The sequence below is a fragment of the Pseudomonas sp. SIMBA_068 genome (genome assembly GCF_046534705.1).
GTDB classification, from domain to species: domain Bacteria; phylum Pseudomonadota; class Gammaproteobacteria; order Pseudomonadales; family Pseudomonadaceae; genus Aquipseudomonas; species Aquipseudomonas putida.
Genome location: NZ_JAWRYI010000009.1, coordinates 227,392 through 284,759 on the forward strand (window position 1 = coordinate 227,392; position 57,368 = coordinate 284,759).

Consider the following 57,368-nt stretch of genomic DNA (forward strand, 5'->3'; position numbering starts at 1 on the left):
ACCCGGTTAATGGCAATTGGGAGGGCTGCGCCCTCCATCGCGACGCAAGGCCGCTCCCACATGGATCGCGTTTCCCTGTAGGAGCGGCCTTGTGCCGCGAAAGGGCCGCGAAGCGGCCCCGGCGATCTGTCAGGCCGCCGCCGCAAACTTCTCGTAGTAGAAGTTGGCCGGGGTAATACCCTGCTCGCGCACGTACAGGCTGACCGCCTCGACCATCGGCGGTGGCCCGCACAGGTACAGGTCCACATCGCCGTCGTTGAGGTGGCGTGGCTCGATGTGCTGGGTCACGTAGCCCTTTTGTGGGTACTGGCTGTCCGGGTTGGCCACACAAGCGCTGTAGGTAAAGTTGGGGATGCGCGCCGCCAGCGCTTGCAGGCGGTCTAGCTCGACCAGGTCGAAGTCGTTGGTCACGCCATAGATCAGGTGCAGCGGGTGCTCACTGCCCTGCTCGGCGATTTTCTCCAGCATCGCGGTGAACGGCGCCAGGCCGGTACCGCCGGCCAAAAGCAACAGCGGGCGCTGGATCGGCCGCAGGTAGAAGCTGCCCAGCGGCCCTGCCAGGCTCATGCTGTCGCCGGCTTTGGCCAGGTTGGTCAGGAAGCTGCTCATCAACCCACCCGGTACGTTGCGGATCAGGAAGCTGACTTCGCCGCCCTTCTGCAACGAACTGAACGAATAGGCGCGGCTCTGCTCGCTGCCCGGCACCTTGAGGTTGACGTACTGCCCCGGCAGGAAGGCCAGGCGGCTTAACGCTTCACCCTTGATCGACAGGGCAATGGTGCTGGCCGACAGTTGGCGCACATCGCTGATGGCGGCCTCGAAGCTGGCCTGTTCGGTCTTGCACAGCTGCGACGAAGCAGGGATGCGGATGACGCAGTCGCTTTCAGCCCGCATCTGGCAGGTCAGTACGTAGCCTTCGGCAATTTCGTCTTCGTTCAGGGCATCTTCGATGAAGTTGTCGCCCAGGTCATAGCGGCCGGATTCGGCCTTGCACTTGCACGTACCGCAGGCGCCGTCGCGGCAGTCCAGCGGGATGTTGATGCCCTGGCGGTAGGCAGCGTCAGCCACGGTTTCATGGCCGGTAGCCTCGATGAAGCGGGTAACCCCGTCTTCGAAATTCAGTGCGATCTGGTAGCTCATGTTGCACCTCGCAGGCGAGCCGGCCCACGGCGCGTCGCAGGACGCACCGGGCAGTACTCGCAAAAACCTGTATCAGATGTGGTAGATGTCGATGACCTGGCGCACGTAGTCGTTCTTCAGCACCACCTTCTTGGCCTTGATCAGCGGCTGTTCGCCGCGCAGGTCGAGGGTGTAGAAGCTGGTGCCGAAGTAACTGTCCGTGGTCTTGTAGCGGAAGCTCAGGGTGTGCCAGTTGAAACGCACCTGGCAGCTGCCCTCGCCCTGCTCGACGATCTCGATGTTGCTGATATTGTGCGAAGTGCGGGTATCAGGCACGGTCGCACTGGAGCGCTCGGTCTTGATGCGGAACACGCGGTCTTCCAGGCCGCCACGGTTGCCGTACCAGATCAGCGAGATTTCGCTTTGTGGGTCTTCGGTGAGGGTGTCGTCATCGTCCCAGCTCGGCATCCAGAAGCTGGCATCGCTGGCGTACAGTTCCAGCCACTGGTCCCACTGGGCGTCGTCCAGGTAGCGCGCTTCGCGGTAGAGGAAGTCGCGCACGGTTTCATACAGGCTCATTGCACGGCCTCCACAGGGATCAGCTGCTGTTCGTCCTTGAGGGCCTGGATCATGGTGTCCTGCCAGTACTTGTGCTGCAGCACGAACAGGCCTTCGTCTTCGGTACGCACGCCAGACAGCAGGGGTTCGAGGTCAATCTCCCTGGCTGCCTCATCGGCGCCTTCGACCCAGTGCTTGGCGCCACGGGACATGTCGTTCCAGCCAGTGCCGCCGCCATAGCCGGTCTGGCACGAGCGGAACTCTTCCAGGTCGTCCGGGGTGGCCATGCCGCTGACGTTGAAGAAGTCTTCGTACTGGCGGATGCGCTTGGCGCGGGCATCGGCGCTCTCGCCTTTGGGGGCGATGCAGTAAATGGTGATTTCGGTCTTGTTCACCGAAATCGGCCGGGCAACGCGGATCTGCGAGCTGAACTGGTCCATCAGGTACACGTTCGGGTACAGGCACAGGTTGCGCGAGTTCTCGATCATCCAGTCGGCACGCGCCTGGCCGTAGTCGGCAGCCAGCTGGTCGCGGCGCTCATAGGCCGGGCGGTCTTCCGGGTTGGCCCAACGGGTCCACAGCAGCAAGTGGCCGTGGTCGAAGGAGTAGAAGCCTCCACCCTGCTTGGCCCAGGCACCGGCGCTCATGGTCTTGATCTCGTCGCCCGCCTCGCGCTGCTTGCGCTGGTTCTGGGTAGCGGCGTAGTTCCAGTGCACGGAGCTGACGTGGTAGCCGTCAGCGCCGTTTTCGGCGGTGAGCTTCCAGTTGCCTTCGTAAATGTACGAGCTGGCGCCACGCAGCACTTCCAGGCCCTCAGGCGACTGGTCAACGATCATGTCGATGATCTTGGCCGATTCGCCCAAGTGCTCCACCAGTGGCTTTACATCGGCATTCAGGCTGCCAAACAAAAAGCCCCGGTACGACTCGAAGCGCGCCACCTTGGTCAGGTCGTGGGAGCCGTCGCAGTTGAAGCTGTCGGGGTAGCCGGCGTTGCTCGGGTCTTTCACCTTCAGCAGCTTGCCGCTGTTGTTGAACGTCCAGCCGTGGAACGGGCAGGTATAGCTGGAGCGGTTGCCGCGCTTGTGCCGACACAGCATGGCACCGCGGTGGCTGCAGGCGTTGAGGAAGGCATTGAGCTCACCGTCCTTGTTGCGCGCGATGAAAATCGGCTGGCGCCCCATGGTCAGGGTGAGGAAATCGTTCTTCTCGGGGATCTGGCTTTCGTGGGCCAGGTAGATCCAGTTGCCCTCGAAGATGTGTTTCATTTCCAGGTCGAACAGGCGTGGGTCGGTGAACATCTCGCGCTTGCAGCGGTAGATGCCCTTTTCACGGTCGTCCTCGAGCATGGCATTGAGGTAGTCGAATCCCACGGACATGGCCAGGGTCTCCCTTGTTATTGTTTAGACCTGGTCAGGTTAGGGAGACGACTGGCGGGGGGCTATCCGGATTGTGCAGAGTGCTATCCACCTCTACGAATTCTCGGCATATTCTCGGGAGGAAACGGCAGCACTTCGAATAATTTCTTGCGTTCTACCATTGGCCTGATCTTAATCAGCTTAGAATCGACCCATTTTTTTACAGCTAAAATCTCATGCCAGGTCTCATACGCTGCTTGAGCTTCTAATGGGAAATTTCCGGCATCAAAATTTTTTTTTGCCAACTCAAACCGATTGGCCCTTCCGTAAAGCCAAAAAGAAGCGTTTTCTAGTCGTTGTACGTCGCGCGGCTGCCAAGACTCATATCGCTCCACCTTCTTCATCCTTCCCTGCAGACTAGCGTCGATTTCAGAGAGAGCCTTCTTCACACTCAAGGTTTTCAATGCTGGAGCTTTTGAGCTTTGACCGGCGACCATCGATGCGAGCGTGCGAAGCCCCCAGCGCTTTGTGAATAGACCGCCATTCACGAAGCTATTGAGCTCAATCCCCGCGTGACCGCTGGGGTCAATTTTGTTCACCGGGTCGCCCCCGCAATAGCAATAGGCGTTGAGCCCCCCGTCACCAAAAGGACTAAAGCTATCCGGCGAATTGAAACGCATCAAGGCTGAATTGAAGCCGCGATATCCGTTCCCAAGCAAGTAGTGCCCTGTAACAGGTTCTTTACTCTGCCCATTGAAGCGCAGCACAGATGCGCATTGCTCGCCGCCATCCCGCCCATAAACGGTGTAGCGCAGTGCACAATAAGAAATTTGCGATGTCGACATGGTGACCACCCTTTACCCGAAATAAGGCAGATGGTGGGCTGTGCATGAAATGCCAGCAACTGGCAGAAATATCAGGTGGCCTCGTTAGCGCGCCTCACCCCGACGCTTGAACGTCTGCGAAGGCAACTCGCCAAATTGCTGCCGATACACCTCGGAAAACCGACCTAAATGAAGGAAGCCGTAATCCAGGGCAAGTTCGGTCACACTGCGCACACCGCAAGTCGGGTCGCTCAGGCACGCATGCACCCGCTCAAGCTTGCGCTGGCGCACGTAATGTTTGGGCGTGGTGCTAAGGTGCTGTTCAAACAGCGCATACAGCGAACGCAAACTCATACAGGCCTGCTCCGCCAGCACTTCTGCGGACAGCTCCAGTTTCAGGTTGCGTTCGATGTAATCAAGAATGCGCTCTAGCCCGGCCTGCGGTGCGCTCAGGCTTTCGCGGCGGATATTGGTGCTCATCAGGGTCAGCAACTTGCTGGCGACAATCTGGCTGTAGTGCCCCTGCACCCTGGGCAGCGAATCGCTCACTTCCGCTTCATGGCAAACCATGGCCAGCAGGTTGACGAACCCGTCCAGTTCATCCAGCCGGTAATGATTGCGCAAGAACCGCACCCCCCCGTCAGGCCGCTGCCAGCGCTGTTCGTCGCAGATCGAATCCAGCAGCCGTGTTGGCACCTTGAGGATGAACTTCTCGCAGTCTTCCGAATAGGTCAGGTCAACCGGATCATCCGGGTTGATCAGCAGCAACTCGCCCGGCACCAGATGCTGCTCGTGCTTATACCCACGCCACAGGCAGTTGCCGTTGAGCAACACTTGCAGGTGATAGATGGTTTCCAGCGCCGGCGAGGTAACGCGCACGCTGCCCCCGTAGCTGATGCGGCACAGGTCGAGCTCGGCGAACTTGCGGTGGCTGAGGCTGGCCTGGGGGTGGGTGGTGCGGGACAGTCCGATGCAATGCTGGCCTACATGCTGGTTCACATAATCGGACACAGCATAAGGGTCGGCGTGGTGAAACACGCTACTGCGCTCGCTCAGCAGGCGGCTTTCCATAGGCAAGGCACTCGGTATCGTTATTGTTCTGGTCGCCGCTTCCTACGGCCTTGTGGGCGGTGGTTGCGGTCGTCACGGTCATTCTATCGGGCCGGTGGCGGATAGCCGGGGGCAGGCGACAACCGGTGGATGGGCACACTACAGCAAAATGGCGGGGGTTGAGCAATGCGGCGACGGGATTGGATGGGCGGATAGCGGACAAGCCAGATGGAGCTGGCGTTCGTTTATCGAACAGTATGTCCCTGTACCGACCGCTTCGGGAATAAACCCGCGCGAGACCGGTAATATTCCTGTTCTTCAAGAAATAGCTTGCAATCAAACCACCCTGCCATTCGGTCACTTTTTCAACACCCGGCACAGTGCTTCTGCTAGAAAGCGCACATGCCTACCCTCTTCCTTACCCACCTGCGCCGCCGCTGGCTCACCTGGTTGTGCGCCACCTTGCTGGTCATTGGCCTACCCTCCAGCTGCGCCATGCTGCAGCACAAGGAGCGCGAGCTGGTGTTCCGCATCGAGCCTGGCCAAGCCAGCTGGTTCCGCGGTTTGCCCAGCGACGTGCAGGAACTCGACCTGCGCCCGCGCAGCTTCAGCGATAACCAGAGCCTGCACGCCTGGTGGTGGCCAGCCAAGCGCGCCAATGCCCCGGCGGTGCTCTACCTGCACGGTGTGCGCTGGAACCTGACCGGGCAATTGTTCCGCATCGAGCAGCTGCATGCCATGGGCTACTCGGTGCTGGCCGTGGATTACCGTGGCTTTGGCCAGAGCCGGGGCGACCTGCCATCCGAGGCCACGGTGTACGAAGATGCCCGCATTGCGTGGGAGCGCTTTGCCCAGCTGCAGCCGGATGCCGGAAAACGCCTGATATTCGGTCATTCGCTGGGCGGCGCGGTGGCGGTGGAACTGGCCAGCGAACTGACACGTGAAGCGCAGCAAAGCGGTGTTGGGGCGCCGGCACGCGGGCTGATCCTTGAGTCGACCTTCACCTCCCTGGGCGATGTCGCCGCAGCGGTGGCCAATACCTCCCTCCCGGTGCGCTGGTTGATGTCGCAGAAGTTCGACTCGCTGGACAAGATCAGCGACATCGGCCTGCCGGTGCTGCTGGTGCATGGGATGGATGACCGGTTCGTACCGCCGCGCTTCAGCCAGCAGCTGTTCGACGCGGCCCGGCAGCCCAAGACATTGCTGCTGGTGCCGGGGGCGACCCATAACAACAGCATGAGCCTGGCCGGGCAGCGTTACCGGCAGGCGATACAGGCGCTGCTCTGAACCTGGCCTTGGGTGGCTGAAATCCTGGGGCCGCTGCGCGCCCCTTTCGCGGCACAAGGCCGCTCCTACAAGGGCCTGCGCTACGGCTACGGTTCACTGCACCGGCAAAAAGTTCATCAGCAACAGGCTTTGCGCGTAATTCAAACCAATCCGCCGATAACGTTCATCCAGCAACTCGGCTAACAGGTCCAGCCGCGCAACGATCTTGCCAAACTCCACGGCAAAACTCAGGTTGCTGCCCTCTTCCGAAATCTCGTTGGAGAACAGCAGCAACACCCCATTGGCGTCCTGCCGCTGGCTGAGCATCCAGGTGGCCTTTTCGATATTGCGCGCCGCATTGTTGATGAACAACGGGTCGATGGTATCGGTCATGTAGAACTCGGTACGCCCGCCATGCGCGGTGATCAGCATGCTGCCGATGGCGTAGATGAAAGCACCCACCCGATCACCACGAAACTCCGGGCTCAGGGCGTAGCTCAATGCCGCCAGGTCACGGCGGTTGCCCAGTTGCGGCAGTGGCTGACGATGTTCGATAGCCATGCGGATCTGCCGCTCGGCCGTGGCAGCGTCCACATAGCCCGACATCTTCAACTGGTTGGGGTTGCGCAGGTACAGCTTGTTCATCAGCAGGTACAGGCTTTGCAGGTTGTCGCGCATCGATAGCGTGGCCAGGCGGTCAACGCTGGTCTGGAACAACTCACTGGGTTTGCCGTTGCCGAACTGGCTGACAATATCGCGGCCTTGCTCCTGGGTGCAGGCGCACAGGCATGTAAGCGCGCCTGCCAGCAGCAGGCGTGGGAGGAAATTCGGGGAGCTTGCAACCATCGGCACCGGGTCGATATTCGGCGGCCGCACCGGGGGTCAGTGCAGCCTGGCCAAGCATAGAGCCCGGAAATCGTAAAAAGTGCAGTGATCGGGGATAGGTGGCTCACATGGCGTGGCGCAACATCTCTACCATCTGCGCATGCAGCGCCGGGTCACCACAGGCCACAACGCACCCGCCATTCTGTGCACTGCTGCCATCCCAGGCAGTGATCACCCCACCCGCCCCTTCGATGATCGGCATCAGTGCCTGTACGTCATACGGCTGCAGGCTCGCTTCGACAATCACGTCGACAAAGCCCGAGGCCAGCATGCAGTAGGCATAGCAATCGCCGCCGTAGCGCATCAGGCGCGCCTTGCCGGCAACGGCCTCGAACGCGGTTTTGCGCTCGGTGGTATCGAACATGTCCGGCGTGGTGCACATCAGCGTGGCCGAAGCCAGGTCGGCACAGGCACGGGTTTTCAGTGGCGTACCGCTGCGCCAGGCACCTTCAGGGGTACCGACAAAGCGTTCACCGGTGAATGGCTGGTTCATCACGCCAACCACAGGGCGCGCGCCATCGTTCAGGGCAATCAACGTGCCCCACAGCGGCAGGCCGGTGATGAAGGCACGGGTACCGTCGATCGGGTCGAGCACCCAGGTCAACGGGCTGCTGCCGACGGCCACGCCCGCCTCTTCACCAAGAATACCGTGGTCTGGGTAGCGGGCCTGGATCAGCGCGCGCATGGCGTCCTCGGCCGCCTTGTCAGCCACGGTCACTGGGTCGTACAGGCGCCCGCCCTTGTCCTCGACATCCAGGCTGGCGCGAAAGTATGGCTTGATCGCCACTGCGGCAGCATCGGCCAACTGCTCGGCGAAAGCGCAAAATTCGCCGATCTGTTCAGCGCTCAGGGACATGGGACAGGCCTCGTGACAATGATGGGGCACGCATCATACCCGACACATGGCGCTAGCCGCACTCAGGCAGGCGCAGGTGGAAAACGCCTGATCGGTTTGACCGGGCGCACACGGGTCTAGACTGAACAGAACCAGGTAACCGGGGGGCTGCCACACGTGGAGGTGTGAGATGAGCCAGTTCAAGCGTTTGTTTGTCATGCTCGGCCCGCAGATGCGCCATACGCCAGCGCTGCAACGCGCGGCGGCGCTGGCTGAGTCCAGCGGTGCACTGCTGGATATCAATGTGTTCGTCGACGATGTCGACACCTTTGGCTTGATGGGCGATGGCCGCGAACGTGAGCGGCTGCTCAGTGACAACCGCCAGTGGCTGGCCGATGAGGCCGAACAGTTGGGCAATGCGGGCCTGGACGTGTCCACCGAATTACTATTGACCCGCGACCCACTGGGCAGCGTGCTGGAACGGGTCGAACAGCAAGGCTGTGACCTGCTGGTCAAGGACGTGCAGCACGAACCGGTGCTCAAACGCCTGCTGGTCACCCCACTTGATTGGCAGCTGCTCAAGGACAGCCCGATTGCCGTGCACCTGGTCAGCGACATCCGCCTGCCCCTGCCCCGGCAGATTGCCGCCGCCGTGGACCTCAACAGCCACGGTGCTGGCGAACACCTGGATGAGCAGGTAATCAACTGCGCCCGTGCCTTGGCCCTGCAGTGCAACGGCGAGCTGCACCTGCTGCATGTGTGCGACGCGGCCAAGACCCATATCGCCGACTTCGGCGCCGGCACCGTGACCATGCCCGGCTTCGATGGCAGCGTCCGGACTGCGCAGCGTGCGGCGTTCAATCGCCTGGGTGACCATCACCAGGTCCCGCTGGAGCGCCGGCACTTCCTGGAAGGCGCAGCGATCAGGGCCATTGCCCAGTTTGTCGGCCACAGCCGGGCGGATGTGATCGTGATGGGCAGCCACCGGCATGACGCCATGCAGACCTACCTGGGCGGCACCACGGCGCATGTGCTGGAGCACCCACTGTGCAATGTGCTGGCGATCAAGGCCGTTGGCTGAGTGCCAGTATGCCTGCGCCGGCCTCTGCGGGGTTTGAGCCGCGAGGAGGCCGGCACGGCGTCCACCTGTTGGTATCTGGCACACCAGTGCCACTTAAAAATAATGCATCTGATAATGATTCGTAGTAGTTTCGCGGCGCTTGTCCACCTTTTCTTCAGTGCCCTACTTCAGGATCGTACCGTCGATGCGTCGCACATTCGTTTCGCTTTGTGTGCTCCATGCTGTCTCCCCACTGGCCTTGGCCGAGCCTGAACCGCTCAGCGAACCGGCCCAGATAGAACTCCAGGCACTGAGCATCACCAGTACTGCCGACAGTGAACGCGCCGATGGCCCGGTCGTCGGCTATAAAGCCAATCGCTCGGCCAGTGCCACCCGCACCGACACGGTGCTGCACGAAACGCCGCAATCGGTCAGCGTGGTGCCCAAGGATGTGCTGGAAGACACCGGCGCCACGCGCCTGCAGGACGGCCTGGACTACGCCGGCGGAGTCGGCCGTGCCAACAACTTTGGCGGCCAGGGCCTGACCACCTTCACTGTGCGGGGTTTCACTACCGGCGAGTTCTACCGCAATGGCTTCCCGATCAATCGCGGCTACCCTAACGCCCCCGACGCCAATACCGTCGAGCGCCTGGAAGTGATCCGTGGCCCGGCCACCAGCCTGTATGGCCGCGGCGACCCCGGCGGCACGTTCAACGTGGTCAGCAAACAGCCACTGCCGGAATCCAAGGTCACCCTGGGCAGTCAGTTCGATGACCAAGGCATGCACCGGGCAACGCTGGACGCGACCGGGCCGCTGAACCAGGACGGTTCGCTGGCCTACCGCCTGAACGTGCTGGGCGAAGGTGGTGAGAGCTTCCGCGATGACGTGGAAAGCGAGCGCTATGATGTCGCACCGGTCATCAGCTGGCAGGTCAATGACGCCACAAGGATCATCTTTGAAGGCGACTTCATGCGTAACAACCACCCGCTGGATCGCGGCCTGACACGCCTGCCCGGTCAGCTCGGCACAGCCTCACGCGACACCAACATCTGGGAAAAAGGCAGCGACAATCTGCTGCACAACGACAACAACATGGCCCAGTTACGCTTCGAGCACCTGCTCAACGACAACTGGTCCTTGGGCGGCGGCATGCAGTGGCTGGACGGCTCGCTCAAAGGCAATGCCGTGGAAGCCAATGGCTTGCAGCCCGACGGCCGCACCTTGGGGCGCAACTTCAACTACCGCAAGCTGGAGTGGACCGACCGTGATTACCAGCTCAACCTGACCGGCCACTTCGACACCGGCGGTTTCGCCCACACGCTGCTGACCGGTGTCGAGTACGAAGACTACGACTACAACTCGATTATCCAGCGCTCCGCAGCAGGCGCCACCGCCTACCCGATCGATATCTTCGACCCGGCGCTGGGCCAGGCGCGCCCTGCCCTGACCCGTACCACCACCCACGACAAGGAAAACCTCAAGACCTGGGCATTCTTCGTCCAGGACCAGGTGGCCCTGACCGAGCGTCTGAAGGCCCTGGCCGGCGTGCGTTTCGAGCGCTTCGAGCATGACTATGTCAACAAGCTCAGCGCAGCGGGTGACTTCAGCAAGGGCGAAAACGGCGTTACTCCACGTTTCGGCCTGCTGTACGACCTGACCGACACCGTGGCGGTGTATGCCAACACTGCACGTTCATTCAAGCCCAACAGCGGTGCGCCTGCAGGTGCGACGGGGGGTGGTTTTGACCCTGAGAAGGGCAAAAGCTACGAACTGGGCGTGAAATGGGAAGCGCTCGATCGCCAGCTGAGCGTGGACGCAGCGGTCTACCATATCGTCAAGGAAAACGTACTGACGCGCGACCCGGTGGACCCCAACTACAATGTCGCCGCTGGCCAGGTGCGCAGCCGCGGCCTGGACATCAACATTGCTGGCAACATCACGCCAGAGTGGCGGGTAATCGGCGGCTACGCTTATGTCGATGCCGAAGTTACCAAGGACAACCGCTTGCCCAGCGGCACCCGCCTGGCAAACATTCCACGTAACAGCTTCAGCCTGCTCAACACCTATGAATTCCAGGATGGCTTCGCCAAAGGCCTGGGCCTGGGTATTGGCGTGAAGTACGTGGATGACCGTAATGGCCAGACCGAGGCGGTCACCTACAACATGGACCAGTACACTGTGGTTGACCTGCTGAGCTTCTACCAGCTCAATGAGCACGTACGCCTGAACCTGGACGTGAAAAACCTGTTCAACAAGGAATATGACGAAGGTGCGTTCAACACCTACGCCTACCCGGGAGCACCCCGGACGGTGCAGGCCGGGGTTTCCTATACGTTCTGAAAGGCTGGGGCCACCATGCGGCCCCCTGCTTCAGAAACCCTTGCTGTAGAACAGCGAGTAGGACTCGATCCCGTCGTTAGGCTGCTTGATCCCCGCATTGGAATAATGCATCGCGCGAATCCCGATTTTCTGATCCCCTGGCAGCTTCAGGCCGAAACCGATGCGGTCTTCGAAGTTGACCGCCGACCCCATGCGCTGGTCACCCACGTCGGTCTTGGAAAACGCCGCCAGGCCAATACCGGCCTCGATGTACGGCGTGTAGGTGAAACCACTGAATTCATAGGTGAACACCGGGCTGAATGACAGCGAGTGCGCACCACTGGCGTCACCACCTTCCCAGTAGGTGTAGGCTGCATCCCAGTAACCAGTGACATAGCCGGTACTGCTTTCCAGCCATTTCTTGTCCCAGTCGAACGACAGGCCGATACGGTAGGTCATGTCACCTTGGCTAGTGGCGCCTACGGCGCCTGACACCTGCGCGGCCTGGGCCAGGTTGGCCCCTGCAAAGGCCAGCACTGCAGCGGCCAGCGAAGCTGCGAGACGGGTTTTCATCAACGACTCTCCTGATGGTCTACACGGCAAGCGGGGGCTTTTGCCCCTCGATCTTTATTGGGTGACCGGCGCATCCAGGCCGGTCACACGAAGTAATAGTTTCTGATTATTGTCCAGATAATCAGAAAGTTGAAAGTGAATTGCCACTATTGGCGAAGTCAGCTAGTCAAGATGTAGTGTTCCAGCTGCCTCTGGTAGTCCCAGTGAATCAGCTGCAGGTCATCGATGGCGCAGCGCAACAAGGCGATTCTCAGGGGGTCGAGCACACCGGGGAGCAACACGTAGCCCCGCTCGTCCAGCATCTTCAGCTGAAGCTCCAGGCTCATGCGGATGCGCTCCGTCCAGGCGGGAGTACATCTGTACTCCCGCCCGTTTGTCCCTCAACGCCAGTTCAGGTTCACGTTCGTGGCGGCCTTGCCGTTCACGGTGACCCATTGCTGCACCGTCTCACCTTGGGCGTTGCCAGTGACCTTGTACTTGCCGGGAGGCAACTGTACATACAGCAGCGGCCCGGCATCCGTGACGCTGAGTACGGGCTGGCCCTGGGCATTCTGGATGTCGACAGTGGCACCGCTCTGGAACTTGCCTTCCGGGCCAGTCGAAAGCTCTACGTGCAGGTCATAGCCGGTGGTCTTGCGCAGCGCATTGGCTTCGTCCTGGCCAATGCCGCCTTGCAAGTAGCGCACGCCGTTCTGTTCCTGCGGTTGCAACTGCACGGCCTGCATGTCGATGGGGGCATTGAGGTCGGCAGCGGCAGCCAGGGTCCATGGCATGGCCAGGGTGACAAGCAACGCCGCGCCGAGGGCATAGTGGTGGTTACGCATGGTACGACCCTCCTTTAGAGGATGGCTTACCTCTTATTTGATCCTCCCGGGGTATTGGTGTTCTGGCTGATGCATGGTCGTCATCGTGACATTCGGCACTAACCCATAAATCGAATGTAAATTTAGATACTGATCAAGAGGTTGTACGCCCTTCCTCAAGCAGTTTCACGAACATGCTCAGGCTGCGTGATACCGCGCCCCGCCGCCAGACCAGCCAGGTTTTCAGGTAGCGAAAATCTTCCGACATAGGCCAGGCACTGACCGTGCTGCACCCGGGCATATTGTCGAGCATGCTGCGCGGCATCATGGCCAGGCCTGCGCCAGCGCTGACGCAGGCCAACATGCCATGGTACGACTCCATCTCGTGAATCTTGCCCGGCACTGCCTGGTCCTTGACGAACCAGTTTTCGAAGTGATGCCGATACGAACAGTTGGCACGGAAGGCGTAGATGCTCTCACCGTTCACATCCTGGGCGCGGGTAACTGGCGCATGGTTGAGCGGCGCGATGACCATCATTTCCTCTTCGAATACCGGCATGCCTTCCAGTGTCGGGTGCAGCACCGGGCCGTCGACGAACGCGGCCACCAGCCGGCCAGACAACACGCCTTCAAGCATGGTCCCGGATGGCCCGGTGGACAGGTCCAGGTCTACCTTGGGGTAGCGCTGGTTGTACGCCGCCAGCAAAGCCGGGATGCGCACCGCTGCCGTGCTTTCCAGCGAACCGAGGGCAAAGGTGCCCTGCGGGTCTTCACCGGCCACGGTCAGGCGCGCCTCGTGCACCAGGTCGAGGATGCGCCGGGTGTATTCGAGAAAATTCCAACCTGCAGGCGACAGGCGCAGGCGGCTTTTCTCGCGAATGAACAACTCCACGCCCAGGTCTTCTTCCAGTTGCTTGATGCGCGTGGTCAGGTTGGACGGCACCCGATGGATGTGCTGCGCGGCGGCACTGATGCTGCCCTGCTCTGCCACGGCCTTGAAGATCTCCAGTTGCACCAGGTCCACAGCCTTTCTCCAAACGTGAATGTTTCGCTCATTATTATTCAGTTTTCATTAAAGCCATAGCCCACTAGTCTGGCCTCACTGATTAACAACAACGAGAGTGTCCTGCCATGAGCGCGATCAGCAGCCTGACCCACGCCATCTCCCTCGACCCGTACAGCGGCGAGCAGATCGGCGCCTACCCGTTCGACACCGACGCCGCACTGGAAGCGGCGCTGCAACGTGCCAAGGTTGGCTACGGTCAGTGGCGCCAAGTGTCGCTGGGTCAGCGCAGCGAGTACCTGCTGGCCCTGGCCAGCACCCTCGAAGCCAAGGCCGAAGCCTTTGCCCAGATGATCAGCCGCGAAATCGGCAAGCCGATTGCCCAGGCCCGTGGCGAAGTCAGCAAGTGCGTCGGCCTGTGCCGCTGGTATGCCGAACACGGCCCGGCCATGCTTGCCGCTGAGCCGACCCAGGTTGAAAAAGCCCGTATCGAATACCGCCCGCTCGGCCCGATCCTGGCCGTGATGCCGTGGAACTTCCCGGTCTGGCAGGTACTGCGCGGCGCCGTGCCAGCGATCCTGGCAGGCAATACCTACGTGCTCAAGCACGCGCCGAACGTGATGGGCAGCGCCTACCTGCTGGGCGAGCTGTTCAAGGAAGCCGGCCTGCCGGATGGCGTGTTCGAAGTGCTGAACGTGACCCCGGATGGCGTCACCCGCGCCATCAACGACCCGCGTATCGCCGCCGTGACCCTGACCGGCAGCGTGCGTGCCGGCATGGCGATTGGTGCCCAGGCCGGTGCGGCACTGAAGAAGTGTGTACTGGAGCTCGGTGGCTCCGACCCGTTCATCGTGCTGGCCGACGCCGACCTGGATGCCGCCGTCAAGGCCGCAGTCATTGGCCGTTACCAGAACACCGGCCAGGTCTGCGCAGCGGCCAAGCGCCTGATCGTGGAAGACAGCATTGTCGAGGAGTTCACGCGCAAGTTCGTTGAAGCAACCCGCGAGCTGAAAGTCGGCAACCCACTGGAAGACGACACCTACATCGGCCCGATGGCCCGTTACGACCTGCGCGACGAGCTGGACGGCCAGGTTCAGGCGACCCTCGCCGAAGGCGCCACCCTGCTGCTGGGCGGCAACAAGGTCGAAGGCGTGGCCAACTTCTATGCGCCGACCGTGTTCGCCAACGTCACCGCGCAAATGACCGCATTCAAGCAGGAGTTGTTCGGGCCGGTGGCCGCGATCATCACTGCACGTGATGCCGAGCATGCGGTAGAACTGGCCAACGACAGCGAGTTCGGCCTGGCCGCGACCATCTACACCGCCGACTATGCACTGGCCGAGCGCATGACTGCCGCACTGGATACCGGTGGCGTGTTCATCAACGGCTACTGCGCTTCTGACCCCCGCGTGGCGTTTGGCGGCGTGAAGAAGAGCGGGTTCGGGCGTGAGTTGTCGCACTTTGGGGTGCGCGAGTTCACCAATGCCCAGACGGTGTGGCTGGACCGTAACTGATTCAAAACTTCTGGGGCTGCTCTGCGGCCCCAGATGCCTCAATCCCGAACCTGGTCCTTGACCCAGTCCAGCATCCCCCCCGGCACGATCAGTTCATGCCGCGCCCGCGAACAGGCGGTATACAGCCCCGCCAGCATCCGCGCCCGCTCATTGCGGTTGCCCGCCACCTGCGGCGCCACCATCAGCTCCGGCGACACCATCACCCGGGCGAACTCCATGTTTTTCACATCCCGCACCCGCCCCAGGAACAACTTGGGCGCCTTGTCCCAGCGGTAACGGCTCTTGGCTTTGGCAAAATGCTCCGGCGTATAGCCTTTGCGCAGCATGTTGGCCACGGCAACAAACGCCTTGTCATCGCCCTTGTCCTGCTCCAGCGCCTGCCAACTGGCGTAGCGGAACAACATCGGGTGACGCGGTCGAGTGCCAAAGCGGTATAGCTCGATGCAGTCCTCGACGAACAGCTCGAAGTCCTTGCGCGCGCTTTTCAGCAATACGAACGGCACACTTTGGTGCGTCAGGCGCTGGAACCAGCCAAACAGCCCCCATTCGTCATCGACGATCAGCGCGGTGGGCTGTTCCGGCACGGTCACCGTATCGAAGAAACTGACCCGCGTGTAGTGCTCGGCGCTACCACTGAAAGCCGCCTGGATCGCCGCCGGGTGGGCCTGGATCAGCGGGTTGAGCACATTGTCCATCGCCGGCCCGGCACGCAGGGAATGGTCGATGTAACGTTGGCGGATGAAGCTGCCATGGTGCGGGCTGAGGCCGTTGAGGTTCTGCAACTCGTCGCCCAGCGCAATGATCGACTGCGGGCTGCGGTCCAGCACGGCAAGCATCGGTGCCGACAGCTCGTGAGCCTCGTCGACGATCACGTGGGTGTAGCGGCTATCGATCACATAACCGGTCAACGACAGCAACTTGACCCGGTGGTAGTCGCGCACCGGCAGCTGGACTTCCCGCGCGGACGGGCGAATCAGCTCTTGCCAATACAGGCGCGCCTTTTCCAGCAGTACCTCCTGATCCAGCGGCGAGGTACCCGGCCCGGCCCAGGGCAAATGGTGCAGCTGAAGCTGGGTATCGGCACTGTGGCAGAAGGTGCGCACGGCGCGGACGCACAAGGCAACCACATCGCGCGCGGCGAGCGGGCCGATGTCAGGGATGGCCAGCCAGCGTACAACCTGCTCATTCTGCGGGCGCCATGACAGTTTGGTGCGATACGGGTCGCGCAGACGCCAGCCGTTGTTGGTGAGGTCGCGGTTGAGCAGCTCGTCAGCCAACTGACCGAAGGTCAGCGCGGTGTAGGCGGCAGCGTCCTTTACCCGCGCCTGCAAGGCGCGCAACTGGCTTTCGGTCAAAGCCAGAAGCAACGTGCGCTGTGGCTCCAGCAGGCGGGCGAACTGGTGAATCAGGAAGGTCTTGCCAGTGCCAGCAAAGCCCTGCACCGCCACTGACTCGTCGATACCACTGAGAAACTCGCGCAGCAGGCGGTTTTGCTGGTCGCTGAGCATCAGGTCGCTGGCCAGCGACGGCAGGTACACCGGATGCAGCGGTGTGGCCCGCTGGCGGTAGGTGTCGGCGAACTGGAAATTCCACTGGCCTTCGGTATCCAACAGTTCGTCTAGCGTGTACTGCACCTCGGCCGACAGCAGAGCAATGCCGTTTTCGCCCAGCATGCCCAGGCCCATGGCAAAGGCTTCACGATCGAAGTGCTGCGCTACCTGGCTTTGAAAGCGCCCAGGCGCGGCGCTTTCAACTTCGTTGGCGATGCGCACGATTTCGGCGAAACGGCGCTCTTGCGCGTCGGCCGAGGCGGTGGCGGGCTGGCGCGGCAGGTTTTGCGCGAACAACACTGCGGCGGCTTCGAGGACGCTGGCAGTGGTGAAAAAGTCGGTTTTGGGTTCGCTGGCGAGGCGGTCGGCCTGGTCGCTGGGCAAAGGCAGGTAGAACATCGGCACCTCGGTGTGGATCAGGGCGGCACGATAGCAACTTTCGGCGTGAGATGCTGAGTTCAGTGCTGGCTGGGCCGGCCTCCTGGCGGGCGCGCCCGCTTCCACAGGATCGCCTCAGGTCCCTGTGGGAGCGGGCAAGCCCGCGAAGAGGCCAGCAGCTATTTTGCTACCTTAGCCCCTGCTTCGCTTCAAGGTCTCACTCGGAAGCTCCTTGAACAATTGCCGGTAACTCTCTGAAAACCTTCCTAAATGCCAGAATGACCAGCGCATCGCGACCTCGGCCACGGTCGCCCTGCCATCGCGTAACAGATCGCGACGCGCACCATTCAGCCGGCGCAAGCGCAGCCACTGCGCAGGCGGCATGCCGGTAAATGCCTTGAACGCCTGCTGCAACTGGCGCAACGAGACCCCGGCAACATCTGCCAGCTCCACCAGGTTCAACGTCTCTTCTGGGCAGTCCGCCGCCCACTCGCTGACCCGGCGCATGATCGCCCGTTCTTCGTCCCGCCGCCCCAAGGCTATGCCCTGCAGGCGCTGGCTGGCGTTATCGAGAATGAACAGGCAATCCTCCAGCAGTTGTTCCGCCAGGGCCTGCCCCTGCAATGGGCAGTCGGCCTGCCCGAGGCGGGTCAATGTGGCACTCAGCCAACTGCCAAACAACGCGTTCTGCCCACTGCCCAGCGGCACCATGAACAGCCCTTCGAGGCGTTGCGGGTCCAGCCCATGGCGGGCCAGGAAGGCTTGGTCGAACACCACTGCCACTTCCTGGTAGTTCTCCGGGGTGATCCAGATGTTGCGGCTTTGCTCGTTCAGCAGGTACAGGCTGTTTTCGCTGCGGTCGAAGCAGAACGCCAGTGAACCGCTCGGCGCACGGAAAAACTGCTCTACGCGAGTATTCAGTCGCTCCTCGTACACTTCCACGCCATCCATCCCCAGCCAGCGCAGCTCTCCGCTGAAATGCCCCGGCGACATCTGCCGGTATTGCTGCTGCCAGCCGGGGGTAGCGCGCACTTGCTCCGAGACGTCGGTGGTATGGAAGGCCTGGACTTGCAGCGCATTGGGCGTTGTCACGCGAGATCCTAATTGCACTCTTTTGGTGCATTGCTTGCCGAAGAAAATGGATAGATCGGCCCTGGGGGCTGCGACCAAGATAGTCTCCAGTGCGTCACCTGGGAAGTACAACGCCTTGTTCGCCTTGCTATGGCTTTCGCGAGAAGCATTGCTCCCACACTAAAACCCAACCAAGAGGTCTGTATGAACGCCCCCTTCGATCAGCTGTACACCTGGCTGAAAGAACACCGCATCACCGAAGTCGAATGCGTGATCAGCGACCTGACCGGCATCGCCCGCGGCAAGATCGCGCCCACCGCCAAGTTCCTCCACGAGCGTGGCATGCGCCTGCCCGAAAGCGTGCTGCTGCAGACGGTCACCGGCGACTACGTTGACGATGACATCTACTACAACCTGCTCGATGCCGCCGACATCGACATGGTCTGCCGGCCCGACCCCTCCGCCGTGTACCAGATCCCGTGGGCGATCGAGCCAACCGCGATCGTGATCCACGACACCTTCGACAAGCAAGGTAACCCCATCGAACTGTCGCCGCGCAACGTGCTGAAGAAAGTGCTCAAGCTCTACGCCGACAAGGGCTGGCAGCCGATCGTCGCGCCCGAGATGGAGTTCTACCTGACCAAGCGCTGTGAAGACCCGGACTTGCCATTGCAGGTGCCGCTGGGGCGTTCTGGCCGTGCCGAAAGCGGTCGCCAGTCGTTCTCGATCGATGCCGCCAACGAATTCGACCCGCTGTTCGAGGATGTCTACGACTGGTGCGAGATCCAGGGCCTGGACCTGGACACGCTGATCCACGAAGACGGCCCTGCGCAGATGGAGATCAACTTCCGCCACGGCGACGCGCTGGACCTGGCCGACCAGATCACCGTGTTCAAGCGCACCATGCGCGAAGCTGCACTCAAGCACAACGTGGCCGCCACCTTCATGGCCAAGCCGATCACCGACGAGCCGGGCAGTGCCATGCACCTGCACCAGAGCGTGGTCGACATCGCCACCGGCAAGCCAATCTTCGCCAATGAAGACGGCAGCATGAGCCAGCTGTTCCTGCACCACATCGGCGGTTTGCAGAAGTACATCCCCAAGCTGCTGCCGATGTTCGCGCCCAACGTCAACTCGTTCCGCCGCTTCCTGCCAGACACCTCGGCACCGGTGAACGTCGAGTGGGGTGAAGAAAACCGCACCGCCGGGCTGCGCGTGCCTACCTCCAGCCCAGAGGCAATGCGGGTGGAAAACCGCCTGCCGGGCGCCGACGCCAACCCTTACCTGGCCATCGCTGCCAGCCTGCTGTGCGGCTACCTGGGCATGGTCGAGCAGCTTGACCCCAGTGCACCCGTACAGGGCCGTGCCTACGAGCGGCGCAACCTGCGCCTGCCGATCACCATCGAAGACGCCCTGCAGCACATGGAAGACTGCGAGACCGTGCAGAAGTACCTGGGCAAGCAGTTCGTCCAGGGCTATGTGGCCGTCAAGCGTGCCGAGCACGAGAACTACAAGCGGGTCATCAGCTCCTGGGAGCGTGAGTTCCTGATGATGAGCGTCTGACCCACCCCCGGGGCGCTTTGCGCCCCAGTACACCGAACTCGAAGAACAAGACCAACGAGGTGTCCCCATGCGTCATCTGCAAGCCCTGATCCCCGCTGCGTTCACCCTGCTGTTCGCCACCACCACCCAGGCCACGCCCTCGGTCAGTGTGTACAACTGGACCGACTATATCGGCGACACCACCCTGGCTGACTTCCAGGCCAGCAGCGGGATCAAGGTGGTCTATGACGTGTTTGACTCCAACGAAACCCTGGAAGGCAAGCTACTGGCCGGGCGCACCGGCTATGACGTGGTGGTGCCGTCCAACCACTTCCTCGCCCGCCAGGCCCAGGCCGGCGCCTTCCTGCCGCTGGACCGCAGCAAGCTGCCGAACTGGCAACACCTGGACCCCAAGCTGCTCAAGCAGCTTGAACAGAACGACCCCGGCAACCAGTACGCGGTGCCCTACCTGTGGGGCACCAACGGCATCGGCTACAACGTCGACAAGGTCAAGGCGGCACTGGGCGTCGACCATATCGACTCGTGGGCGGTGCTGTTCGAGCCCGAAAACCTGAAAAAGCTCAAGCAGTGCGGCGTGGCCTTCATGGACTCGCCCGACGAATTGTTCCCGGCAATACTCAACTACCTGGGCATGGACCCGCGCAGCGAAAAGCCGGCGGACTACGCCAAGGCTGAAGCACGCCTGCTCGAATTGCGCCCCTACATCACGTACTTCCATTCATCCAAATACGTGTCCGACCTGGCCAATGGCGACGTTTGCGTGGCCTTCGGCTACTCCGGTGACGTGTTCCAGGCCGCCAACCGGGCTGTGGAAGCGAAGAACGGCGTAAAAGTCGCCTACAGCATTCCCAAGGAAGGCAGCAACCTGTGGTTCGACCTGCTGGCCATCCCCAAGGACGCCAGCAACCCCGACCAGGCCCTGGCCTTCATCAATTACCTGCTCGACCCCAAAGTGATCGCCAAAGTCAGTGCCACGGTCGGCTATGCCAACGCCAACCCGGACGCCAAGGCCTACATGGATGCATCGCTAGTGCACAACCCCGAGATCTACCCACCCCAGGACGTGCTGGACAAGCTGTACATCTCCAGCACCCCGAGCCCGAAGATCATGCGCGTCATGACCCGCTCCTGGAGCAAGATCAAGTCCAACCGCTGAGCCGAGAACGCCCATGTCTTTCGATTCCCAACACACTGCTTCGTACTACGCTGCCACGGCACGCAACGCGGCGCCCTACCCCAGCCTGGACGACGAACTGACGGCCGATGTGTGCGTGGTCGGCGGCGGGCTGACCGGGGTCAACACCGCCCTGGAGCTGGCTGAACGTGGTTTGTCGGTGGTGCTGCTGGAAGGCCGGCGCATCGGCTGGGGCGCCAGCGGGCGCAATGGCGGCCAGCTGATCCGCGGCATCGGCCATGACGTCAGCGGCTTTACCCGGCATGTCGGTCAGGACGGCGTGCGCTACCTGAAACAGGCTGGTATCGATTCGGTGGCGCTGGTGGCCAGCCGCATCGCCCAGTACGGCATTGCCTGCGACCTGCGCTGGGGTTTCTGCGAACTGGCCAACACAGCTGACCAGTTCGCCGCCTTCAAGGACGAGCAGGATGACCTGGCAACGCTTGGCTATCGCCCCGAGACCCGTCTGGTAGGCCCCGGGCAGTTGCATGAAATCGTCGCCAGCGACCAGTACGCCGGCGGCCTGGTAGACATGGGCTCGGGCCACCTGCACCCACTCGACCTCGTCCAGGGCGAAGCCCGTGCCGCCTATAGCCTGGGCGTGCGCATCTTCGAACAAAGCCCCGTACTGCGAATCGAGCACGGCCCCCGCGTGACCCTGCACACTGCCCGTGGCAAGGTGCGAGCAGGAAGCCTGGTGCTGGGCTGCAACGCCCACCTCGATGAGCTGGAACCGCGGCTGAGTGGCAAGGTGCTGCCGGCCGGCAGTTACGTAGTCGCCACCGAACCCTTGCCCGAAGCACTGGCTACTACCCTGATCCCGCAGAACATGGCGCTGTGCGACCAGAAGGTCGGCCTGGATTATTACCGCCTCACCGCAGACCGCCGCCTGTTGTTCGGCGGTGCCTGCCACTACTCCGGCCGCGACCCCAAGGACATCGCCGCCTACATGCGGCCCAAGGTGCTGAAGGTATTCCCGCAACTGGCCAACGTGCGCATCGACTACCAGTGGGGCGGCATGATCGGCATCACCGCCAACCGCTTCCCCCAGGTCGGGCGCCTGAGTCAGCACCCAAACGTCTACTACGCCCAGGGCTATTCCGGGCACGGGCTGAACGTGACGCACTGGACGGCGAAACTGCTGGCCGAAAGCATCGCCCTGGGCCACAGCCAAGGCCTGGACGTTTTCAGCGCCGTGCCCCACCTGACGTTTCCTGGCGGCAAGGCCCTGCGTTCGCCGCTACTGGCAATGGGCATGCTGTGGTACCGGTTGCGCGAAGCGCTGGGTTGAGTTCACCGCAAACCACGCGGCGCCCGGGAGATCGGGCGCCGCCACTTTTTGCCTTTTCCACAGGGGATTGAACTCGCCCACTGGCCAACTGCGGCGCAGCTGCTAGCGTTGTTCTGGCCGACCTCTCATGGATACGCCTTCATCATGAAATCACTGCCTCGCATTACACTGTTGTGCGCCGCACTGCTTGCCGTGGGCGCCTGCTCCAGCAATCGCGTGGACCCCAAGGATTACTCCGGCTTCCTCAAGGATTACAGCCGGTTGCAAGAAGCCAAGAGCCCGACGGGTGCCCCGGTAATGCGCTGGATCGACCCCAAGGTCAACATCAACCAGTACAGCCAGGTGTTCATCGAGCCCAGCCAGTTCTACCCCAAACCGCAGCCCACCCCGGTCATCTCCGCGCAGACACTGGGGGAAATCACCCGCTACTTCAACGAAGCGCTGCGGCGTGAAATCGGCGGTGTCATGCCGCTGGCCAACGGGCCAGGCCCGGGCGTGATCGTGGTGCGGCCGGCGATCACGGCAGTGTCTACAAGCAACGAGGGCCTCAAACCCTATGAGGTGATCCCCATCGCGCTGATCGCCGCAGGCGTGAACACCGCCACGGGCGGCCGTGACCAGGACGTGGATGTCGGCGTGGAGGCGGCGTTCCTGGACGGTGCCAGCCAGAAAGTACTGGCCCAGGTGGTACGCAAAGGCGCGGGTCAGGAGCTGGAGAACGATACCCAGAAGCTGACCTTGAATGACGTCAAGCCGGTGCTCGATGGCTGGGCCAAGGACATGCGGGCGAGCTTCATTGAAGCCAAGCAGAAAGCCCGCTAAGGGCCGCCCGAACACAATACTTGTGGGAATGGCCTTGCGTCGCGAAAGGGCTGCGAGGCAGCCCCAGGATTCAAGCCTTGATATACAAAGTGTTGGGGCCGCTTTGCGGCCCTTTCGCGACGCAAGGCTGCTCCCACAAAAGACCGCATCGGCCGGTGAGTTTTCCTAGCACTCCACAAAGGCGACTGCCAAGCCGCCGCGCGAGGTCTCTTTGTAGTTGGCATGCATGTCCGCCCCGGTATCACGCATGGTGCGGATCACCCGGTCGAGCGAAATGAAGTGCTCGCCGTCGCCACGCAACGCCATCTGCACCGCGTTGATCGCCTTCACCGCAGCAATCGCATTGCGCTCGATACACGGCACCTGCACCAGCCCGCCAACCGGGTCGCACGTCAGCCCCAGGTTGTGTTCCAGGGCAATTTCGGCCGCATTTTCCAGTTGTGGCGGCGTCGCCCCCAACACCTGGGCCAGGCCGGCGGCAGCCATCGAACAAGCCGAACCCACCTCGCCTTGGCAGCCTACCTCTGCCCCCGAGATCGACGCATTTTTCTTGCACAGGATACCGACGGCCGCTGCCGCCAGCAGGAAGTCGACCACATCGGCATCGCAAACGGTCGGGTTGAATTTCATGTAGTAATGCAGCACTGCAGGGATAATGCCTGCGGCACCATTGGTGGGCGCGGTGACCATGCGCCCGCCGGCGGCATTCTCTTCATTCACCGCCAGGGCGAACAGGTTCACCCACTCCATGGCGCTGAGCGTCGAACCAATCACGTTGGGCTTGCCCAGTTCCTGCAAGCTGCGGTGCAGCCGGGCAGCGCGGCGCTTGACGTGTAGCCCGCCAGGCAAGATGCCTTCGTTGCGCAGCCCGTTATCCACGCACTCACGCATGGCCGCCCAGATGCGCAGCAGGCCTTCACGTATTTCCGCTTCCGGGCGCCAGGCCTGTTCGTTGGCCATCATCAGTTGCGCCACACTCAAGCTGTGTGCTTTGCACAAGGCCAGTAACTGGGCAGCACTGTCGAACTCATAAGGCAGCACAACGTCATTGGCTTTGGCTGCTGGGGCATCAATCTCGGCCTGCTCGACGATAAAGCCGCCGCCAACCGAATAGTAGGTCTGCAGCAGCAGGCTGCTCTCCCCGTCCATCGCTTCCAGGCTCATGGCATTGGGGTGGTAAGGCAGGTTTTCGTCGAGCAGCAACATGTCCCGGCCATACTCGAAGGCCAGCGGGTGGCTGCCATCCAGCATCAGGCAATGCTCCTGCAACACTTGGCCAATGCGCGACTCGATGGTGGCCGGGTCGATGCGGTCCGGCCACTGGCCCATCAGGCCAAGCAGGCAGGCGCGATCGGTGGCGTGGCCAACCCCGGTGGCCGACAGCGAGCCATACAACCGCACTTCGACGCGCGTTACCCGCGCCAACAGCCCCTGCTCACGCAGGACCTGGGCAAACGTCGCCGCTGCCCGCATGGGGCCGACGGTGTGGGAACTGGACGGGCCGATGCCGATTTTGAAAAGGTCGAAAACACTGATAGCCATGCTAATGCCTGACCGTGCCCTGATATGAATCCACAGCACGGTTATCTGATGAAATTGAGCGGTAATGCGATTTTGCGCGATACTGACGCGCTGGCTCATGGATGACCAACGAAACTTTCTAAGCAAGCCTTTAGCAGGACTAAACAATGCGACGGCAACTCAATGGGCAGATGTTCGTCTGGCTGCATGTATTCGCCTGTGCAGCCCGGCATCTGTCCTTTACCCGCTGTGCCGAAGAGCTGCACATCACCCCCGGCGCGGTCAGCCAGCAGATGCGCCAACTGGAAGAACGCCTGGGTTACCGGCTGTTTCTGCGCCGCGCGCGCGGTGTGGAGTTGAGCGCCGAAGGGCAACGCCTGGCCCAGACGGTGGCCGAAGCCTACGGCAGTATCGAGGCTGAACTGTTGCGCCTTGACGCCGGTGAAATTCGCGGCACCTTGCGTGTGCGCTCCATTCCGTCGTTCCTGGCCAAATGGCTCACCCCACGCCTGCCGCGCTTTCAGCAGCGATACCCGGACATCGAGCTGCGCCTGGTGGCCGAAGACAGCGCCCAGGCATTGACCCCGGGCGACTTCGACCTGGCTATCGACCTGAACGATGGCAGCTACCCTGGCATGCTTTCGACACCGCTGCTGGACGAACAGATCTTCCCGGTGTGCTCACCCACCTTGCTGCGCGGGCGCCCGCCACTGCATGGGCCGGCAGACCTGGCGCACTACCCGCTGCTGCATGACATCACAGCCTGGCGTGGCAGTTCGGAGTATGCAGAATGGGAGTTCTACCTGGAGGGGATTGGCGCCGCCGGCCTGAATGTGCGGCGTGGCCATACCTTCAACCGCAACCACCTGACCATCGAGGCGGCAATTGCCGGTATTGGTGTAGCGATCGCCCGGCGGACACTGCTGAATGACGAACTGGAGCGCGGCGCGCTGATCGTGCCGTTTGGCGTGGCGATCGCCAACCACAAACGCTACGTGGTGCATTACCCGCCAGGTGGGTTGAATCAGCCGGGAGCGCGGGCGGTGCATGACTGGCTGGTGGAGGAAGCGCGGGGGTTCAGGGAGTTGCATCCACTGAACAAGGTGTAGGAGCGGCCTTGTGCCGCGACGGGGTGCGAAGCGGCCCCGGCAAGGCCGCTCCTACAGGGGGCTTGCGAGCGTTCGATGATTAGTAAGCCTGCTTGCCGGTAAACGCATTGAGGGTGCGCACCAGAATCACAAAGTCCAGCCACAGCGACCAGTTGTTGATGTACTCGATGTCCGAGTCCACCCGCTGGATCATCTGCTCAATGTCCTTGGTCTCCCCCCTGAAGCCGCGCACTTGCGCCAGGCCAGTCATGCCCGGCTTGATGTTGTGGCGGGCAAAGTAATCGACGATGTCCTGGGAATATAACGTGTCATGTTGCAACGCATGTGGCCGTGGCCCAACCAGCGACATCTCCCCGGTCAGCACATTGAATAACTGCGGCAGTTCATCGAGGCTGGTACGGCGGATGAAAGCACCAATTTTAGTCAATCGCGGGTCATTCTTCTGCGCCTGTTTGACCACGCCATTGTCCGGCTGATGAACATGCATGCTTCTGAACTTCCAGATACGGAATGACTCGCCGGTCCAGCCCGTACGTTCCTGGCGGAAGAAAACGGGCCCGCGGCTGGTGAATTTGATAGCCAGTGCAACGCCAATCAACACAGGCGATGCACACAGTAGTATCAATGCCGCCAATACCCGGTCCTCGAGATTCTTCAGGAACAGGCTCATGCCCGTCAGCGGGGTTTCAGACAGGGTCAGCACAGGAATACCGGCAATTTCTCGCACGCTGTGATTGATCAGGCGCAACGAGAAGATATCCGGCACCCAGTTCACGGCAATGCACTTGTCCAGCAACTTGAAGTACACGTCGTTGATAACCTCGGAGCCCCCCAGCGGTGTCACCAGGTACACGGTGCGAATGCCATACTGGGCAACGATTTCATCCAGATCTGCAATGTGACCGAGCACGGGCAGACGCTGCTTGCCCTCGGCACCTTCGTACGCCTGCTCACCAGCCTTGTCGGTCAGCACACACCCCAGAACCCGTTCGCCAAACCAGGGGTTGTTGCTGATTTTCTGATAAAGGAAATTGGCCAGGTCGCCGTTGCCGATAATCAGGGCATTGTCCAGCCGCGCATGCGCGGTAAACCGTTTTTGCAGTTCTCGAACCGCAAAGTGCAAGAACAACTGGGCAATGTAACCAATGATGAACAACTGCACGACCAACAACCGTGAGTACGTTTCACTCTGTTTAGTGAGAAAGGCCATGACCACAAGAAAACAGAATGTTGCCGACCACGCCTTGAACAGGCGGAAGGCCTTGATCGAAAGGCCGACGTTAGTGCGGTAGATTGCATAATGGTCGTAGATGACGGCCAGTGCGCCAATCAGCAACAGCAACATGATTACATAATCGGAGGTAATGTAACCAAACTGATCATAGATGAGATACCAGGCAATACCGGTTACTGCAATACCATCGAGCCCCGCCTGAATGGCGTTACTTACACTGCTTCTTCTTTGGAGTAAGGAACGACTGCTTCTGGGTTCGAAAACCATTTCAGACCTCATCTATTTGAGCGTAGCAAGTGCCGTCCATCAAACATCAAGTCATGAATACAGCTTATTCAACGCCAGTGAAGCAGGATCGTGCAGCCCCCAAGCCACTGCTTTCACTGTAGCAGCCACCCGCCATCAGCGCGGATTTTGGCCGATTCATACGGTGCCCCTGGCCGAATCGGCTGCCTTGCGGCACAGCAGGGTGCGCAGCAAGAACAACGGATTGCCTACCACATAACGCATGAACAAACGTTTCGGCTCGCGTAACAGACGGTAGGCCCACTCGCCACCCACATGCCGTAACCACTGCGGTGCCCGGCTGACCTTGCCGCCGAGGAAGTCCAGAATCGCCCCGCCGCACACGATCAGGCACGGCCCATCAACGGCTGCCAACCTGGCCGCCACCGCTTCCTGCTTGGGCATGCCCATCCCCAGCACGATCAGTTCCGGTTGCTGTTCCTTGGCCAACTGCAGGTAGGTGTCGATGCTGGCAAAGCCATCGTGGACCGATACCGGCACCACGCCAAACAAGGCTTCGCTGCGCTGCACCGCCTGATTCAGGTACGGTTGCTGCGTGCCCCAGAACGCAACCCGCCGCCCGCGGTATGCCTCCATGAGGCTGGGTATGAAGTCGGTGCCATTCATGTTGAGCCCAGGCTCCAGTCCCAACCGGCGATAAAGGATCGCCATGCCAGAGCCGTCGCGCAACAGCACATCGGCCGCCGACAACGCCTGACAATACTCACCGTCGTGCACCACCAGGTTCATTGCATGGGCATTGACGAACCCCAGCACGGTTGCAGACTTCGGGGCGGCAAGCCGGTCGAGCAGGCACTGCGCCGCGCTGCTGTCAGGCACCACCTCAAGCGTGTCGATAATGCGGTTCCAGCGTTTCTGCCATTGCCACTGAGCCATCAGTCATCATCCCGTTTGGAGCGCACCCATTCGACCTGGCGCTTGATCAGGAACCCCAGGTACAGGGGGATTTTCCTTGCGGCGTAAAAAGGCGCGTACAACAGCACGGAAAACGGGATCAGCTCACGGCAGAAGCGTGCCCACGCCAGCACAACGGCAAGGCCGAGCATGACCAGCGCAGCCAGTGCGATCCACGCAGGCGCCGCATGGCCTGACAGCAGGTAAGCCAGCCAGGTCACCAGGTTGAGCCCCAGCAGCGCCAGCACCAGTAGCGCCAGAGGTGGCACCAACAGGTCCAGGGTCATGGCCAGCAGGCTACCGTTGCGCTGGCGGATGGCGGCCAGCGCACGCTTGGGCGCATCGGCCAGCATCAAGCCCAGGTGGCCATGCTCCCAGCGGGTGCGCTGGCTGTTCATGCCCTGCTGGCTGGCAGGAAACTGGCTGGTGACCAGCGCCTCGGGGCAGAACACCGGCGGCTTGCCCTGCTGGCACAGATCCAGCCCCAGCTTTACATCCTCCACCAAGTGCCCATTGGCCAGGTTGATCAAAGCAAGGTCGTGCCAACCGAATGCCATGCCTGCCCCCATCAGTTGGCACGGTAGCCCCAGCCGCGCCCAGCCACGCGGGCGCACCAGGTTCTTGACCCGCCAGGCAAACTCGGCCACCTGCACCTTCAGCCCGCTACCGGCGGGCGCGCGCATCAGGTACAACGCCTGCACCGGGCGCTGGGCCTGGTGATAACGGTGTGCCAGGCAGTCAATCGCCCCCTCGGCTACCTGGCAGTCGGCATCCACCACAATCACCACCTCGGGCGGGTATTCGGCCAAGTGGCGTACGCCGAAGTCCAGGGCATAGCCTTTGCCACGCAGCACCGTATCAAACCGCTCCACTACCTCGGCGCCGGCCTCGCGGGCCAGCCGCGCCGTGTCGTCCGTGCAGTTGTCGGCCACCACCAGCAAGCGGTCGCCTGGCAGCAACTGCGGGGTTACGCTCGCCAGCGTTGCACGAATGATCGCAGCCTCATCATGGGCCGGTACCAACACTGCCACCCGCGGACGCACGCTGACGCCCAAGGGCCGCGAGCGCGGCGGGAGGCAAGCCAGCAGCATCTGCAGGAAGAAAACGGACACAGGCACAAGGGCGATGACCGCCAGCAGGCCCAGTAACCAACTCAATACAGTCATCATGCGGATGCCTTGAAGTAGCCGGCCAGCTTGGCCGCCTCGGTGTCGATATCATGCCGTTGCAGCACGCGCTGGTAAGCCGCCTCGCCCATGCGCTGCAGCACTTCGGCGGGTTGCGCAAGGCACTCGGCCATGGCCTGCGCCAGTTCGTCCACGGCGCCAGCGGGGAACAGCCAGCCGTTCTCGCCCGGGCGCACCAGCTCAGGGATGCCTGCCACGTAGGTGGTCAGTACTGGCCGGCGCAAGGCCATGGCCTCCATGATCACCACCGGCAAGCCTTCGGCGAAGCTGGGCAATACCAGCGCGCGCGCGGCAAGGATCTCCTCGCGTACCTGTGCGCTGCTGATCCAGCCGGTGATGCGTACGTGCTGCTGCAGGCCGTGCCGGGTAATCAGGGCGTCGATCTGCCCGCGCATCTCACCGTCACCTGCCAGGACCAGTTCGAAGGCGATCGACTGTGCCGCAAGCTGACGTGCCGCCTCAAGCAACAACAGCTGGCCTTTCTGTTCACAAAGCCGGCCGACGCACACCAGCCGTGGCACCGCCGGAACATTGACCGGCAGCACCTCATGGAACGCTCGCTCCAGGCCGCAATGCACCACTTTCACTTTGGCCCAATGCTCGTGCGCCACCCAGCGAAACAGCTGGCTGCGCCCGTAAGAACTCACCGCTGCAACAAAGGCGGCGCGCCGCACCTTCTCGCCCATGTGCAAGAACTGCGGCTTGTCGAACTCTTCCGGCCCGTGCACGGTAAAGCTATAGGCCGGGCCGCCCAGCAGGTTGGCCAGCATCACCACCTCGGTAGAGTTGGTGCCAAAATGGGCATGCACGTGTTTGGCCTCACCGGCCTGCAGCCAGTGCAACACCTGGCAGGCCTCGGCCAGGTACACCAGGTGGTAGGGCCACGCGCGGTCGGCGCGCAGGCCAAGGCGCATTGCCACCCGCAAGGCCTGGAAAAAGCGTCGCGGTTGCGCACGCAGCACCTGCAACGTTGGCGTCAGCAACCCCTTGACGCCGCCTTGCAACACATAACGGGTCCTGGCCCGTTCGCTCGTGTCCTCGGCGTCCTGCAACTCGGCATCCCACCCCCGCAGGGCAATGCGTTGTACCTCTACGCCCTGGCGCTCCAGCGCCAGTATCTCGCGGCGGATGAAACTGTGGCTGACCTTCGGGTACTGATTGATGAAGTAAGCGATGCGCATACGAATCCAGATCCAAACCCGCTTGATGACCCACCTCCCCTGCCAACCTTCACTTAAGGCTGTCGACTACGGGCGGTCGGTCCACTGCCGATGCACTCACAGCAAATGCATCCCCCTGTTTTCCTTGTAGTCCAAGGTTGTGACTGCTGCTTGGCAATGCGGCCTGCAAGCGCGCGAAAACATCGTCGAGCATCGCTTGGCGGCGGCGGTACATCGCCCGTTTCTTCGCTGGAATGTCGGCTTCTGCCCGCTGCGCCTGGGCAAGCGGAAGGCTGAAGAAATCCGCAAAATTCGATGCACTGGCACCGTGTTCCTGCCAGATGACGTCATAGTTGGCGGCAAGGTCCTGGCCTTTGTCGCTGCCAAAATACGCATGCCGATGGTGCCGGCAGTCATCGCTGACCGCATACAGGTGCGTGACACCCAGCGCCCGGGCCAGGCACTTCAGCGCTTCGAGCACCAGGCTGCGCGGGCGCAGGCCTTCGAAGTCCTTGGTCAGGTCGCGGTAGATAGCCAATGAGGTTTCGCTGTCGATGCCTTTGTGGATGCCCTGCACGGCCCCGATGAACAGGCACAGCTCACCCTGGCTGCGGCACAGGGTAAACGCCAGTGAAGCCACGCGCAGGTCGCCCTGGAACAGGTTCAGCACCAACTCGCCTTCGCGTTTGAACCAGATCGGCCGGTCCAGCACCAGGCGACAGCCCGGCGAATGGCTGGCCAGATCGCACAGCGTCAGGCTTTCGTCCCGCCCCAGCAGCAACAGCGCCGGAAACTCGCCGGCCAGCACTTCAAAGTGCGAAGCGACCACTGCCAGGCGCTGCGGTGCTTCCCAGCATTTGCTGAGGTAAGGCCACTGCACCACACCGATGCAGTCCACACCCAGCCGCCGCACGCCTTGCTCGCCGAGTGCCGCCGTGATGCGCTGCATGAAACCATTCAACTCAGGCCACTGCCTGGCAATCTGCAGCATCAACTTGTACTTGTTGTTCAACGCCCGCAACGAGTAGCCCGGTTGCAAGGTAAACACGCTTTTCACGAGGGTGCCGAGCATCATGGTCATCTCTCATTTGTACTCGATCAACGCTGATTTGCCGGCCGCGAAGCGGTGGCGCAAGAACTTCAGCTGGCCGAGCATTTCCGGGAATTTGCCCAACACCAGGAATACCGCCTGCAGCCAGTTTTCGCGCGCCGACTTGCCACCGCGGCGAGCCAGGCGCACGGCCTGCAACGGGTAAATCAATAGCAACAGCAAGCCCCAGCCACCCAGCAGCAGGCAGGCCAGCACGATCACCAAGGGTATGCCCAGGCCCCATAGCCAGGCCCGACGTGACTCGCGCAACCAGTGTTGCTCGGGCGGCTGGCCATGCAGGTAGGCCCCTTCGGCATAGGCGTGGCCGGCACGCAGGCTGCGCCGCCACCACTGGCTGAACCGGGTCATGCCAGCGTCGTGCAGGGTCATTTCGGCGGCCAGGCGCCAGACTTTCCAGCCCTTGGCCCGCAAGCGCACGCACAGTTCAGGCTCCTCACCGGCAATCAGCTCGGCGCGAAAGCCACCGACGGCGGCAAAAGCGTCTGCCCGCATCAGCGCATCGCCACCGCACGCCTTGGCTTCACCGATGGGGGTGTCCCATTCCAGGTCGCAGAGCAGGTTGTACACCGACCGCTCCGGGAAGCGCTCCCGTCGGCGACCACACACCACCGCCACCTCGGGGTGCCGGTCGAGAAACACCTGCGCGGTGGCCAGCCAGTGGGCATCCACCTCGCAATCGCCATCGACAAACTGCACCAGCTGCATCGAAGGCAGCAGCCGCTGCAAGGCGCTGAAGCCTTCGTTACGCGCGCGCGCGGCGGTAAACGGGATGGCCATGTCCAGCGCCAGCACCTCCACCCCGAGGCTGCGGGCCAGGTGCAGCGAGCCGTCGGTGGAGCCCGAGTCGACATACATGACCTTGCCCGCACCGTTCACCAGCGAGCGCAGGCAGCGCTCCAGGCGCGGGCCCTCGTTGCGGCCAATGACCACCACACCGGTTACTGCCGCCATGGGCCTCACTCGGCGGCGGCCGTGGCGGCTGGCTGCCTGGCCTTGATGGTGGCCGGCACCCCTACTGCCAGGCAATTGTCCGGCACATCCATCAGCACCACGGCATTGGCGCCGATGATCACGTTGTTGCCAATGCGGATGCTGCCCAGCACCTTGGCCCCGGTGCCGATATCGACGTTGTTGCCGAACACCGGGGCAATCGGCTCATTGACGTTCTTCAAGCCCACCACCACACCGTTGCGGATGCGGCAGTCATCGCCAAACCGGGCATAGCCACTGACGACGATGCCACCAAAATGGTCGATGACGAAGTTGCGGCCGATCACCACTTCGCACGGCAGTTCGATACCGGTGATGATCTGCACGAACTTGAACAGCACCTTGTAGACCAGCGAGAAGAGTTTGCGCAGCAGTGCCGGGCGCACGGTGTAGCGCCAGCGGCCGAAGCGATACACCAGCAGTACCCAGAAGCCCTGCGCCCCCCAATCCCCGCCATGGGCGCGCAGGTCGGCACGAATATTCTCGAACATGGCTTTACCTACCTTGTCGGTTGGCTGGCGTACCGGGTCTTGAACAACAGTGACCAGGTCGCCCGGCAATGACGCCAGCAGGCCTGAATCGCGCCCCAGCCGCGTCGCTTCAACAGCGCCTTGAGTGCCAGCACCAGGTCACCCAGGGTGACCAGCACCATATGCAGGGCAAGGCCCGCCACCCCGTGATGCTTGCGGAAATACAACAGCTCGCTTTCGATCTGGTAGGACGAGATCTGCCGGCTGGCCGCCTCCAGCTCTGCCACCGACTTGGAGCTTTCGCCCCCGATGTGCACCACCGTGGTATGCGGGTAGAACACGACTTTCCAGCCGGCTTCCTTCACCCGCTTGCAGTGGTCCACCTCCTCGTAATAAAGAAAATAACGCGGGTCGAACAGGCCCACCTTGTCCAGCACTTCGCGGCGCACCAGATAGAAGCAACCCGGTAACCAGTCGCACTCGCGCACCGAGGCGTGGTCCCAGGTCATTTCATCGACCATCTTCAGCCCCGGGAAGAACCGCCCCAGCCCGGTACGCCCGACAAAGACGTTGAGCGGCGTTGGGAAGTAGCGACAACTGGGCTGCAGATCGCCGTCGCGGCCTTCCAGGCGCACCCCCAGCACGCCACACTCCGGGTGGGCGTCCATGTAGTCGAGGGTTTTTTGCAGGGAGTCGGCGGCCACGAAAGCATCGGTATTGAGCAGCAAGGCGTACTTGCCCTTCAGGTGCGCCAGCAACTGGTTATTGGCCCGGCCGAAGCCCACGTTCTGCTTGTTGCTCAGCAGCAGTGCCTCGGGGCACACCTGGGCCATGCGCTGCACCGAGTCGTCGCGCGATGCGTTGTCTACTACCAGGTAACTGGCCAACCGCTCGCTGTCGGCCCGGCGCAGCGCATCGAACATCGGCTGTAGCAGCCCGGCGGTATTGAAGTTGACCACCATGACATCCACAGGTTTGCTAGCCATTGTTGCCGTCCCCGAAGAAGTACTGGCGCCTTTGCGCCATCAACAGCGGTTCAACTTCCGGGTCGTAAGCGCCGTTGCGCTGTTTTACCAGTTCGATCCACGGGTAACTTTCGCAACGCGCCTCGACCCGTTTGATCAACTGTTCGGTGGTGCAGATGAACTGCGCCGGGTTGCCGCCAAACACGGTGCCTGGTGGCACGTCCTTGGTCACCACCGCGCCTGCGGCCACGATCGATTCCGGGCCGATGGTCACGCGGGGCATGATGATCGCGCCATGGCCGATGAAGCAGTTGTCCTTGATATCGATGAAACCGACCGAATCCAGGTGCTTGCCAAAGCGATGTTCGATCAGCAATACCACCCCGTCATGACCGATCAGCGTGCAGTCGGACAAGCCCACGCTGTTACCGATGCGAACCAGCGAAGGGTCGAGAAACTTGCAGCCTGTATTGACGAAGAAGTTGCTGCCGACAGAGTGAAAGTTCCCCCATCGGGCGAGGTAGGCCCCCCATTCAAGACCAGAAGGGTTGCAGAACCTCCTGTAGAACTTGCCCCCTCGCCCGGTTGCATGGGCGTAGTGCGCCACTGCCTTGCGTATCCATCCCTTCATGCTGCCTGGCCTCGCGATCTGAACAATCTGGAGTGTCCTGAGGCGTTCCGGTCTCGTTCTTCTAGGTGCTGACCGCAGCGCTCAACCCATGTACAACCTGCATCATGCAGCGGCGCCGCTAGCCGCTCTCATCCTGGTATCGAGGTGGTCGGCCAGCCGCACGGCAAACTGCAACAACGGCATGGTCGGGTTGGAGGCGCCGCCCTTGGCGAAGATACTGCTGCCGGCGACATACAGGTTCTCGGTACCGAACACCTTGCAATTGGCATCGACAACGCCGAACTGTGGCGAGGCGGCCATGCGTGTGGTCCCCATGTGGTGGGCGTGCGGCGCCATCGTCAGCGGTATCGAAGTGTCGTAGACAAAGTCGTTCAGCTTGACGAAGCCCAGGTCCATTTCAGCGAACTGCTTGGCCAGTTCGCTGCCAATGCACTTGATGGTGTGCCGGTCATCGGCGCTCAGCGCCCAGTTGACATTGACCTTGGCCACCCCCAGTGCGTCCTGTTCGTCCAGCAGCGAAATGCGGCTGTGCAGGTTGGGGAACTGCTCGATCATGGTGCTTATCACGCCGTCACCGGGGCAGCTGAACTTGGCGACGAAGGCGATCTTGCTGGCAACCCCCATGTCGCAGGCCAGGTTCTCGAGAAAATGCTTGACCTCGGCGGTGCGGCCATAGGTCTGCACATCGGCCAGCAAGACGGCGGTGACATTGCCTTTACCGGCCTTGTACTCGTCGACGAAGGCATCGGTGGTGTAATACTGGCGCGGCTCCGGGTCCTGCCCGGACTTGAGGATGAACGTGCCCAGGTCGATGTTCAGATGCTCCATGAAGCATCCGCCGACCAGCCCTTCCTTGCTCACTACGCCTGCTGCCACCAGGGTCTGGCTATTAAGCAACTGCCGGGCGTTCTCGATGGCCCCCGTAGCCAGAATGAAGTGCCTTGCCACCAGGCGCTGACGATTGCGTTCATAGTCGGATAGAACCACCGCAGCCAGGTGGCCGGAGCCTTTGTCGAACTCCAGGTCCACGCAGTTGCAGTTGATGAACACGTCCAGGCCTTTGGTCTGCTCCAGTGCCGTGGCGTACTTTTGCGCAAAACGTGTCGGGGTGCTGAGCAAAAAGCGGTCTGCCTCGAAGTCACCGCCATCCAGGCCGGTATTCATAGCACGAAAATCCGAGCCGGCTGGCAGGTCGACGATGTCCATGGCCGCCGGCAGGTAGCCTTCGATCTCCGAATAGGGAATCGGCCAACCAGGCAAGTCACCTGGCGGGGCGACGGTAAAATCCGATGGGGTGAAAGGCCGGCAACGGCCGGCCCAGTGGTTGGACGTGCCCCCCAGGTAACGCAGGCGGGTCTCCTCGGCATACAGCTCCAGGCCCGTGGATGCGCAGGCGTACAAGCCTTGCGAGTGCGGCGCATACTCGCGTCCACCGCCTTCGGCGAGTAATACGTTCCATCCGGCGGCGGCCAGGCGCAAGCCCAGGGTAATACCCGCCGGGCCGGCACCGATGATGCAGAAATCGTAGTTGTCGCGCAGCGTTTTGTGCTGCTGAAAGTCCTTGATCATGCTGGCTGGTTCCGCAAGTAACGGGACGGCAATACCCAACCGTTGATTATCACGAACCCGGGCGGTTCGACAGGTTTGCCAGCCACGGACGCCGAGACGCCGAACACCGCCCCACCCACACCGAGCAAGACACAACTCTGGAGAAAGCCTCTACGGCCCAACTGCGCAGTACAAAAAGTGAGCTTGCCCATGATCCCGTGACCTGTACCCATGAAAGTTACACCCAGCACGCCGCTTTACAACCAGTCGAAAAAGGCCGTCAGCAGCGCCCCGCACAGAGCCCCGACCAGCAGCATCGGCAGCACTACCAGCTCACGTTTCAGGCTGAACATGCCCAGTTTGCAGTTCACATACACAACCAGCACCAGGGTTGGCACGGCATGCAGGGCAACCCCCCAGATCGCCCACTCCACACCACCAATCGCCAGCAATAGCGGCAGCAGCCCCCATAGCGAGACCAGGCGGATGATGTTGTCCATGGCCTGATACTTGGTAAGGCCCAAGGCAATCCACACCTGATGAGCCAATGTATAGCGCATTATGATGAACGACAGCGAAAGAATTGCCAGCATAGGGCCAGCTTCACGGTAGCGATCATCGTACATCCAGCCAATCAGCAGAGGGCTGGCGGTAAGGAAACCACCGCAGATGAACAGCACCAGCAGGTCGACCAGCAGGCGGAAGCGGTGATACAGCGCTGTCAGGCGTTCCTTGTCGTCGGCCCTTGCAGCTTCACTGAAGGCAGGAAGCGCCACGGCACCGACAATTTTCATCAGCGCGGTCTGCACCGCGCCAAGAATCAGCACGGCAATCGAATACACCCCCAGTTGCGCCGCCGACATGCTGGCGCCAAACCAGATGCGGTCACCGTACATGGCCAGCACGCCAACCATCGACGACAACAGGATCCAGCGGCCAAACACGATCAACTCGGTCAGCGCCGTACGGTCCCAGCGCAGGTGGTTGTTCGGCCCTTCCAGGGCGGTATGCCCCAGCACGGTCCAGGCTACCGCCGAAACCAGGCCAGAGATCACCAGGGCCCAGATCGAATGGGTCAGCAAGCCCAACACCAGCATCACCACCAGGCCGGCCACCTGCGAGGCCAGGTCGACCAGCACCACGCGCTTTTGTTGGAAAGTTCTTACAGCCACATCTATCTTGGTGGACTGGAACCCCCAGATGGCTGCCGACAGGCCAGTTACCGCCAGCACCATCGGTAGCACCGGGGCAGCATAGGTAGAGTCCGCAGGCCATATTTCCGCCAGTTGGGCCAACCAGGCGCCCACCGCCAGCAGCAGGGTGAGGGCAAACAGCAGGAAGCCGCGAATGATCTGCACGGTCCAGGCGGTGTTGAGGAAATCCGGGTCGTCACCCCGGTGACTCTGGATGATGTTCTGGCGCAGGCCGACATCGGAAAGCAGATGCAGGAGTACCGAAACGGTGGTGGCGATGACCATCACCCCGAACATTTCCGGCAGCAGCAAGCGGGCCATGATCAGATTGCCGCCCAGGCGCATCACCTGAGAAGCCACCTGCGAGACCAGGTTCCACGACCCGGCCCTCAAGGCCCGGTTGCGCAGGCTCGCAGCGGCTGACACATCAATCGACGGCATGACTTCAATCTCTGACTGATTGGCTAAAAGTCACTATAGTTTCAATTAGCCACGATGCTAGCCGTTGCCCACCGAGGGAAAGGTGTACATAGCCGATGCCTGAACATTTTCGTGCGTTGATCGTCATCCTGTTTTTGGCGAGCGTGGTCTTCCTGATGGCGCGGCGACCCGCCACCGACCTTATTCCGCTCAGCGACTACAAGCGCCGGCGCAATCTCTGGTTCCTGCTGACGGTGCTGGCCTTTGCCTCGCACAGCTTTTGGCTGTACCTGGGTGCAGGCGCGGTCATCCTGTTGCTTGCAGGGCGCCGCGAGCACAACCCTATGGCGCTGTTCTACATGCTGCTGTTCCTGATTCCGCCGGCATCGGTGCAGGTGCCCGGGTTTGGCGTGGTCAACTACCTGGTCGACCTCAACCATATCCGCCTGCTCACCCTGTGCGTGCTGCTGCCGGCCGCGCTGCAGCTGCGCCGGCAAGCTGACACGTTGCGCTTCGGCCGTACCTGGGCCGACAGGCTGCTGGCGGCCGGGCTGCTGCTGATGAGCGTTTTGTATCTGCGCGAAACCACCCTCACCGACACCTTGCGTCAGGCGCTGTACCTGTATGTCGACGTATTCCTGCCGTACTACGTGGCCAGCCGTGGCCTGCGCCATATCAGCGACTTCAAGGATACCTTGCTGGCCTTCGTGCTCACCGCCTTCGTCATGGCGTTGATCGCCGTGGCCGAGTATGTGCGTCACTGGTTGCTGTACAGCGCCCTGATCGACGCAATGGGCGTGCCGTGGAGCATGTCCGGCTACCTCAGCCGCGGCGGCGCGCTGCGGGCCAGCGTCACCACCGGCCAGGCGATTGCCCTGGGTTATGTGATGAGTGTGGCCATCGGTCTGTTCCTGTTCGTCCAGGGGTATGTGCAACGCCCGCTGCACAGAGCCATGGGCGCCCTGCTGCTGGCCGCCGGGCTGTTCGCGCCGTTGTCACGTGGACCGTGGATTGGCGTCGTGGTCATCGTGGTGGTCTTCATTGCCATGGGCAAAGGCGCGATCAGGCGCCTGGCGCTGCTAGGCGCGGCTGGCATGCTGGCGCTGCCCTTGCTTACCGTCGTACCGGGCGGTGACAAGGTGCTGGACCTTTTGCCGTACATCGGCAACATCGAAAAAGAGAACATCACCTACCGCGAGCGGCTGATGGACAACTCCTGGATCGTCATCCAGCGCAACCCGCTGTTCGGCTCGTTCGACTTCCGCAACACCCCGGAAATGCAGTCGATGATCCAGGGCGAAGGCATCATCGACATCGTCAACACCTACATCAACCTGGCGCTGCGGGTGGGGCTGGTCGGGCTCGGCCTGTTCGTTGCGTTCTTTGCTGTGGTGTTGAGGGGTATCCGCAGGGCCATGCTCACTTTCCCCGACAAGGATGACGAACGACGACAGCTGGGGCGAGTGCTGCTGGCAACACTCATCGGCATTCTGGTGATCATTTTCACCGTCAGCAGCATCACCTTCATACCGGTGGTGTACTGGTCAATCGCGGGGCTTGGCGTGGCGTACATCCAGATGGTCCGCCGGCTGGACGACAGCCCGGCTACCGAGCTGGCCGAAACCGGCCTTCAACCCAGGTAATGTCCATGAACGTGCTTACCCTGCGTCACCTTGTGCAGGCTTCGGCCATGGCTGGCCTGGCTTTGCTGCCGTTGGCCGGCTGGGCTTCGCAGTGGCAGGTCAGTGTCGATGAGCAGAATGGCCTGCCTACTGTGACATACGGCGGCGGGCCGGTGATGAAAGCCAAGTTCGACTTCTGGGCGGCCAACTGGAGCTGGACCGGCTTTTACACCGATTTCAAGGTCAATGGCCCCTACCAGTACACGCTGCTGGGCAAGAACAAGGAACTGGACTTCGACCTGAAGGCGGATATCCGCAAGGAACAGGCACAAACCCTGAGCTGGGCCTTCGACCTTACCGCCCACAGCCGCCAGGCCGGGGTGATGGGCGGCGGCATGGTGTTCCAGTTCGACCCGGCGCAAATCGCCGGCGACATGGGCGCCCCGCAACTGCTGCCCGACAACCGTGGCTGGTCGTGGGGCAAGGCCGACCAGGGTCGGCGCGTCGAAATGCGCTTCGATCCGCCACTGGCCAAGGTCTATTTCGAGCGCGGCAATTCGTCCGAGCTGCGTGCGTTCCTCTACAAAGACCCGATCAACCCCGGCCGACAGCAGCTGAAGGCGGTGCTCAACGTTACCGGCGACATCGAGCTGGGCCCCACCCCCACTGAGCGTTTCGGCCTCGCCGACCCCGCCAGCTGGCCCGATGACCAGCTGGACTGGCGTACCTCGCCGGTGGACCTGTCGTTCCTCAACGCCGCGGAAAAGCCCGCCGGCAGGCGCGGTTTCGTCAAGGCGGTCGGCGAACAGCTGATGTTTGCAGACGACACCCCGGTGCGCTTCTGGGGCACCAACCTGTCTGCCTATTCGCTGTTCAAGAGCCCAGACGAGGAAATCCGCCAACAGGCCAAGCGCCTGTCGGCACTGGGCTTCAACCTGGTGCGCCTGCACCACCACGATTCGCCGTGGGTCAGCCCGAACGTGTTTGGCGACGGCACCCTGGTGCGCGATACCCAGCAGCTCAGCGCCGAATCGCTGCGCAAGCTCGACCTGTGGATCAAGGCACTCAAGGACGAAGGCATCTACATCTGGCTGGACATGCACGTGCAACGTGCGTTGACCGCCAACGACAACATTGAAGACTTCGATGAACTGCCCGAAAAGGAGGGCCGCGCAGACCTGAAGGGTTACGCCTACATGAACGACAGTATCCAGAAGGCGATGCAACGCTTCGCCGAGCAGTACCTGACCCATGTGAACCAATACACCGGCCTGGCCTACAAGGACGACCCGGCCATCGCCGCCGTGCTGATCACCAACGAAAACGACCTCACCCAGCACTACGGTAACGCCCTGATGCCGGACAAGGACGTACCGCGCCATAGCGAGCGCTACATGGCGGCAGCCAAAGCCTTCGCCAGGCAGCATGACCTGCCCGCCGACCTTACCTGGCGTGCCTGGGAGCATGGCCCGTCGAAGCTGTTCCTCAACGACCTGGAGCAACGCTTTGACGCCGACATGATCACCCACCTGCGTGGCCTGGGCGTCAAAGTGCCGATTGCCACGACCAGCACCTGGGGCGGCAACGGCCTGAGCGCACTGCCGGCGCTGACCGCAGGCGATGTAGTCGACGCCCACAGCTACGGCGCCATTGGCCAGCTTGAGAAAAACCCGTTGACCAGCGACGGCATGATCGACTGGATCGCCGCCGCCCAGGTGGTCGGCAAACCGCTCACCGTCACCGAGTGGAACGCCGAGCCGTTCCCGCTGCCCGACCGCCACTCGTTGCCGCTGTATGTAGCCGGCACCGCCAGCCACCAGGGCTGGGACGCCATGATGCAGTACGCCTACAGCCAGCAAGGGTTCAACCCGGGCTGGCGCACGGCGGACAACTGGCACGCGTACAACGACCCGGCGATGATCGCCACCCTGCCCGCGGCCGCCCTGCTCTATCGCCGGGCGGACGTCAAGCCGGCAACGACCCGCTACGTGTTCGCGCCGACGCCCGCCACCCTCTACAACCAGGAGATCACCCCGCGCAATTCGGTACTGCTGCGCACAGCCATGGAAAAGGGCCAGTTGCAGATCGCCCTGCCGCCGACACCGGAACTGCCCTGGCTGAAACCCGCTGCCATCCCGTCTGGCGCACAAGTGTTGCAGGACCCGGGGCAATCGCTGCTGGCCGCCGATGCCACGCAGGCGGTGACCGACACCGGCGAGCTCAAGCGCAACTGGCAACAAGGCATCTACACCATCGACACGCCGCTGACCCAGGCCGCCACCGGCTGGCTGGGTGGTCGCTCGATCAGCCTGGGTGCCGTACAGGTACAGACGAAAACGCCTTACGCCAGCGTCGCGGTACAGAGCCTGGACGGCAAACCCTTGGGCCAGTCGCGTGAGCTGCTGCTGTCGCTGGGCACACGTGCCATGCCCAAGGCCGATGACAAGACGCCGTTCAACGTGGAACCGCTTGAAGGCACTTTGACAATCAAGGCACCCGCCGGTCTGAAACTGTTCGCCCGCGATGCACAGGCACAATTGAAGGCATTGCCGGTGGCCTACAAGGATGGGCAGTACAGCATTACGTTCGACGGCAACTACATGTCCAACTGGCTATTCTTGAAATAGGGCATAGGGCCATCTACGCTCAGGTCACCTGTAGCTGATCATCCCACCTGCACGTTTCAGGGACGGTTCACTGCGTCTGTAAACAGCAGATTCCAGGAGGTGCGGATGAAATTTCTGGTAGTGGGTGGTGCAGGCTACATTGGCTCACACATGGTCAAGCACCTGCTCGGTGCCGGCCATGAGGTGGTGGTGGCGGACCTGGTTTCGCCTGGCTCCGGCATCCAGTGGGCCAAGCTCGACATTGCCGACGAAGCTGCCCTGGATGTGCTGTTCGGCGTCTGCCACTTCGATGCAGTGTTCCACTTTGCCTCGTTCATCCAGGTGGGCGAGTCGGTCAGCGCACCCGGCAAGTACTACCAGAACAACGTCGCCGCCACCCTCGCCTTATTGCAGGCCATGGTGAATGCCGGCATCAAGCATTTGGTGTTTTCTTCCAGTGCCGCCGTTTACGGTAACCCGCAGTACGTGCCAATCGATGAAGCGCATGCCAAAGGGCCGATCAACCCTTATGGGCTGAGCAAATGGATGGTCGAGCAGATTCTCGAGGACTTTGACCGGGCTTATGGCTTGAAGTCTGTATGCCTGCGTTACTTCAATGCCGCCGGTGCCGACCCCGATGGCCAGCTGGGTGAACGCCACGAACCGGAAACCCACCTGATCCCGCTGATCCTGCAGGCCGCTTCAGGCCGCCGCGAGGCGGTGACGGTGTTTGGCCGGGATTACGATACGCCGGATGGCACCTGTATCCGCGACTACGTGCATGTGGCCGACCTGGCGGCGGCGCATGCGTTGGCGGTGGATTATCTGTTGGCGGGGGGCGAGCGCACTGCGTTCAACCTGGGCAATGGCCTGGGCTTTTCGGTGCAGCAGGTGATCGATACAGCCAGGGCGGTGACGGGGCGGCAGATCAATGCCCTTGACGCGCCACGCCGCGCTGGCGACCCGCCACGGCTGGTGGCGGATGCGAGCAAGGCGCTGCAGGTGCTGGGCTGGCGGCCGGAGTTTGCTTCGCTGGAGCAGATTGTGCGGCATGCGTGGCAGTGGGAGTTGCAGTATCCCTGGAGCCTGCATCAGGGCTGAGATCTTTGGGGGCTGCAAAGCAGCCCCAAAATCTCGAACCTTAATAATAAGTTCGCGGCTGCTCGTCAGCCTTGTTCAGCACCGTCCCGACCAGGTTCACCGTGGCCAGGTGGTGCAGGCAGTCCTCGATTTCCTTCTTGTTGTTCATCCCGTTGGCTACCACCAGCAGCACACAATCAAACTTGGGTATCACGGTGATCGCATCGTCAGAGCTAAGCAGTGGGGGTAAATCGAAAATGCAGATGCGCGAGTCGTAACGGTTGCGTAAATCACTGATCAGGTTGTTCACCTTGGGCGACGACAGCATCTCGGTCGACATCGGCACCGGCACACGTGTCGGCAACACCACAAAGCGCGGCAACGTCGGGTTGACCAGGCATTCCTGCAACTCGGCCTTGTCCGTCAGGTACTCGTTCAGCGCCTGCTCCATGGGCAGGCCAAGGGTACTGCCGACTTTGGGCCGGCGCAGGTCAAAGTCCACCAGCAACGCAGTCTTGGTCGTGTGGTGAGCAATACTCATGGCCAGATTGATCGCCAGCACCGTCTTGCCCGCCTCAGGCGTTGGCGAGGTGATCGCCAGGGTACGCCAGCCGTTCTCCTCCATGGCCCTGAGCACCTGCGTGCGCAGCAGGTCGATGGGCCCGTTCATGTTGGAGTTCTTGTTGTACGCCACGATGCGGTGGCGCTCCAGATGGTCCGCCCGCAGCGGCACCACTTTGGTGTTCACATAATCGAACTGGCCAGGCACTTCCGCCAGCGCGGTGCCGGGGGCGGGTGACAATGCCTGGGGGGTTCCCGGGGTAACCTGGTGAAGATTATTGCCAACAGACGGCTTGGTCCTGTCCATCACTGCTTTCCCTATGCAAACCGAGATATGACTTTGAACAACAGCACATCCAGTGGCATGTAGAAGACGTGCACCAGCACTACCATGATAGCCGCCAACGCCAGTGCCGCCAGGATCAGCCAGTTACGCCACCGTTTGCGCCTGGCCACGTCGGCCCGGGTATCGATGTAGGGGATTGCCACCAGCACCCGTTTGCCCAGCAGGTTTTCCAGAGCGCCGACGCCGCGCACGCGCTGGTTGAGTATTTCCAGCAGCATCACCAGGGCGCCGCCGCCTGCCGGTGCCAGCACCAGGCCCAACGCAGCGATCTTCTTGCGATTAGGCTTGATCGGTTTTTCAGGCATCAGCGGTGGCTCCAGCAGTACAAAGCGCTCGGCCTTGTTCTCCTGCTCCAGGCTTTCGGTAATTTTCGCGCCCATTTCCTTGGCGCGGATTTCTTCATACTTCTTGCGCGCGTTATCGTGGTCACGCATCAAGGTCACCAGGCCACGCTCGACTTGCGGCGCCTCGAGGATCTCGGCCTCGTAGCCCTCCATCTTTCTGGTCAGCTCGCGCTTCTGATCGGCCAGCGAGCTGATACGTTCCTGGGCCGCGCTCATCTTGGCTCGAACGCGCGCCACGTCGAGGCTGACTGTGGACGTGGTGGCCGTGCGCCCGCCGCTGGCTTCGAGCGCCTGGATCTTGCGCTTGACCGCCACCACATCCGGGTGGGCATCCTTGTAGCGGGTCAGCAACCGGGCGTACTCGGCCTTCAGGCTTGGCAGGTCCTGAGGCTGGTCGGCACTGGCTGGCTTGCTGCCTTCGGTAGTCTTGGTGGCCAGGCCGGCATTGGCCGCAGACAACTCCAGCTCCAGGTAGCGCAGTTCTTCCTGGGCGGCCTTGTAGTCACGATCGACTTCGCGGAACTCCAGCTCCGAGCGCGAGAGCATGTTCATGCGCAGGGTCTGGTGCTCTGGCAAGGCATTGGCGTGGGCCTGTTTGAAGTCGGCCAGCTGGTTCTCCAGGCTGGCCAGTTCGGCACCCAGCTTGTTGGCCTCCTGGGTAAGAAACTCGGTGGTTTCGTTGGCCCGCTCGGTGCGCTGCTTGAGGTTTTCGTTGAGAAAAAGGGTAACCAGTTCGTCGGCCACTTCCTTGGCGACTTCCGCCTGCTTGTGTTCGAAGGACACATTGAACGCAACCGTCGCCTCGCCTCGCCCGCGCACGAACGTGGTGAGGGTTTCGACCACGATGGCATTGCGCATCTGGTCGATCTTGTCAGACTCGCTCAAGCGCTTGTCGGCGAACAGGTTGTACTTGTCGATAATGCGCAGCAGGTTCTCGCGGGTCATCACCCGCTGGCGAATCACCTCGATGCGCTCATCGGCAAAGCTGGTGGTGTTGGTCGACACCAGCTCGGGCGAAATCTGCTGTGACTCCACAAGGATGGTGCCGGTCGACTGGTAGAGCGGCGGCACCATCAACGCGACCGCCACGGTCGCGGCAAGAATGACTACGGCACTCACCCCTAACACCAGGGCCCTGTCCTTGATAATGGCGATGTAATCTCTGATGGAGAGTTCGTAGTCAGACTTCATGGGGCCACCTGCCTGAAGTTCAGATGTCGGGGTACCTGTACGTCAACGTCAAACCAACGATCGTAGCGGTTGCATCGGGCGCCTGGTCCTGTTGCCGCTCCTTGTACATCAGCGACAGACGCAGGTCCCAGTACGGTGAAAACTGGCGGCTGGCCCAGACGCTGTACGTCTGCAATGTATTAGGGCTCTGCCCTTTGCTGTCTTGCCAGGCAGCGTCAGCGCCCACCCGGTCCAGTTCGGTGACGGCGTAACTCCACACGCCACGCACCTGGTCCAGCTCGGCGAAGCCGCCTTCAGCACTGGCCACCGTGCTCCGCTCGGCGGTCAGGCTGGCAATGGCACGCGTGCCGGTGTAGAGCAACGCCACCCCACCCTCCCCGCGTCGACCGCCGTCGTCGCCAGACACCTGGTTGACGCCAATGTGGGCATCGGCGCTCAGGCCTTCGGCAAGCTGGTACTTGATGCCGACTGCCGGGGTGTAGCTGTTGGACGCGGTCGCGGTAAGGTCCTGCTCTGGCTCATAGCGTCGGGCACCGAAGCGGGTATACACATCGGCCCGCTCGCTCCAGGCATAGGTCCAGGTAAACACGTTTGCCAGTTCGTCGTACCCCGTCAGCGTACTGATGTCATAACGGGCACGGTTAAAGGTGGTTTCGTTGCTCAAGGTACTGCGCTCGGTAACCGCCTGGCTCCGGTTGCCGGTCAGGGTGTAGAGCTTTTGGGTACCGTCGGTGGTGATCACCCCGGTATCCAGCACCGTGCCCGACAGTGTCGAACTTTCGTTGTAGCGCGCCACCAGGCCGAAACGACCACGCTCGGTGGTGCGCTGCCAGCCCAGGCTGATATCAGGGTCTTCACGGTCATCGACCACATCCGTGTCGGACGAGCGCAACACATGCATGCCCAGCCCCAACCTCAATTCGTCCTGGCCGAAGGTACCGATCAGGGTGTAGTCCGGCGCGATGATCGTGCGCGTTACACCCTTTTCCCCCGATGTCAGCAACAAAGGGTTGCTGTCATATTCGACGGATGTCGGTACCACCACCGTAGACTGCCAATTTGCCGCCAGGACCGCGTCCGTGAACGGCAAGACCAAGATTGCCGTTGCAATGCTAGTTGTTCTAAGAAGAGGCATTAAATGTTCTTATTAAAGGCAAGATCAAGGAACGACCAGCGTATCGCCAGCCTGAAGTTGGATGTTGGTGGACATATCCCGCCCAGACACCAGGTCCTTATATCGCACGGGCAGGATCTTTTGGGAAGCACCGGTGCCGCGGACCACCTTGATATCGCTTTCGTCAGCAAACTTGTCCAGGCCGCCCGACATGCTCAGCGCCTGAAGCACTGCGGTAGGGCCCGCCATCTGCACGGGGCCCGGCTTGATCACTTTGCCTTGGACATAGACCAGGTTGCCGGCGATGCTCTTGACGACAACGCTGACGTTCGGGTCGGGGAGGAATTTTTCGAGTTTGGCAGCCACTTGCTTCTCAACTGCCGTTACATCCAGCCCGGCAACATTGATGCGCCCGGCCAAGGGGAAGGTAATACTGCCATCGGGTAGTACGGTGGCTTCTTGACGCAGGCTGTCTTCCTGCCACACCGAAACCATCACCACATCACCGGGGCTGAGCAGGTAAGCCGCACCGCTCTGATCGGCGTTGCCAGCACTGGACCACACGGTCAGCACGCAGAATGCGGCAATCAATGAACGCATCATGAGGGTCCCTCCGGCCAAATGGCCCGAAAAAGAGCACTGAATGAGAACAGCACACCAACTCTCGCTCTGCTTCGCGGCTTAGGCCCGCCGCGATGGCCTCGTCCTTCCTGGAGGCCCCAACCTTGACGCTTTACAGGTAGGCTGCCTTGCTCTGCAAACCAAGGCCCTTCAAGGGCTACTGGGAATATAGCAACGGTTGGGAAATTCACAAGCCAGGCCCCGGGCTTGCAACAACCTCTGCCCACTCTGGAAAAAAGGCGGTCAGCCTCAGATTTTTCTTCTGTTTGCCACCAGCACAAAGCCAACAACTGCGAAGGCTAACAACCAGCCGGCGGTTGAAACAGGAATGATACTGTTTTGGTTTACATATGAATCTGCCGCACGCGCAGCGCCACTCAGCAACACCAGCAAGAACATCGATTTGATAATCAGAGTCGTGCGCATACGCCCCTCCAAAAAAACAGGAAAATCAATTAGTTATTTGCTCGGTGTGGCGGGAGTTGTTTCGCTGTTGACTTGAGCTTATGGGCACAATGACACTACGTCAATGATCCGACACCATAATAAAATTCAATGGGAGATGGGGTTATTCGTCAAAATACCGACATGCAAATTATGCAAAGAAATGCCGCTGCAAGGGAGGCTGCGTTTCACGGATGAGAATACGTGGGGGCGTTCCCCTGCCCCCTGTGGTTTTATTCGTCTGCGTGGTGAACCACGACCAGCAATTGCGCCGGCTGGGCACCTACCGAGCGTAGTCGGTGCGGTGTCTGGGCGTTGAAATGCAAGGCATCGCCCTGCTCCAGCAGCACCCGTTCGGTCATGAAATCCACCTCCACCTGGCCTGCGTGCACAAACAGGAACTCCTCGCCCAGGTGTTCCTTGAACGTGGGGTCGCTGAACTCGTTTGGCGGCTGGATCAGAAAGGGCAGCAGGCTGCGCTGCCCGACCTGGCTGGTGAGGGCTGCATAGCCCGGCCCTTGCCCATCGCCTACCAGCGCCTGACGTTCGCCATGGCGCACCAGGCTGTAGCGGCTCTGGCCGGCCTGCTCTTCAGCGAACAGCTCTTCGACATTGACGTTCAATGCCCGTGCGAGCTTTAGCGCGGCGGCAATCGAGGGTGTATTAAGGCCGCGCTCGACCTTGGACAGGTAGCTTTTGGTCATGCCGGTCTTCTCGGCCAGCATTTCCAGGGTCATTCCCAGTTTCTTACGCAGCAGTTTCAATCGGATAGACATGTGACGCGGGTTTCCCAGGCTGAGGCAGCCATGATACGCATCTGAAAGCTGACGCCAAGCCTGCAGATTGTCGCCCTGCCTCGGCAGGCACCACCTCACCCTGTGGGAGCGGGCAAGCCCGCGAAGAATACGACGCGGTGCTTGGCACCGGCTGTGCCGGTGTTCGCGGGCAAGCCCGCTCCCACAGAGTGCCTGCCCTATGGCATCACAGGCGGTACGTATTGCAGCGTCGTACCCAGCGCCCACAACAACACCAGCACCAACGGCACGTGCACCAGCAACTGCACGAACGAGAAGCCGATCAGGTCGCGCGCCTTGAGCCCCAGCACGCCCAGCAGGGGCAGCATGTAGAACGGGTTGATCAGGTTCGGCAAGGCTTCGGCAGCGTTGTAGATCTGCACCGCCCAGCCCAGGTGGTACTGCAGGTCGTTGGCCACCAGCATCACGTACGGCGCCTCGATGATCCACTTGCCACCGCCCGATGGGATGAAGAAGCCCAGCACCGCCGAATACACCCCCATCAGCACGGCATAGGTGTCATGGGTGGCAATCTGGGTGAAGAACAGCGAAATATGGTGGGCCAGGGTCTGTTCATCGACACCCTTCACCTGGGTGAGAATGGCCGCGATGGAACCGTACAGCGGGAACTGGATCAGTACTCCCGTGGTGGTCGGTACGGCGCGCGCCACTGCGTCAAGAAAGCTGCGCGGGCGCCAGTGCAGCAAGGCACCGAGCATGATGAACAGCAGGTTGTAGGTATTCAGCCCGGAGATCGCGGTAATCGCAGGCTTGGTGGCGAACTCCTGATAAAGCCAGCCAGCGGCCAGGGCCACCAGCAACAGGATCAGGATCGGGCTGTGCTCCAGCCACTCACCCGGGCGAGTGCGCTGCGGTGCAGGTGGCGCGGTGAAGCTGGGGTCGACGCCGCAGTCTTCGGCGCTACGTGCACTGTTCGGGCCTGGGGCGGTGGCATAGGCGATGAACAGCGAGACCACCACCAGCGCCGCCAACATGACGCCGGACTGCCAGAGGAAGATGGTTTCAGTGAACGGGATCACGCCAGTAATCGACAGGATCGAAGGTGGCAGGCTGGCCGGGTTGGCCTGCAGTTGCGCCGCCGACGATGACAAGCCCAGTGCCCACACTGCGCCCAGGCCCAGGTAGGCGGCCGCGCCGGCGGCGCGGTAGTCCATCTTGAGATCGGTGCGCCGCGCCAGCGCGCGTACCAGCAGGCCACCGAATACCAGCGACAGCCCCCAGTTGAGCAAGGAAGCCAGCATCGAGATCAGCGCTACCCAGCACACTGCCGAGCGACCATTGCCGGGGATGCGCGCCAGGCGATCGATCAGCCGCGCGGCGGGCGGCGAGCTGGCCACCACATAACCGCCAATGACCACGAAGGCCATCTGCATGGTGAACGGGATCAGGCTCCAGAACCCGTCACCAAAGGCCTTTGCGGTGTCGGTCGGCTTGGCTCCCATGGCCAGGGCACCGATGCACACCAGCAGCACCGCCAGTGCGGCGAACACCCAGGAGTCGGGGAACCAGCGTTCGGCCCAGTTGGAACAGCGCAAGGCAAAGCGCGCGGAACGGCTGTCTTGGATTTCAGCGGCCACAGTTGAATTCCTTTTATTGGTTTTATCGGATAAGTCAGCAAAAACACAAAACCCCTGTAGGAGCAGCCTTGTGCTGCGAAGAGGCCAGTACAGACAAACATTATGTGAATGCCTGCACTGGCCCCTTCGCAGCACAAGGCTGCTCCTACAGGGGAATGTATGAAGCCCGTTGAATCAGAAGGTCATTTCCTTCACATCATCCGGCACGATCAGCTTGCCGGCGGTTTTCGCGATGATCTCTTCAACGCTTACCCCCGGCGCGGTTTCGCGCAGGATGAACGCGCCGTCTTCGATTTCCAGGTAGGCCAGGTCGGTCAGCACCTTGCGGATGCAGCCGGCGCCGGTCAGCGGCAGGCTGCATTGCGCAAGCAACTTGGACTCCCCGTCCTTGGAAGCGTGGGTCATGGTGACGATGATGTTCTCGGCGCCAGCCACAAGGTCCATGGCACCACCCATGCCTTTGACCAGCTTGCCGGGGATCATCCACGAGGCGATGTTGCCTTGTACGTCCACTTCAAAGGCACCCAGCACGGTCAGGTCGACGTGGCCACCACGGATCATGGCGAACGATTGTGCCGAATCGAAAATCGAGGCGCCGCGGCGGGCGGTGACGGTTTGCTTGCCGGCGTTGATCATGTCGGCATCGAGGGTACTTTCGGTCGGAAACTCGCCCATGCCGAGCAGGCCGTTTTCCGATTGCAGCATCACATCCATATCTGCGGGTACGTAGTTGGCCACCAGGGTCGGAATGCCGATGCCCAGGTTGACGTAGTAGCCGTCTTTCAGTTCACGTGCGACGCGTTGCGCCATCTGTTCGCGGGTCAGTGCCATGGTCAGGGTCTCTTTGTTGTTCTGGTGGATGGCGCTCAGGCCTTGACGGTGCGCTTTTCGATACGCTTCTCGAAGGTGCCGACGATGACACGGTCCACGTAGATGCCCGGGGTGTGGATTTCGCTCGGCAACAGCACGCCGGGTTCGACGATCTCTTCCACTTCGACCACGGTGATCTTGCCGGCGGTGGCAGCCAGCGGGTTGAAGTTTTGCGCGGTGTTGCGGTAGACCACGTTGCCGTAGTGGTCGGCCTTCCAGCCCTTGACGATGGCGAAGTCACCGGTAATGGATTCTTCAAGGATGTACTTGCGGCCCTTGAACTCGCGCACTTCCTTGCCCTCGGCAACCGGGGTGCCGTAACCGGTGGCGGTGAAGAACGCCGGGATTCCGGCACCGCCGGCGCGCATCTTCTCGGCCAGGGTGCCCTGCGGGGTCAGCTCCACGTCCAGCTCACCGCTGAGCAGTTGGCGTTCGAATTCGGCGTTTTCTCCCACATAGGACGCGATCATCTTGCGAATCTGCCGGTCTTCCAGCAACACGCCGAGGCCGAAGCCGTCGACGCCGCAGTTGTTCGAGACTACGGTCAAGCCCTTGACGCCACGTCGCTTGATTTCGCTGATGAGGTTTTCCGGGATGCCGCACAGGCCGAAACCACCGGCCAGCACTGTCATGTTGTCGGTCAGGCCTTCGAGGGCCTGTTCGTAGGTTGCAACGCGCTTGTCCAGTCCGGCCATGCTGATCCGCCTTTTGTAGTTGTAGAACCGACGAGGCTGTCGGTGAGCGTGTGCAGACATCTTCACCGCACGCGACTGATTTGTTAATTTTGTTTTCGTCATCGATTGATAACTTTTACAAAACAAACAATAGGCCTGTCATGAACGTCAAGCAACTGCGTGCCTTTGTCGCCGTGGCCAAGTACCAGAGCTTCGCCCAGGCCGGTGAGCACCTGCATATATCGCAGCCCGCCCTGAGCCTGACCATCAAGGCCCTGGAAGAAAACCTCGGCGGCGCCCTGCTCAGCCGCACCACGCGCAGCGTCAGCCTGACCGCCGAGGGCGAAGTGTTGCTGCCGCTGGCACGGCGCCTACTGGCAGACTGGGACGACACTGAAGAGATGCTGCGCCAACGTTTCACCCTGCAACTGGGCCGGGTATCGGTGGCGGCCATGCCAGCCTTTGCCGGCAACCTCCTGCCCCACTCGCTCAAGGTATTTCGCCAGCGCTACCCCAAGGTCAACGTCACGGTGCATGACGTGATCAACGAACAGGTGCTGGAACTGGTACGCCATCGCCGCGTCGAACTGGGCATCGGCTTCGAGCCGGACAACATCGACGGGCTGGATTTTCACCCGTTGTACCTGGACCGCTTCGTCGCAGTGGTACCGGCCGACTCGCCCCTGGCGTTGCTGCCCCAGGTCAGCTGGGCAAAGCTGATGGCCGAAGACTTCGTGGCCCTGCAACGCCCTTCGGCGGTGCGCCTGCTGATGGAGCAGAATGTGGCCGCCCACCACGGCAAACTGGCCGTGGCATTCGAGAGCCACCAGTTGGCAACCATTGGCCGCATGGTCGCCAGCGGCCTGGGGGTCAGTGCCGTACCGGCGCTGTGCATCAACCAGATGCAGGAGCTCGGCGCCCGCTGCATTACCTTGGTGGAGCCCACCGTCGAGCGGCGCATCGGCGTGATTGCCCTCAGTGAACACAAGCTTTCCACCGCAGCGCAAGCGCTGCTTGAGGTTCTGCTTTCCAATACACGGATCCCGGAGGTGACATGCGTTACGTGAAACTGGCAGGTTCGAGCGTTCCGGCCATTGGCCAGGGCACTTGGTACATGGGTGAGGACCCCGGCCGCAAGGCTGCCGAAGTGGCGGCCCTGCAACAGGGTATCGAGTTGGGCCTGACCCTGATCGACACCGCCGAGATGTATGCCGAAGGCGGCGCGGAAGAAGTGGTTGGCCAGGCCATTGCCGGGCGCCGCGGCCAGGTGTTCCTGGTCAGCAAGGTGTACCCGCACAATGCCAGCCGACGCGGCATGGCGGCCGCCTGCGAGCGCAGCCTCGCCCGCCTGGGTACCGACTGCATCGACCTGTACCTGCTGCATTGGCGTGGCCAGCACCCGTTGGAAGAAACCGTCGAAGCCTTCGAGCGTTTGCGCGAGCAAGGCAAGATCAGGCGCTGGGGCGTGTCCAACTTCGACGTCGACGACCTGCGCGAACTGCACAACCCTGAATGCGCCACCAACCAGGTGCTGTACAACCCGGCGCAGCGTGGCATCGAATTCGACTTGCTGCCTTGGTGCGGAAAGCGCGCGCTGCCGACCATGGCCTACTGCCCGCTGGCCCAGGCCGGGCGCTTGCTGCAGCATCCTGTGCTGGCAGAAATTGCCGAGCGCCATGGCGCCACGCCGGCCCAGGTCAGCCTGGCCTGGGTGACCCGCAGTGATGGGGTGATCGCCATCCCCAAGGCCGTGGCGCCCGAGCATGTTCGGCTGAATGCAGCCGCAGGTGCGCTGACCTTGAACAGCGAGGACCTTCGGGCAATCGACCGGGCGTTCCCGGCACCGACGCGCAAGCAGCGGTTGGCGATCGTCTAACTACTCACGCGGTACTTGTAGGAGCGGCCTTGCGCCGCGAAAGGGCCGCAAGGCGGCCCCAGCAATGGATGCGGCGAAGCTGAAACCCTGGGGCCGCTGTGCGGCCCTTTCGCGGCGCAAGGCCGCTCCTACAGGGGGCCGTGTTGATGCGCAACTCAGTGGAAATCCCGGCTGCGCACATCCAGCCCTTGCAGCAACGGGCTCACATCTTCCAGCCGCCGTGCAATCAGGTGCCGCACGCCGTTCTCCTGCTCCAGCCGCCCACTGACCTTGAGCAGCTGCGACCCCACCAACGCCCGCCGCTGCCGTTCGGCAATGTCCCGCCACACCACCACATTGACCATCCCGTGCTCGTCTTCCAGGGTGACGAAGGTCACTCCGCTGGCGGTCTGGGGCCGTTGCCGCCCCACCACCAACCCGGCCACGGCAATGTTGTCGCCATGCTCCACACCCTGCAATTCGCTGGAGCTGCGACACCCCAGCGCCCTCAGGCGTGAGCGCAACAGTGCCAGCGGATGCGGCCCCAGCGTGGTACCCAGGGCCTGGTAATCGACCATCAGGTCTTCACCTACGGTAGGCACAGGCAATTCCACTGGCGTTTCAGGCACCGGTTGCACCTCGGCAAACAGGGGCAGCTGCGGCTGAACCGCCGCCACCTGCCAGCGTGCCTGGTGCCGGTCACTGGCCAGGGCACGCAGCGCCCCGCCATCGGCCAGGCGGGCTCGGGCCCTTGAATCGAGCCCTGCACGCAGGCACAGGTCTTCGACATCGCGCCATGGCCGTTGCGCCCTCGCCTGCTCCAGGTGCCTGGCATCGGCCTCGGCCAAACCGCGCACCAGGCGCAAGCCCATGCGAATAGCCAATGTGCCTTCAGCATCAGGCTCAAGGGTGCAGTCCCACTCGCTGTGGCAGACATCAACCGGGCGCACCTCGATACCCTGGCGCCGGGCCTCTTGCAACAACTGGTCAGGGCTGTAGAAGCCCATGGGCCAGCTGTTGACCAGCGCGCAAGTGAAAATCGCCGGCTCATGGCACTTCAGCCAGCTGCTGGCATAACACAGCAAGGCGAAGCTGGCCGCGTGCGATTCCGGGAAGCCATAGCTGCCAAAACCCTTGATCTGCTCGAAGATGCGCTCAGCAAACGCCAGGTCGTAACCATTGCGCAGCATGCCTTGCACCAGCCGCTCACGGTGCGGTTCCAGGCCACCGTGGCGCTTCCAGGCCGCCATGTTACGACGTAGCTGGTCGGCCTCGCCCGGCGTGTAATCGGCGGCAACCATGGCCAGCTCCATCACCTGCTCCTGGAACAGCGGCACGCCCAAGGTACGCTCGAAGACCTCCTTGAGCTGCGGCGATGGGTAGGTTACCGGTTCCTGCTTCAGGCGCCGGCGCAGGTACGGGTGCACCATGTCACCCTGGATCGGCCCGGGGCGGACAATCGCCACCTCGATGACCAGGTCATAGAACGTGTTGGGCCGCAGCCGGGGCAGCATGGCCATCTGCGCCCGCGACTCGATCTGGAATACCCCCATGGTCTCGGCGCGGCTGATCATGGCGTAGGTGGCCGGGTCTTCGCCAGGAATGGTAGCCAGGGTCAGTTGTTGGCCGCGATGGCGTTGCAGCAGGTCGAAGCAGCGGCGCAAGGCACTGAGCATGCCCAGCGCCAGCACGTCGACCTTTAGCAGGCCGACCATGTCCAGGTCGTCCTTGTCCCACTGGATCACCGTGCGCTCCGCCATCGCGGCATTTTCCACCGGCACCAGCTGGTCGAGTGGCTGCTGGGAGATGACAAAGCCGCCTGGGTGCTGCGACAGGTGCCGGGGGAAGCCGATCAGCTCGCCAGCCAGCACCAGCACCCGCCGCAGTGAAGGGCTGCCGGCCTCAAAGCCGGCCTCGGCCAGGCGCTGGTCATCGGGAATGCGGTCGCTCCAGCGACCACAGCACTTGGCCAGGGCATCCACCTGGTCTGCCGGCAAACCCAATACCCGCGCTACATCGCGCACCGCACCCGCGGCATGGTAGGTGTTGACCACCGCCGTCAGCGCAGCACGGTGTCGGCCATAACGGCGAAACACATACTGGATCACTTCTTCGCGCCGGTCGTGCTCGAAGTCCACGTCGATATCAGGCGGCTCGTTGCGTTCGCGCGACAGGAAGCGCTCGAACAGCAGGCGATGCTGCATGGGGTCGAGCTCGGTAATGCCCAGCACGAAACACACCACCGAGTTGGCGGCCGAACCGCGGCCCTGACACAAGATGCCTTGGCTGCGGGCGAAGGCGACGATGTCGTGCACGGTCAGGAAGTAACTTTCGTAACCAAGTTCCTCGATCAGCGCCAACTCCGTGGCCAGCACATCACGCACCTTGTCACTCGGCCCGCCTGGCCAGCGTAGCGGCAAGCCTTGCTCGCACAGTTCACGCAACCAGCTTGCCGGGGTATGGCCCTGGGGCACCAGTTCGCGCGGGTACTGGTATTTCAACTCGCTCAGGTCAAATTGGCAGCGCTCGGCAATGGCCATGGTCTCGGCCAGCAGGTCGGCAGGATAGAGTTCGCCCAACTGTGCCTGGCTGCGCAGGTGCCGCTCGCCATTGGCAAACAGGAAGCGCCCAGCCTCATCCACCCGGCAATGCTGGCGGATGGCGGTCATGCAGTCCTGCAAGGCACGGCGGCCGCGCACATGCATGTGCACATCGCCACAGGCCACGGCGCGGATACCCACTTCAGCCGCCAGGCCTCGCAAGCCTTGCAGGCGCAGGGCATCGTCACTGCCTCGATGCAGGTGCACGGCCAGCCACAGCCGTTCGCCGAACACGCTGCGTAACCACTCACCCGTGGCAGTGTCGGCGCAGTCATCGGCCACCCACAGCGCCAGCAGGCCTTGATGGTGTTGTTGCAGGTCGTCGCGAAACAGCTGGTAATCGCCCTTTTGCGCCCGCCGGCGAGCCCGCGTGATCAGCGCGCACAAACTCTGGTAACCGGCCAGGTTCTCTACCAGCAGCACCAGCTTGGGGCCGCCCTGCAGAAGCACCTCGCTGCCCACGATCAGCCGCAGCTGATGCGCCTTGGCAGCCTGCCAGGCCCGAACGATGCCAGCTAAGGTGCACTCGTCAGTGATCGCCAGGGCCTGGTAGCCCTGTTCACCCGCGCGCCGGAACAGCTCGTCAGCGCTCGACGCCCCGCGCTGGAAGCTGAAGTTGGACAGGCAATGCAGCTCGGCATAACCCTGCTTGCTCATGCGAACCACCCCTGCAGCCACAGCGGGCCGGCCTGACCCAGGTCGCGGTAGGCCCAGCCGCGCAGGCCATCACGGGTTTCGATGCGGTAGTAGTCGCGGCGCACGTCGCCGCCATCCCACCAGCCCGACTCGATGCGTTCGGCCTGGCCCTGTACCTGGTAGCTGGCGGCGTCCAGCGCCATCGGGGCTGGCAGTAGCCAGCCCGGGCGAGTGCCTGGGGCAACCGGCATGCTGCCTTGGGCGCCTTGCTCGGTCAGCTGCCAGGCGCATTCGGGGCGGTGATCGGCAGCCGCGCTCAGCCCCTTCACGGCCTCATCCCCCAGGCGGGCGCGCAGCCGCTCGCGCAATTGTTCCCAGGGTTGCGCCTGCTGCGCACGAGGGTCAAACAACGCCTGGTGCTGGGGCACGAAGGTAGGCAGGTCCTCGGCAACCAGCCGCACGTTGCGCACGGGTGCGGGAATGCGCAACGGCTCCAGGCGCCCACGGGTCAGTTCGAACAGCATGGCGGCATCGCGTTCGGCAGCCAGCAGGCCTACCGTGAGCAGGGTGTCCGGCCCTTCGGCATGTTCCAGGTGCAGGCAAAAGCGCTGCACGCCACAGTCGCGCCCGGCGAGGAATGCGGCAAGGTCGTTGAGCAT

At 62.0% G+C, this 57,368-nt stretch carries 49 protein-coding genes and 1 pseudogene (1 of these 50 running past the window's edge); 14 read left to right on the forward strand and 36 right to left on the reverse strand.

All coding sequences use genetic code 11. The features are described from left to right. Positions 1-129: 129 nt before the first annotated feature. The 5 genes and pseudogenes from benC to benR all read right to left on the reverse strand — a co-directional run bounded on the left by benC (position 130) and on the right by benR (position 4,927). The gene (gene benC / locus SB756_RS20915; protein ID WP_410911696.1) at positions 130-1,140 is read right to left on the reverse strand and encodes a benzoate 1,2-dioxygenase electron transfer component BenC; all 1,011 of its coding nucleotides are present in this window, start codon (positions 1,138-1,140) and stop codon (positions 130-132) included. A gap of 72 nt (positions 1,141-1,212) precedes the next feature. After that, on the reverse strand, positions 1,213-1,698 hold the full coding sequence (benB, locus tag SB756_RS20920) for a benzoate 1,2-dioxygenase small subunit (protein WP_004374327.1): 486 nt from the start codon (positions 1,696-1,698) through the stop codon (positions 1,213-1,215). Beyond that, positions 1,695-3,053, reverse strand: a complete 1,359-nt coding sequence (gene benA, locus SB756_RS20925) for a benzoate 1,2-dioxygenase large subunit (protein WP_341798846.1) — start codon at positions 3,051-3,053, stop codon at positions 1,695-1,697. The genes benB and benA overlap by 4 nt, the downstream gene beginning before the upstream one ends. A gap of 542 nt (positions 3,054-3,595) precedes the next feature. After that, positions 3,596-3,850, reverse strand: a pseudogene (locus tag SB756_RS20930) (RHS repeat-associated core domain-containing protein); the annotation flags it as partial. 111 nt (positions 3,851-3,961) lie between these two features. Continuing rightward, complete coding sequence (benR, locus tag SB756_RS20935) at positions 3,962-4,927, reverse strand: benABC operon transcriptional activator BenR (RefSeq protein WP_341798845.1); 966 nt, start codon at positions 4,925-4,927, stop codon at positions 3,962-3,964. 381 nt (positions 4,928-5,308) lie between these two features. Between benR and SB756_RS20940 the strand changes: the two genes are divergently transcribed. Beyond that, a complete protein-coding gene (locus tag SB756_RS20940) occupies positions 5,309-6,193 on the forward strand; it encodes an alpha/beta hydrolase (protein WP_341798844.1) in 885 nt (294 codons plus the stop codon). Positions 6,194-6,286: 93 nt separating this feature from the next. Here SB756_RS20940 and SB756_RS20945 read toward each other — a convergent pair whose 3' ends face one another. Both SB756_RS20945 and hisN read right to left on the reverse strand, forming a co-directional pair. Next, a complete protein-coding gene (locus SB756_RS20945; RefSeq protein ID WP_341798843.1) occupies positions 6,287-7,018 on the reverse strand; it encodes a hypothetical protein in 732 nt (243 codons plus the stop codon). Between the two features lie 103 nt (positions 7,019-7,121). Beyond that, positions 7,122-7,913, reverse strand: a complete 792-nt coding sequence (hisN, locus tag SB756_RS20950) for a histidinol-phosphatase (protein ID WP_341798842.1) — start codon at positions 7,911-7,913, stop codon at positions 7,122-7,124. 169 nt (positions 7,914-8,082) lie between these two features. On the opposite strand from hisN, the gene SB756_RS20955 reads away from it, so the two are divergent. Together SB756_RS20955 and SB756_RS20960 are read left to right on the forward strand one after the other, a co-directional pair. Beyond that, the gene (locus SB756_RS20955; RefSeq protein ID WP_229608912.1) at positions 8,083-8,973 is read left to right on the forward strand and encodes a universal stress protein; all 891 of its coding nucleotides are present in this window, start codon (positions 8,083-8,085) and stop codon (positions 8,971-8,973) included. Between the two features lie 184 nt (positions 8,974-9,157). Then, on the forward strand, positions 9,158-11,293 hold the full coding sequence (locus SB756_RS20960) for a TonB-dependent siderophore receptor (RefSeq protein ID WP_341798840.1): 2,136 nt from the start codon (positions 9,158-9,160) through the stop codon (positions 11,291-11,293). Positions 11,294-11,323: 30 nt separating this feature from the next. Here SB756_RS20960 and SB756_RS20965 read toward each other — a convergent pair whose 3' ends face one another. The 4 genes from SB756_RS20965 to ptrR all read right to left on the reverse strand — a co-directional run bounded on the left by SB756_RS20965 (position 11,324) and on the right by ptrR (position 13,672). Next, positions 11,324-11,845 (reverse strand): acyloxyacyl hydrolase, encoded by a 522-nt coding sequence (locus SB756_RS20965; protein WP_341798839.1) that lies wholly within the window; start codon positions 11,843-11,845, stop codon positions 11,324-11,326. Positions 11,846-12,003: 158 nt separating this feature from the next. Beyond that, positions 12,004-12,171 (reverse strand): hypothetical protein, encoded by a 168-nt coding sequence (locus tag SB756_RS20970; RefSeq protein ID WP_410911700.1) that lies wholly within the window; start codon positions 12,169-12,171, stop codon positions 12,004-12,006. A gap of 54 nt (positions 12,172-12,225) precedes the next feature. Next, entirely contained in the window at positions 12,226-12,669 is a 444-nt protein-coding gene (locus SB756_RS20975) for a carboxypeptidase regulatory-like domain-containing protein (protein WP_341798838.1), read from the reverse strand. Between the two features lie 133 nt (positions 12,670-12,802). Further along, complete coding sequence (gene ptrR / locus SB756_RS20980; protein ID WP_016499597.1) at positions 12,803-13,672, reverse strand: putrescine utilization regulator PtrR; 870 nt, start codon at positions 13,670-13,672, stop codon at positions 12,803-12,805. Between the two features lie 107 nt (positions 13,673-13,779). On the opposite strand from ptrR, the gene SB756_RS20985 reads away from it, so the two are divergent. Next, complete coding sequence (locus tag SB756_RS20985; RefSeq protein ID WP_410911702.1) at positions 13,780-15,165, forward strand: aldehyde dehydrogenase family protein; 1,386 nt, start codon at positions 13,780-13,782, stop codon at positions 15,163-15,165. Positions 15,166-15,203: 38 nt separating this feature from the next. On the opposite strand, the gene SB756_RS20990 is transcribed toward SB756_RS20985, so the two are convergent. Beyond that, complete coding sequence (locus SB756_RS20990; RefSeq protein ID WP_156858919.1) at positions 15,204-17,114, reverse strand: AAA family ATPase; 1,911 nt, start codon at positions 17,112-17,114, stop codon at positions 15,204-15,206. 171 nt (positions 17,115-17,285) lie between these two features. Beyond that, positions 17,286-18,185 (reverse strand): helix-turn-helix domain-containing protein, encoded by a 900-nt coding sequence (locus tag SB756_RS20995; RefSeq protein ID WP_410911704.1) that lies wholly within the window; start codon positions 18,183-18,185, stop codon positions 17,286-17,288. 183 nt (positions 18,186-18,368) lie between these two features. Here SB756_RS20995 and SB756_RS21000 point away from each other — a divergent pair, with 183 nt between their 5' ends. The 4 genes from SB756_RS21000 (at position 18,369) to SB756_RS21015 (ending at position 23,014) form a co-directional block, all read left to right on the forward strand. Beyond that, positions 18,369-19,727, forward strand: coding sequence for a glutamine synthetase family protein (locus SB756_RS21000; RefSeq protein ID WP_410911706.1), 1,359 nt, complete (start codon positions 18,369-18,371; stop codon positions 19,725-19,727). A 67-nt stretch (positions 19,728-19,794) separates the two neighbouring features. After that, on the forward strand, positions 19,795-20,883 hold the full coding sequence (locus SB756_RS21005; RefSeq protein WP_016499592.1) for a polyamine ABC transporter substrate-binding protein: 1,089 nt from the start codon (positions 19,795-19,797) through the stop codon (positions 20,881-20,883). Positions 20,884-20,896: 13 nt separating this feature from the next. Then, entirely contained in the window at positions 20,897-22,192 is a 1,296-nt protein-coding gene (locus SB756_RS21010) for an NAD(P)/FAD-dependent oxidoreductase (protein ID WP_341798833.1), read from the forward strand. Between the two features lie 144 nt (positions 22,193-22,336). Then, the gene (locus SB756_RS21015; protein WP_341798832.1) at positions 22,337-23,014 is read left to right on the forward strand and encodes a DUF3313 domain-containing protein; all 678 of its coding nucleotides are present in this window, start codon (positions 22,337-22,339) and stop codon (positions 23,012-23,014) included. 165 nt (positions 23,015-23,179) lie between these two features. On the opposite strand, the gene SB756_RS21020 is transcribed toward SB756_RS21015, so the two are convergent. Continuing rightward, positions 23,180-24,556, reverse strand: a complete 1,377-nt coding sequence (locus SB756_RS21020; RefSeq protein WP_341798831.1) for an L-serine ammonia-lyase — start codon at positions 24,554-24,556, stop codon at positions 23,180-23,182. A 146-nt stretch (positions 24,557-24,702) separates the two neighbouring features. Here SB756_RS21020 and SB756_RS21025 point away from each other — a divergent pair, with 146 nt between their 5' ends. Beyond that, a complete protein-coding gene (locus SB756_RS21025; RefSeq protein WP_341798830.1) occupies positions 24,703-25,644 on the forward strand; it encodes a LysR substrate-binding domain-containing protein in 942 nt (313 codons plus the stop codon). Positions 25,645-25,723: 79 nt separating this feature from the next. Here SB756_RS21025 and SB756_RS21030 read toward each other — a convergent pair whose 3' ends face one another. The 11 genes from SB756_RS21030 to SB756_RS21080 all read right to left on the reverse strand — a co-directional run bounded on the left by SB756_RS21030 (position 25,724) and on the right by SB756_RS21080 (position 37,774). Beyond that, positions 25,724-27,145, reverse strand: coding sequence for an undecaprenyl-phosphate glucose phosphotransferase (locus SB756_RS21030; protein ID WP_341798829.1), 1,422 nt, complete (start codon positions 27,143-27,145; stop codon positions 25,724-25,726). A 156-nt stretch (positions 27,146-27,301) separates the two neighbouring features. Then, positions 27,302-28,060, reverse strand: coding sequence for a WecB/TagA/CpsF family glycosyltransferase (locus SB756_RS21035; RefSeq protein ID WP_341798828.1), 759 nt, complete (start codon positions 28,058-28,060; stop codon positions 27,302-27,304). After that, positions 28,060-29,247 carry a glycosyltransferase family 2 protein gene (locus tag SB756_RS21040; protein ID WP_410911710.1) on the reverse strand — a complete coding sequence of 396 codons (1,188 nt, stop codon included), beginning with the start codon at positions 29,245-29,247 and terminating at the stop codon, positions 28,060-28,062. Before SB756_RS21040 ends, SB756_RS21035 begins: the two co-directional genes overlap by 1 nt. After that, the gene (locus tag SB756_RS21045; RefSeq protein WP_410911712.1) at positions 29,244-30,446 is read right to left on the reverse strand and encodes a glycosyltransferase; all 1,203 of its coding nucleotides are present in this window, start codon (positions 30,444-30,446) and stop codon (positions 29,244-29,246) included. Before SB756_RS21045 ends, SB756_RS21040 begins: the two co-directional genes overlap by 4 nt. Before the next feature lie 49 nt (positions 30,447-30,495). Beyond that, a complete protein-coding gene (locus tag SB756_RS21050; RefSeq protein ID WP_410911714.1) occupies positions 30,496-31,500 on the reverse strand; it encodes a VirK/YbjX family protein in 1,005 nt (334 codons plus the stop codon). A 9-nt stretch (positions 31,501-31,509) separates the two neighbouring features. Further along, positions 31,510-32,487 carry a glycosyltransferase family 2 protein gene (locus tag SB756_RS21055; protein WP_410911716.1) on the reverse strand — a complete coding sequence of 326 codons (978 nt, stop codon included), beginning with the start codon at positions 32,485-32,487 and terminating at the stop codon, positions 31,510-31,512. Positions 32,488-32,492: 5 nt separating this feature from the next. Then, positions 32,493-33,017, reverse strand: a complete 525-nt coding sequence (locus SB756_RS21060; RefSeq protein WP_410911718.1) for a serine O-acetyltransferase — start codon at positions 33,015-33,017, stop codon at positions 32,493-32,495. 8 nt (positions 33,018-33,025) lie between these two features. Then, a complete protein-coding gene (locus SB756_RS21065) occupies positions 33,026-33,982 on the reverse strand; it encodes a glycosyltransferase family 2 protein (protein WP_016499580.1) in 957 nt (318 codons plus the stop codon). Beyond that, positions 33,975-34,592, reverse strand: coding sequence for an acyltransferase (locus SB756_RS21070; protein ID WP_016487256.1), 618 nt, complete (start codon positions 34,590-34,592; stop codon positions 33,975-33,977). Before SB756_RS21070 ends, SB756_RS21065 begins: the two co-directional genes overlap by 8 nt. A gap of 102 nt (positions 34,593-34,694) precedes the next feature. Next, positions 34,695-36,161 (reverse strand): FAD-dependent oxidoreductase, encoded by a 1,467-nt coding sequence (locus tag SB756_RS21075; RefSeq protein WP_063424169.1) that lies wholly within the window; start codon positions 36,159-36,161, stop codon positions 34,695-34,697. 236 nt (positions 36,162-36,397) lie between these two features. Further along, positions 36,398-37,774, reverse strand: a complete 1,377-nt coding sequence (locus SB756_RS21080) for an oligosaccharide flippase family protein (RefSeq protein WP_341798820.1) — start codon at positions 37,772-37,774, stop codon at positions 36,398-36,400. Positions 37,775-37,869: 95 nt separating this feature from the next. Here SB756_RS21080 and SB756_RS21085 point away from each other — a divergent pair, with 95 nt between their 5' ends. The 3 genes from SB756_RS21085 (at position 37,870) to galE (ending at position 43,082) form a co-directional block, all read left to right on the forward strand. Beyond that, positions 37,870-39,396 carry an O-antigen ligase family protein gene (locus tag SB756_RS21085; RefSeq protein ID WP_049277527.1) on the forward strand — a complete coding sequence of 509 codons (1,527 nt, stop codon included), beginning with the start codon at positions 37,870-37,872 and terminating at the stop codon, positions 39,394-39,396. A gap of 5 nt (positions 39,397-39,401) precedes the next feature. Next, a complete protein-coding gene (locus SB756_RS21090) occupies positions 39,402-42,002 on the forward strand; it encodes a cellulase family glycosylhydrolase (RefSeq protein WP_410911721.1) in 2,601 nt (866 codons plus the stop codon). Between the two features lie 105 nt (positions 42,003-42,107). After that, the gene (gene galE, locus SB756_RS21095; RefSeq protein WP_410911723.1) at positions 42,108-43,082 is read left to right on the forward strand and encodes a UDP-glucose 4-epimerase GalE; all 975 of its coding nucleotides are present in this window, start codon (positions 42,108-42,110) and stop codon (positions 43,080-43,082) included. Between the two features lie 40 nt (positions 43,083-43,122). Here galE and SB756_RS21100 read toward each other — a convergent pair whose 3' ends face one another. The 9 genes from SB756_RS21100 to SB756_RS21140 form a co-directional block, all read right to left on the reverse strand. After that, a complete protein-coding gene (locus SB756_RS21100) occupies positions 43,123-43,929 on the reverse strand; it encodes a CpsD/CapB family tyrosine-protein kinase (RefSeq protein ID WP_016499574.1) in 807 nt (268 codons plus the stop codon). Positions 43,930-43,940: 11 nt separating this feature from the next. Continuing rightward, on the reverse strand, positions 43,941-45,503 hold the full coding sequence (locus SB756_RS21105) for a GumC family protein (RefSeq protein ID WP_410911725.1): 1,563 nt from the start codon (positions 45,501-45,503) through the stop codon (positions 43,941-43,943). Positions 45,504-45,522: 19 nt separating this feature from the next. Further along, positions 45,523-46,638, reverse strand: coding sequence for a hypothetical protein (locus tag SB756_RS21110; RefSeq protein WP_410911727.1), 1,116 nt, complete (start codon positions 46,636-46,638; stop codon positions 45,523-45,525). Positions 46,639-46,662: 24 nt separating this feature from the next. Next, on the reverse strand, positions 46,663-47,220 hold the full coding sequence (locus SB756_RS21115; RefSeq protein WP_016499571.1) for a polysaccharide biosynthesis/export family protein: 558 nt from the start codon (positions 47,218-47,220) through the stop codon (positions 46,663-46,665). Positions 47,221-47,487: 267 nt separating this feature from the next. Next, positions 47,488-47,664, reverse strand: coding sequence for an EPS-associated small membrane protein EppA (gene eppA, locus SB756_RS21120; protein WP_016487266.1), 177 nt, complete (start codon positions 47,662-47,664; stop codon positions 47,488-47,490). 251 nt (positions 47,665-47,915) lie between these two features. Continuing rightward, a complete protein-coding gene (locus SB756_RS21125) occupies positions 47,916-48,458 on the reverse strand; it encodes a helix-turn-helix domain-containing protein (RefSeq protein ID WP_410911729.1) in 543 nt (180 codons plus the stop codon). A 197-nt stretch (positions 48,459-48,655) separates the two neighbouring features. Then, positions 48,656-50,074 (reverse strand): short-chain fatty acid transporter, encoded by a 1,419-nt coding sequence (locus SB756_RS21130; RefSeq protein ID WP_016499569.1) that lies wholly within the window; start codon positions 50,072-50,074, stop codon positions 48,656-48,658. Between the two features lie 174 nt (positions 50,075-50,248). Continuing rightward, positions 50,249-50,905 carry a CoA transferase subunit B gene (locus SB756_RS21135; RefSeq protein ID WP_016499568.1) on the reverse strand — a complete coding sequence of 219 codons (657 nt, stop codon included), beginning with the start codon at positions 50,903-50,905 and terminating at the stop codon, positions 50,249-50,251. 35 nt (positions 50,906-50,940) lie between these two features. Then, positions 50,941-51,639, reverse strand: coding sequence for a CoA transferase subunit A (locus SB756_RS21140; RefSeq protein WP_016499567.1), 699 nt, complete (start codon positions 51,637-51,639; stop codon positions 50,941-50,943). A gap of 140 nt (positions 51,640-51,779) precedes the next feature. On the opposite strand from SB756_RS21140, the gene SB756_RS21145 reads away from it, so the two are divergent. Beyond that, positions 51,780-52,685: a LysR family transcriptional regulator gene (locus tag SB756_RS21145; protein WP_410911731.1), complete on the forward strand. Its 906-nt coding sequence runs from the start codon at positions 51,780-51,782 to the stop codon at positions 52,683-52,685. After that, positions 52,673-53,494: an aldo/keto reductase gene (locus SB756_RS21150; protein WP_410911733.1), complete on the forward strand. Its 822-nt coding sequence runs from the start codon at positions 52,673-52,675 to the stop codon at positions 53,492-53,494. The genes SB756_RS21145 and SB756_RS21150 overlap by 13 nt, the downstream gene beginning before the upstream one ends. Before the next feature lie 155 nt (positions 53,495-53,649). Here SB756_RS21150 and SB756_RS21155 read toward each other — a convergent pair whose 3' ends face one another. Beyond that, entirely contained in the window at positions 53,650-56,730 is a 3,081-nt protein-coding gene (locus SB756_RS21155) for an error-prone DNA polymerase (protein WP_410911735.1), read from the reverse strand. Continuing rightward, on the reverse strand, positions 56,727-57,368 hold the 3' end of the coding sequence (locus tag SB756_RS21160; RefSeq protein WP_410911737.1) for a Y-family DNA polymerase. It continues 777 nt past the right edge of the window; 642 of the gene's 1,419 nt are visible here — the last part of the coding sequence; its start codon lies beyond the right edge, outside the window — the gene reads right to left on this strand; its stop codon occupies positions 56,727-56,729. The genes SB756_RS21155 and SB756_RS21160 overlap by 4 nt, the downstream gene beginning before the upstream one ends.

Excerpts from the sequence above, each read along its gene's own strand:
- SB756_RS21050 (WP_410911714.1), bottom strand. The coding sequence starts at position 31,500 with ATGATGCTCGGCACCCTCGTGAAAAGCGTGTTTACCTTGCAACCGGGC.
- SB756_RS20985 (WP_410911702.1), top strand. The coding sequence starts at position 13,780 with ATGAGCGCGATCAGCAGCCTGACCCACGCCATCTCCCTCGACCCGTAC.
- SB756_RS21150 (WP_410911733.1), top strand. The coding sequence starts at position 52,673 with ATGCGTTACGTGAAACTGGCAGGTTCGAGCGTTCCGGCCATTGGCCAG.
- SB756_RS21110 (WP_410911727.1), bottom strand. The coding sequence starts at position 46,638 with ATGCCTCTTCTTAGAACAACTAGCATTGCAACGGCAATCTTGGTCTTG.
- SB756_RS21080 (WP_341798820.1), bottom strand. The coding sequence starts at position 37,774 with ATGCCGTCGATTGATGTGTCAGCCGCTGCGAGCCTGCGCAACCGGGCC.
- SB756_RS21025 (WP_341798830.1), top strand. The coding sequence starts at position 24,703 with ATGCGACGGCAACTCAATGGGCAGATGTTCGTCTGGCTGCATGTATTC.
- SB756_RS21040 (WP_410911710.1), bottom strand. The coding sequence starts at position 29,247 with ATGATGACTGTATTGAGTTGGTTACTGGGCCTGCTGGCGGTCATCGCC.
- SB756_RS21015 (WP_341798832.1), top strand. The coding sequence starts at position 22,337 with ATGAAATCACTGCCTCGCATTACACTGTTGTGCGCCGCACTGCTTGCC.
- SB756_RS21005 (WP_016499592.1), top strand. The coding sequence starts at position 19,795 with ATGCGTCATCTGCAAGCCCTGATCCCCGCTGCGTTCACCCTGCTGTTC.
- SB756_RS21075 (WP_063424169.1), bottom strand. The coding sequence starts at position 36,161 with ATGATCAAGGACTTTCAGCAGCACAAAACGCTGCGCGACAACTACGAT.
- SB756_RS21070 (WP_016487256.1), bottom strand. The coding sequence starts at position 34,592 with ATGAAGGGATGGATACGCAAGGCAGTGGCGCACTACGCCCATGCAACC.
- SB756_RS21000 (WP_410911706.1), top strand. The coding sequence starts at position 18,369 with ATGAACGCCCCCTTCGATCAGCTGTACACCTGGCTGAAAGAACACCGC.
- SB756_RS21155 (WP_410911735.1), bottom strand. The coding sequence starts at position 56,730 with ATGAGCAAGCAGGGTTATGCCGAGCTGCATTGCCTGTCCAACTTCAGC.
- SB756_RS21135 (WP_016499568.1), bottom strand. The coding sequence starts at position 50,905 with ATGGCACTGACCCGCGAACAGATGGCGCAACGCGTCGCACGTGAACTG.
- SB756_RS21020 (WP_341798831.1), bottom strand. The coding sequence starts at position 24,556 with ATGGCTATCAGTGTTTTCGACCTTTTCAAAATCGGCATCGGCCCGTCC.
- benC (WP_410911696.1), bottom strand. The coding sequence starts at position 1,140 with ATGAGCTACCAGATCGCACTGAATTTCGAAGACGGGGTTACCCGCTTC.
- SB756_RS21105 (WP_410911725.1), bottom strand. The coding sequence starts at position 45,503 with ATGAAGTCTGACTACGAACTCTCCATCAGAGATTACATCGCCATTATC.
- SB756_RS21145 (WP_410911731.1), top strand. The coding sequence starts at position 51,780 with ATGAACGTCAAGCAACTGCGTGCCTTTGTCGCCGTGGCCAAGTACCAG.
- benA (WP_341798846.1), bottom strand. The coding sequence starts at position 3,053 with ATGTCCGTGGGATTCGACTACCTCAATGCCATGCTCGAGGACGACCGT.
- galE (WP_410911723.1), top strand. The coding sequence starts at position 42,108 with ATGAAATTTCTGGTAGTGGGTGGTGCAGGCTACATTGGCTCACACATG.
- SB756_RS21055 (WP_410911716.1), bottom strand. The coding sequence starts at position 32,487 with ATGGCGGCAGTAACCGGTGTGGTGGTCATTGGCCGCAACGAGGGCCCG.
- eppA (WP_016487266.1), bottom strand. The coding sequence starts at position 47,664 with ATGCGCACGACTCTGATTATCAAATCGATGTTCTTGCTGGTGTTGCTG.
- SB756_RS20940 (WP_341798844.1), top strand. The coding sequence starts at position 5,309 with ATGCCTACCCTCTTCCTTACCCACCTGCGCCGCCGCTGGCTCACCTGG.
- benR (WP_341798845.1), bottom strand. The coding sequence starts at position 4,927 with ATGGAAAGCCGCCTGCTGAGCGAGCGCAGTAGCGTGTTTCACCACGCC.
- benB (WP_004374327.1), bottom strand. The coding sequence starts at position 1,698 with ATGAGCCTGTATGAAACCGTGCGCGACTTCCTCTACCGCGAAGCGCGC.
- SB756_RS21125 (WP_410911729.1), bottom strand. The coding sequence starts at position 48,458 with ATGTCTATCCGATTGAAACTGCTGCGTAAGAAACTGGGAATGACCCTG.
- SB756_RS21045 (WP_410911712.1), bottom strand. The coding sequence starts at position 30,446 with ATGCGCATCGCTTACTTCATCAATCAGTACCCGAAGGTCAGCCACAGT.
- SB756_RS20945 (WP_341798843.1), bottom strand. The coding sequence starts at position 7,018 with ATGGTTGCAAGCTCCCCGAATTTCCTCCCACGCCTGCTGCTGGCAGGC.
- SB756_RS20975 (WP_341798838.1), bottom strand. The coding sequence starts at position 12,669 with ATGCGTAACCACCACTATGCCCTCGGCGCGGCGTTGCTTGTCACCCTG.
- SB756_RS20960 (WP_341798840.1), top strand. The coding sequence starts at position 9,158 with ATGCGTCGCACATTCGTTTCGCTTTGTGTGCTCCATGCTGTCTCCCCA.
- SB756_RS21065 (WP_016499580.1), bottom strand. The coding sequence starts at position 33,982 with ATGGCTAGCAAACCTGTGGATGTCATGGTGGTCAACTTCAATACCGCC.
- SB756_RS21060 (WP_410911718.1), bottom strand. The coding sequence starts at position 33,017 with ATGTTCGAGAATATTCGTGCCGACCTGCGCGCCCATGGCGGGGATTGG.
- SB756_RS20970 (WP_410911700.1), bottom strand. The coding sequence starts at position 12,171 with ATGAGCCTGGAGCTTCAGCTGAAGATGCTGGACGAGCGGGGCTACGTG.
- SB756_RS20965 (WP_341798839.1), bottom strand. The coding sequence starts at position 11,845 with ATGAAAACCCGTCTCGCAGCTTCGCTGGCCGCTGCAGTGCTGGCCTTT.
- SB756_RS21140 (WP_016499567.1), bottom strand. The coding sequence starts at position 51,639 with ATGGCCGGACTGGACAAGCGCGTTGCAACCTACGAACAGGCCCTCGAA.
- SB756_RS21115 (WP_016499571.1), bottom strand. The coding sequence starts at position 47,220 with ATGATGCGTTCATTGATTGCCGCATTCTGCGTGCTGACCGTGTGGTCC.
- SB756_RS21030 (WP_341798829.1), bottom strand. The coding sequence starts at position 27,145 with ATGGTTTTCGAACCCAGAAGCAGTCGTTCCTTACTCCAAAGAAGAAGC.
- SB756_RS21010 (WP_341798833.1), top strand. The coding sequence starts at position 20,897 with ATGTCTTTCGATTCCCAACACACTGCTTCGTACTACGCTGCCACGGCA.
- hisN (WP_341798842.1), bottom strand. The coding sequence starts at position 7,913 with ATGTCCCTGAGCGCTGAACAGATCGGCGAATTTTGCGCTTTCGCCGAG.
- SB756_RS21100 (WP_016499574.1), bottom strand. The coding sequence starts at position 43,929 with ATGGACAGGACCAAGCCGTCTGTTGGCAATAATCTTCACCAGGTTACC.
- SB756_RS21035 (WP_341798828.1), bottom strand. The coding sequence starts at position 28,060 with ATGGCTCAGTGGCAATGGCAGAAACGCTGGAACCGCATTATCGACACG.
- SB756_RS20990 (WP_156858919.1), bottom strand. The coding sequence starts at position 17,114 with ATGTTCTACCTGCCTTTGCCCAGCGACCAGGCCGACCGCCTCGCCAGC.
- SB756_RS21090 (WP_410911721.1), top strand. The coding sequence starts at position 39,402 with ATGAACGTGCTTACCCTGCGTCACCTTGTGCAGGCTTCGGCCATGGCT.
- SB756_RS21085 (WP_049277527.1), top strand. The coding sequence starts at position 37,870 with ATGCCTGAACATTTTCGTGCGTTGATCGTCATCCTGTTTTTGGCGAGC.
- SB756_RS20955 (WP_229608912.1), top strand. The coding sequence starts at position 8,083 with ATGAGCCAGTTCAAGCGTTTGTTTGTCATGCTCGGCCCGCAGATGCGC.